This is a genomic window from Dendrosporobacter quercicolus (assembly GCF_900104455.1).
GTDB lineage: Bacteria > Bacillota > Negativicutes > DSM-1736 > Dendrosporobacteraceae > Dendrosporobacter > Dendrosporobacter quercicolus.
In genome coordinates this window covers 1-57,671 of sequence record NZ_FNHB01000014.1, presented here as the reverse complement: position 1 = coordinate 57,671, position 57,671 = coordinate 1, and the positions used below count along the sequence as shown (strand labels likewise).

General features: G+C 47.1%; 51 protein-coding genes, 7 tRNA genes and 1 rRNA gene (1 of these 59 running past the window's edge). 47 read left to right on the top strand and 12 right to left on the bottom strand.

The window, feature by feature from the left end; all coding sequences use genetic code 11:
- The 8 genes from BLR06_RS17670 to BLR06_RS17635 form a co-directional block, all read left to right on the top strand.
- Positions 1-48, top strand: the 3' end of a protein-coding gene (locus BLR06_RS17670) for a L,D-transpeptidase (RefSeq protein WP_245698223.1). 1,167 nt of this gene lie to the left of the window's left edge; the window shows 48 of its 1,215 coding nt (coding positions 1,168-1,215); its start codon lies beyond the left edge, outside the window; its stop codon occupies positions 46-48.
- A gap of 160 nt (positions 49-208) precedes the next feature.
- Positions 209-2,833 (top strand): DNA polymerase I, encoded by a 2,625-nt coding sequence (polA, locus tag BLR06_RS17665; RefSeq protein WP_092074912.1) that lies wholly within the window; start codon positions 209-211, stop codon positions 2,831-2,833.
- A 13-nt stretch (positions 2,834-2,846) separates the two neighbouring features.
- Positions 2,847-3,671: a DNA-formamidopyrimidine glycosylase gene (mutM, locus tag BLR06_RS17660; protein ID WP_092074911.1), complete on the top strand. Its 825-nt coding sequence runs from the start codon at positions 2,847-2,849 to the stop codon at positions 3,669-3,671.
- Between the two features lie 13 nt (positions 3,672-3,684).
- On the top strand, positions 3,685-4,293 hold the full coding sequence (gene coaE, locus BLR06_RS17655) for a dephospho-CoA kinase (protein ID WP_092074910.1): 609 nt from the start codon (positions 3,685-3,687) through the stop codon (positions 4,291-4,293).
- Positions 4,294-4,365: 72 nt separating this feature from the next.
- Positions 4,366-4,935 (top strand): lytic transglycosylase domain-containing protein, encoded by a 570-nt coding sequence (locus BLR06_RS17650; RefSeq protein ID WP_092074909.1) that lies wholly within the window; start codon positions 4,366-4,368, stop codon positions 4,933-4,935.
- Between the two features lie 11 nt (positions 4,936-4,946).
- The gene (locus tag BLR06_RS17645) at positions 4,947-6,578 is read left to right on the top strand and encodes a peptide ABC transporter substrate-binding protein (protein ID WP_245698222.1); all 1,632 of its coding nucleotides are present in this window, start codon (positions 4,947-4,949) and stop codon (positions 6,576-6,578) included.
- A 67-nt stretch (positions 6,579-6,645) separates the two neighbouring features.
- Positions 6,646-6,731: transfer RNA gene (locus tag BLR06_RS17640), tRNA-Leu, on the top strand.
- Between the two features lie 31 nt (positions 6,732-6,762).
- Positions 6,763-6,846, top strand: a tRNA-Leu gene (locus tag BLR06_RS17635).
- A 115-nt stretch (positions 6,847-6,961) separates the two neighbouring features.
- Here the strand turns inward: BLR06_RS17635 and BLR06_RS17630 are convergent.
- Positions 6,962-7,879: a LysR family transcriptional regulator gene (locus tag BLR06_RS17630; RefSeq protein WP_092074908.1), complete on the bottom strand. Its 918-nt coding sequence runs from the start codon at positions 7,877-7,879 to the stop codon at positions 6,962-6,964.
- 141 nt (positions 7,880-8,020) lie between these two features.
- On the opposite strand from BLR06_RS17630, the gene BLR06_RS17625 reads away from it, so the two are divergent.
- The 8 genes from BLR06_RS17625 (at position 8,021) to BLR06_RS20130 (ending at position 14,903) form a co-directional block, all read left to right on the top strand.
- Positions 8,021-9,136 carry a mandelate racemase/muconate lactonizing enzyme family protein gene (locus tag BLR06_RS17625; RefSeq protein ID WP_092074907.1) on the top strand — a complete coding sequence of 372 codons (1,116 nt, stop codon included), beginning with the start codon at positions 8,021-8,023 and terminating at the stop codon, positions 9,134-9,136.
- A 270-nt stretch (positions 9,137-9,406) separates the two neighbouring features.
- Positions 9,407-10,660 carry a C4-dicarboxylate transporter DcuC gene (gene dcuC / locus BLR06_RS17620; protein WP_092074906.1) on the top strand — a complete coding sequence of 418 codons (1,254 nt, stop codon included), beginning with the start codon at positions 9,407-9,409 and terminating at the stop codon, positions 10,658-10,660.
- 536 nt (positions 10,661-11,196) lie between these two features.
- Positions 11,197-11,703, top strand: a complete 507-nt coding sequence (locus BLR06_RS17615) for a nitroreductase family protein (protein WP_092074905.1) — start codon at positions 11,197-11,199, stop codon at positions 11,701-11,703.
- Between the two features lie 323 nt (positions 11,704-12,026).
- Entirely contained in the window at positions 12,027-12,371 is a 345-nt protein-coding gene (locus BLR06_RS17610; protein ID WP_092074904.1) for a DUF4870 domain-containing protein, read from the top strand.
- Positions 12,372-12,492: 121 nt separating this feature from the next.
- A complete protein-coding gene (locus BLR06_RS17605) occupies positions 12,493-13,152 on the top strand; it encodes an alpha/beta fold hydrolase (protein WP_217636935.1) in 660 nt (219 codons plus the stop codon).
- 314 nt (positions 13,153-13,466) lie between these two features.
- Positions 13,467-13,865: a hypothetical protein gene (locus BLR06_RS20140; protein ID WP_245698221.1), complete on the top strand. Its 399-nt coding sequence runs from the start codon at positions 13,467-13,469 to the stop codon at positions 13,863-13,865.
- A 45-nt stretch (positions 13,866-13,910) separates the two neighbouring features.
- Positions 13,911-14,504: a (Fe-S)-binding protein gene (locus BLR06_RS20135; RefSeq protein ID WP_245698220.1), complete on the top strand. Its 594-nt coding sequence runs from the start codon at positions 13,911-13,913 to the stop codon at positions 14,502-14,504.
- Positions 14,505-14,588: 84 nt separating this feature from the next.
- Positions 14,589-14,903: a hypothetical protein gene (locus tag BLR06_RS20130; protein WP_245698219.1), complete on the top strand. Its 315-nt coding sequence runs from the start codon at positions 14,589-14,591 to the stop codon at positions 14,901-14,903.
- A gap of 260 nt (positions 14,904-15,163) precedes the next feature.
- Here BLR06_RS20130 and BLR06_RS17595 read toward each other — a convergent pair whose 3' ends face one another.
- Entirely contained in the window at positions 15,164-16,099 is a 936-nt protein-coding gene (locus tag BLR06_RS17595) for a LysR family transcriptional regulator (RefSeq protein ID WP_092074902.1), read from the bottom strand.
- A 658-nt stretch (positions 16,100-16,757) separates the two neighbouring features.
- Here BLR06_RS17595 and BLR06_RS17590 point away from each other — a divergent pair.
- The 12 genes from BLR06_RS17590 to BLR06_RS17535 all read left to right on the top strand — a co-directional run bounded on the left by BLR06_RS17590 (position 16,758) and on the right by BLR06_RS17535 (position 30,142).
- Entirely contained in the window at positions 16,758-17,270 is a 513-nt protein-coding gene (locus BLR06_RS17590) for a helix-turn-helix domain-containing protein (protein WP_217636934.1), read from the top strand.
- A 593-nt stretch (positions 17,271-17,863) separates the two neighbouring features.
- Positions 17,864-18,664, top strand: coding sequence for an electron transfer flavoprotein subunit beta/FixA family protein (locus BLR06_RS17585; protein WP_092074901.1), 801 nt, complete (start codon positions 17,864-17,866; stop codon positions 18,662-18,664).
- 2 nt (positions 18,665-18,666) lie between these two features.
- The gene (locus tag BLR06_RS17580; RefSeq protein WP_092074900.1) at positions 18,667-19,677 is read left to right on the top strand and encodes an electron transfer flavoprotein subunit alpha/FixB family protein; all 1,011 of its coding nucleotides are present in this window, start codon (positions 18,667-18,669) and stop codon (positions 19,675-19,677) included.
- Positions 19,678-20,259: 582 nt separating this feature from the next.
- The gene (locus tag BLR06_RS17575) at positions 20,260-21,216 is read left to right on the top strand and encodes an aspartate carbamoyltransferase catalytic subunit (protein ID WP_092074919.1); all 957 of its coding nucleotides are present in this window, start codon (positions 20,260-20,262) and stop codon (positions 21,214-21,216) included.
- A complete protein-coding gene (locus tag BLR06_RS17570; protein ID WP_092074899.1) occupies positions 21,200-22,489 on the top strand; it encodes a dihydroorotase in 1,290 nt (429 codons plus the stop codon). Before BLR06_RS17575 ends, BLR06_RS17570 begins: the two co-directional genes overlap by 17 nt.
- Positions 22,486-23,550, top strand: coding sequence for a glutamine-hydrolyzing carbamoyl-phosphate synthase small subunit (gene carA / locus BLR06_RS17565; protein WP_092074898.1), 1,065 nt, complete (start codon positions 22,486-22,488; stop codon positions 23,548-23,550). Before BLR06_RS17570 ends, carA begins: the two co-directional genes overlap by 4 nt.
- A gap of 3 nt (positions 23,551-23,553) precedes the next feature.
- Complete coding sequence (carB, locus tag BLR06_RS17560) at positions 23,554-26,775, top strand: carbamoyl-phosphate synthase large subunit (RefSeq protein WP_092074897.1); 3,222 nt, start codon at positions 23,554-23,556, stop codon at positions 26,773-26,775.
- The gene (locus tag BLR06_RS17555) at positions 26,768-27,532 is read left to right on the top strand and encodes a dihydroorotate dehydrogenase electron transfer subunit (protein WP_092074896.1); all 765 of its coding nucleotides are present in this window, start codon (positions 26,768-26,770) and stop codon (positions 27,530-27,532) included. The genes carB and BLR06_RS17555 overlap by 8 nt, the downstream gene beginning before the upstream one ends.
- The gene (locus BLR06_RS17550) at positions 27,532-28,473 is read left to right on the top strand and encodes a dihydroorotate dehydrogenase (RefSeq protein WP_092074895.1); all 942 of its coding nucleotides are present in this window, start codon (positions 27,532-27,534) and stop codon (positions 28,471-28,473) included. Before BLR06_RS17555 ends, BLR06_RS17550 begins: the two co-directional genes overlap by 1 nt.
- Before the next feature lie 16 nt (positions 28,474-28,489).
- Positions 28,490-29,206, top strand: a complete 717-nt coding sequence (gene pyrF / locus BLR06_RS17545) for an orotidine-5'-phosphate decarboxylase (protein WP_092074894.1) — start codon at positions 28,490-28,492, stop codon at positions 29,204-29,206.
- On the top strand, positions 29,207-29,779 hold the full coding sequence (gene pyrE / locus BLR06_RS17540) for an orotate phosphoribosyltransferase (RefSeq protein ID WP_092074893.1): 573 nt from the start codon (positions 29,207-29,209) through the stop codon (positions 29,777-29,779).
- Between the two features lie 207 nt (positions 29,780-29,986).
- Positions 29,987-30,142, top strand: coding sequence for a DUF1540 domain-containing protein (locus tag BLR06_RS17535; RefSeq protein WP_092074892.1), 156 nt, complete (start codon positions 29,987-29,989; stop codon positions 30,140-30,142).
- 13 nt (positions 30,143-30,155) lie between these two features.
- On the opposite strand, the gene BLR06_RS17530 is transcribed toward BLR06_RS17535, so the two are convergent.
- From BLR06_RS17530 to BLR06_RS17520, 3 genes are read right to left on the bottom strand one after another with little or no spacing between them, the layout of a single operon-like run.
- On the bottom strand, positions 30,156-30,983 hold the full coding sequence (locus tag BLR06_RS17530) for an ABC transporter ATP-binding protein (protein ID WP_092074891.1): 828 nt from the start codon (positions 30,981-30,983) through the stop codon (positions 30,156-30,158).
- A 13-nt stretch (positions 30,984-30,996) separates the two neighbouring features.
- Positions 30,997-31,773 (bottom strand): ABC transporter permease, encoded by a 777-nt coding sequence (locus BLR06_RS17525; RefSeq protein WP_092074890.1) that lies wholly within the window; start codon positions 31,771-31,773, stop codon positions 30,997-30,999.
- Positions 31,774-31,796: 23 nt separating this feature from the next.
- Complete coding sequence (locus BLR06_RS17520) at positions 31,797-32,885, bottom strand: ABC transporter substrate-binding protein (RefSeq protein ID WP_245698218.1); 1,089 nt, start codon at positions 32,883-32,885, stop codon at positions 31,797-31,799.
- 198 nt (positions 32,886-33,083) lie between these two features.
- On the opposite strand from BLR06_RS17520, the gene BLR06_RS17515 reads away from it, so the two are divergent.
- From BLR06_RS17515 to BLR06_RS17480, 8 genes are all read left to right on the top strand, one after another.
- A complete protein-coding gene (locus BLR06_RS17515; protein WP_092074888.1) occupies positions 33,084-33,752 on the top strand; it encodes a hypothetical protein in 669 nt (222 codons plus the stop codon).
- A 41-nt stretch (positions 33,753-33,793) separates the two neighbouring features.
- A complete protein-coding gene (gene thiD / locus BLR06_RS17510) occupies positions 33,794-34,597 on the top strand; it encodes a bifunctional hydroxymethylpyrimidine kinase/phosphomethylpyrimidine kinase (RefSeq protein ID WP_092074887.1) in 804 nt (267 codons plus the stop codon).
- 17 nt (positions 34,598-34,614) lie between these two features.
- The gene (locus tag BLR06_RS17505) at positions 34,615-34,977 is read left to right on the top strand and encodes a response regulator (protein WP_092074886.1); all 363 of its coding nucleotides are present in this window, start codon (positions 34,615-34,617) and stop codon (positions 34,975-34,977) included.
- A gap of 134 nt (positions 34,978-35,111) precedes the next feature.
- Positions 35,112-35,188: transfer RNA gene (locus BLR06_RS17500), tRNA-Asp, on the top strand.
- A gap of 120 nt (positions 35,189-35,308) precedes the next feature.
- Positions 35,309-35,384 (top strand) — tRNA-Phe (locus BLR06_RS17495).
- Positions 35,385-35,390: 6 nt separating this feature from the next.
- Positions 35,391-35,465 (top strand) — tRNA-Gly (locus tag BLR06_RS17490).
- 6 nt (positions 35,466-35,471) lie between these two features.
- Positions 35,472-35,546: transfer RNA gene (locus BLR06_RS17485), tRNA-Cys, on the top strand.
- 14 nt (positions 35,547-35,560) lie between these two features.
- Positions 35,561-35,649: transfer RNA gene (locus tag BLR06_RS17480), tRNA-Leu, on the top strand.
- Positions 35,650-36,184: 535 nt separating this feature from the next.
- Here BLR06_RS17480 and BLR06_RS17475 read toward each other — a convergent pair.
- Entirely contained in the window at positions 36,185-36,742 is a 558-nt protein-coding gene (locus tag BLR06_RS17475) for a hypothetical protein (protein ID WP_092074885.1), read from the bottom strand.
- Between the two features lie 317 nt (positions 36,743-37,059).
- Here BLR06_RS17475 and BLR06_RS17470 point away from each other — a divergent pair, with 317 nt between their 5' ends.
- The 4 genes from BLR06_RS17470 to BLR06_RS17455 all read left to right on the top strand — a co-directional run bounded on the left by BLR06_RS17470 (position 37,060) and on the right by BLR06_RS17455 (position 41,575).
- Positions 37,060-37,971, top strand: coding sequence for a hypothetical protein (locus BLR06_RS17470; protein WP_092074884.1), 912 nt, complete (start codon positions 37,060-37,062; stop codon positions 37,969-37,971).
- Positions 37,972-38,179: 208 nt separating this feature from the next.
- Positions 38,180-39,514 (top strand): DNA recombination protein RmuC, encoded by a 1,335-nt coding sequence (locus tag BLR06_RS17465; protein WP_092074883.1) that lies wholly within the window; start codon positions 38,180-38,182, stop codon positions 39,512-39,514.
- A 165-nt stretch (positions 39,515-39,679) separates the two neighbouring features.
- Positions 39,680-41,203, top strand: coding sequence for a hypothetical protein (locus BLR06_RS17460; RefSeq protein WP_092074882.1), 1,524 nt, complete (start codon positions 39,680-39,682; stop codon positions 41,201-41,203).
- A gap of 15 nt (positions 41,204-41,218) precedes the next feature.
- The gene (locus tag BLR06_RS17455; protein ID WP_092074881.1) at positions 41,219-41,575 is read left to right on the top strand and encodes a hypothetical protein; all 357 of its coding nucleotides are present in this window, start codon (positions 41,219-41,221) and stop codon (positions 41,573-41,575) included.
- A 149-nt stretch (positions 41,576-41,724) separates the two neighbouring features.
- Here BLR06_RS17455 and nadE read toward each other — a convergent pair whose 3' ends face one another.
- A complete protein-coding gene (gene nadE, locus BLR06_RS17450) occupies positions 41,725-43,638 on the bottom strand; it encodes an NAD(+) synthase (protein ID WP_092074918.1) in 1,914 nt (637 codons plus the stop codon).
- A gap of 385 nt (positions 43,639-44,023) precedes the next feature.
- Here nadE and ybaK point away from each other — a divergent pair, with 385 nt between their 5' ends.
- The 4 genes from ybaK to pckA all read left to right on the top strand — a co-directional run bounded on the left by ybaK (position 44,024) and on the right by pckA (position 48,505).
- Positions 44,024-44,494 carry a Cys-tRNA(Pro) deacylase gene (gene ybaK, locus BLR06_RS17445; RefSeq protein ID WP_092074880.1) on the top strand — a complete coding sequence of 157 codons (471 nt, stop codon included), beginning with the start codon at positions 44,024-44,026 and terminating at the stop codon, positions 44,492-44,494.
- A 41-nt stretch (positions 44,495-44,535) separates the two neighbouring features.
- Positions 44,536-45,231, top strand: coding sequence for a B3/B4 domain-containing protein (locus BLR06_RS17440; protein WP_092074879.1), 696 nt, complete (start codon positions 44,536-44,538; stop codon positions 45,229-45,231).
- Positions 45,231-46,727 (top strand): threonine synthase, encoded by a 1,497-nt coding sequence (thrC, locus tag BLR06_RS17435; RefSeq protein WP_092074878.1) that lies wholly within the window; start codon positions 45,231-45,233, stop codon positions 46,725-46,727. The genes BLR06_RS17440 and thrC overlap by 1 nt, the downstream gene beginning before the upstream one ends.
- A gap of 206 nt (positions 46,728-46,933) precedes the next feature.
- Complete coding sequence (gene pckA / locus BLR06_RS17430) at positions 46,934-48,505, top strand: phosphoenolpyruvate carboxykinase (ATP) (protein WP_092074877.1); 1,572 nt, start codon at positions 46,934-46,936, stop codon at positions 48,503-48,505.
- Positions 48,506-48,665: 160 nt separating this feature from the next.
- On the opposite strand, the gene ligD (BLR06_RS17425) is transcribed toward pckA, so the two are convergent.
- The 5 genes from ligD (BLR06_RS17425) to BLR06_RS17405 all read right to left on the bottom strand — a co-directional run bounded on the left by ligD (BLR06_RS17425) (position 48,666) and on the right by BLR06_RS17405 (position 54,339).
- Positions 48,666-49,607: a non-homologous end-joining DNA ligase gene (gene ligD, locus BLR06_RS17425; RefSeq protein WP_092074876.1), complete on the bottom strand. Its 942-nt coding sequence runs from the start codon at positions 49,605-49,607 to the stop codon at positions 48,666-48,668.
- On the bottom strand, positions 49,597-50,424 hold the full coding sequence (gene ku, locus BLR06_RS17420) for a non-homologous end joining protein Ku (protein ID WP_092074875.1): 828 nt from the start codon (positions 50,422-50,424) through the stop codon (positions 49,597-49,599). Before ku ends, ligD (BLR06_RS17425) begins: the two co-directional genes overlap by 11 nt.
- Before the next feature lie 21 nt (positions 50,425-50,445).
- Positions 50,446-51,417 carry a non-homologous end-joining DNA ligase gene (gene ligD, locus BLR06_RS17415; protein ID WP_245698217.1) on the bottom strand — a complete coding sequence of 324 codons (972 nt, stop codon included), beginning with the start codon at positions 51,415-51,417 and terminating at the stop codon, positions 50,446-50,448.
- A gap of 166 nt (positions 51,418-51,583) precedes the next feature.
- Entirely contained in the window at positions 51,584-53,467 is a 1,884-nt protein-coding gene (gene pepF, locus BLR06_RS17410; RefSeq protein ID WP_092074874.1) for an oligoendopeptidase F, read from the bottom strand.
- 92 nt (positions 53,468-53,559) lie between these two features.
- A complete protein-coding gene (locus BLR06_RS17405) occupies positions 53,560-54,339 on the bottom strand; it encodes an N-acetylmuramoyl-L-alanine amidase family protein (RefSeq protein ID WP_092074873.1) in 780 nt (259 codons plus the stop codon).
- Positions 54,340-54,540: 201 nt separating this feature from the next.
- Here BLR06_RS17405 and BLR06_RS17400 point away from each other — a divergent pair, with 201 nt between their 5' ends.
- The 3 genes from BLR06_RS17400 to BLR06_RS19840 form a co-directional block, all read left to right on the top strand.
- Positions 54,541-56,295 carry a B12-binding domain-containing radical SAM protein gene (locus BLR06_RS17400; protein ID WP_092074872.1) on the top strand — a complete coding sequence of 585 codons (1,755 nt, stop codon included), beginning with the start codon at positions 54,541-54,543 and terminating at the stop codon, positions 56,293-56,295.
- 1 nt (position 56,296) lies between these two features.
- Positions 56,297-57,241: a tRNA modification radical SAM protein MnmL/YtqA gene (mnmL, locus tag BLR06_RS17395; protein WP_092074871.1), complete on the top strand. Its 945-nt coding sequence runs from the start codon at positions 56,297-56,299 to the stop codon at positions 57,239-57,241.
- Between the two features lie 331 nt (positions 57,242-57,572).
- Positions 57,573-57,671: ribosomal RNA gene (locus BLR06_RS19840) — 16S ribosomal RNA — on the top strand; the annotation flags it as partial.

Genomic DNA, 57,671 nt, shown 5'->3' with positions numbered 1-57,671 from the left:
GACGAAAGCCGCCAAACACTGGAATTAACGTATCCGTTCCCCGGTTGAAAGAAGCCCCTGTCAGCGAAAATGGCAGGGGTTTCTACGCAGGTGCTTTTTATGATTAGCGTATTTATTTGGAAAAAGTCAAAAATAGAGAGGTTTTTTATCATCATTAGCTAATAATATAAAGGTTATGGATTAATTAAATTAGAGGTGAAGGCCCCTCATGAAGCAGAAAATGATGATTATTGATGGAAGCAGTCTTATTCATAGAGCGTTTTATGCCTTGCCGTTGTTAACTACCGCCAGTGGCCAGCACACAAATGCAGTGTATGGTTTTGCAACGATGCTGGTAAAGCTTTTGGCTGACTATAAACCGGATGCAATTGCAGTGGCTTTTGATAAAGGCCGGGTTACCTTTCGCAATGAGGTTTACGGACAATATAAGGCTCACCGGAAAGCTACGCCGGCCGAGTTATCCGAACAGTTTCCGCTGGTGCAGCAATTGCTGGCGGCTTTTGGGATAACGGTAATGGAGGAAGCTGGTTATGAAGGCGATGATATCATCGGTACACTAACCGCCAAGGCTGTTGCGGCTGGTTTTGCGGTAATCATTGTGACCGGGGACCGGGATGCTTTGCAATTGCTGCAACCTGCGGTACAGGTGATGTTAACCCGTAAGGGCATTTCTGATATGGAGATGTTTGACACCGGGATTTTCAAAGCCAAATATGGTGTGGAAGCGGCGCAGCTTATTGATTTAAAAGGGCTGATGGGCGATACATCGGATAATATTCCGGGAGTGCCGGGAATTGGCGAGAAAACTGCGCTTAAACTGATTAGCGAATTTGGCACTGTAGAAAATTTATTAAGGAATATTGATCAGGTGCCTGGCAAGAAACTCCAGGAGAATCTACGCAACAATGTGGAATTGGCTGTTGTTTCCAAGCAATTGGCCACCATTATCACTGATATGCCAATGGACTTCAACCCGGATAGTTATAAAATGGAGCCTGATTGTGAAAATATCAGGGCTTTGTTTACCCGGTTTGAATTTAAAAGTTTGCTGGCCCGGATGGACGTTTTATTTCCTGGGAATAGCAGCAGCAGTCCGGAGGTCGAAGACGTCAGCCGTGAGGCGCCGACTGTCTGTGATCGCAGTGCGGCGTTGGCTGTCGCCGCAGCAATTCGTCAGCAGAAAGCCATGTTTTTTTTCCCGGTCATTACCGGGCGCATTCCCAGTCTGGTATTTGCGGGCCTAGCGGTGATGGCGGCGGAAGATCAGCCGGTATATATACCGGCCGGGACTGAGGCCTGGGATGAAATGCTGGCGTTACTCGCGGATGACCGTATTGGCAAAGTAACCCACGAAGTAAAGAGCGTTTATGCCGCCTGCCGGCAGGAAAAAGTGAGTTTTGCCGGTCCGGCCTTTGATACGGCTTTGGCTGCATATTTGATTGACCCTACGGCAAGTGAATATCCTCTTGCCGGGCTTAGAGAAAAGTATTTGGGTTTGTCTAGCGGACAAGCCGGCAAACCTACGATTGACCAGGGTTACGCCGCCTGGGCGGTGCAGGTGATTCAGCCGCTGTATCCGGTGCTTGAGCGTAAGCTGAAGGAGCTGGAGCTGGTTAAGTTATACTATGAAATTGAATTGCCGCTGGTTAGTGTGCTGACCGCCATGGAGACGGACGGTATTGCGATTGACAGCGGGCATTTGGCGGTGATGTCAGCAGAGATTGCCGGTAAAGTTGACGGACTTCTCAGCGAAATTTATCAATTGGCCGGCGAGGAGTTCAATGTCAATTCGACCAAGCAGCTTGGGCAAATCTTGTTTGACAAACTGAAACTGCCTGTCATCAAAAAGACGAAAACCGGCTATTCCACAGATGCCGAAGTTCTGGAAAAATTGGCCGGCCAGCATCCGCTGATTGATCAATTGCTTGAGTACAGGCTGCTGACCAAACTGAAGTCAACCTATCTGGATGGAATGCAAGGGCTGGTCAATGCAACAACCAAGCGCATTTACACTTCTTTCAACCAACTGGTGACCGCTACCGGCCGACTGAGCAGTTCCGATCCTAACCTGCAAAATATTCCTATCCGTTCGGAGGCCGGCAAACGCATCCGGGAACTCTTTATTCCGGGCGACGGTTATCATTATCTGATGTCGGCCGACTATTCACAGATTGAGCTTAGAGTATTGGCTCATATGTCAGGTGACGCCAACCTGATGGATGCTTTTCGCGCCAATCAGGATGTTCACACCAGAACCGCAGCCGAAGTATTTGGCGTACATATGAATGAAGTGACGGCTGAAATGCGCCGGCGTGCCAAGGCTGTAAACTTTGGCATTGTATATGGCATCAGCGACTATGGCCTGTCCCGGGATTTGGGCGTTACCCGCAAGGAAGCGGCGCAATATATTGAAAGTTATTTCGATAAATGCCGCGGTGTAAAGGCTTTTATTGACCAGGTAGTCAAGGAGGCCCATGAAAATGGGTATGTAACGACACTGTTTGGCCGGCGGCGCTATTTGCCGGAAATCAACAGCAGCAATTACAATCAGCGCTCTTTTGCCGAACGTACCGCAATGAATACGCCAATTCAGGGAACGGCGGCTGATGTTATCAAGAAAGCGATGATTGATGTTTATCGCGAGCTGACGCAAAGGCAGCTAAAGAGCCGTCTTTTACTGCAAGTTCATGATGAATTGGTATTGGAAGTTAGTAACGAAGAAACTGCAGAAGTTTCTCAAATAGTGCAGCAGGCAATGGAAAATGCCGTTAAGCTGGATGTGCCGCTGGTTGCTGATGTGAAATTGGGAGAAAACTGGGCTAGAGCCAAATAATGGAGGAAGAATTATGCCGGAATTACCGGAAGTTGAAACCGTCCGCCGGACGCTTGTCGATAAAATAACCGGCTGTCAGATAAAAAATGTCGATATTAAGCTGCCGCGTTTAATCAAGTGGCCGTCGGCCCATGAGTTTAAGGCCTTGATTACTGGTAGAACAATTATCACGCTGGCCAGGCACGGCAAATATCTTTTGCTGTATTTGGATAATGAAATGATTGTGGTAATTCACTTAAGAATGACCGGGCGTCTATATTATGTGAGCACCGCTGATTTAACCGATCAATTTTCCCGGATTGTATTTGAACTTTCCAACGGCGATCATTTATTGTATGCCGATACACGCACGTTAGGAACGCTGTACGCCATGCGCCCGGATGAATTGTGGCGTATTTCGGGGCTGGCTTCATTAGGGCCTGAGCCGCTTTCGCCGGAGTTTACCAAAGAATATCTTGCCGGTATTTTGCACAAAAGTAAAGGAAAGATCAAAGCGCTGCTGCTCAATCAAAAGGTTGTGGCCGGGTTAGGCAATATCTATGTTGACGAAGCCCTGGCCATTGCCGGCCTTCATCCTGAGCGTACGGCCAACAGTCTGAACAGGGCTGAGGCTGAAAGGCTTTATTCCGCCATCAACCAGGTGATTGCTGACGGAATTGCGCATGGGGGCACGACCTTTCGCGATTATCGCGATGGAGCCGGAAAAAGCGGCAGCCACCAGAATCATTTGCGGGTCTATGGCCGGAAGGATTTGCATTGTTACCAATGCGGGGCGCAAATTGTCAAAAAAGAAGTTGCCGGCAGGGGCACGCACTTTTGTCCCCATTGCCAGCGCTAAGGAGCGGGCTGCGATGTATGTTATCGGTCTCACTGGCGGTATAGCCAGCGGTAAGAGTACGGTGAGCAAAATACTGTTTGAAGCGGGCGCCTTTATCCTGGATGCCGATCAGATTGCTCATGACGTCGTCAAGCCGCACAGCCCGGCCTGGGCGGATATTGTCAATACGTTCGGTAAAGCTGTTTTATGTACCGACAGAACGGTTGACCGTCGGAAGCTGGGCAATATTATTTTTCAGGACGAGCCTGCCCGCAAACGTCTGGAGGCGATTATGCATCCCCATGTCAGACAGTGCATTGATGAGAATTTAACCGAATATGCACGGCAAGACGGCAAAATTGCGGTAGTGGATGTACCTCTGCTGTATGAGGTTGGCTGGCAGCAGCTCGCGAATGAAGTCTGGGTTGTTTATGTTGAACGCGATACGCAGCTGCAGCGCCTGTTGAACAGGAACGGATTGTCGCCAGCCCAGGCCAGGGCCAGAATCGCGGCGCAGATGGATCTGGCCGCAAAGGCCGGGCTTGCCGATGTGGTCATTGACAATAGCCGTGAGCTTCAATATACACGAAGTCAGGTGCTTGCCGCCTGGAAACAAGCGGTGAAGCGGGCGGCTCTGCAATAGAGTCTAATTTCGCATTTTTTTGCCTGCCGGTACATAGCTTTTGTTAGAGTAAAAAAAGCGGAGTGATTTATTTTGCGTATTTTAGCCTGGATGAGAATCCTGGTCCTTGGTGCTTTGCTGATCGTTTTTGCTGCTTATGCCGGCTTCAACAGTGACTGGTTTCAAAAAAGGTATGTCTATCCGTACCCCTATCAGGATTTGGTGTATCAGTATGCTCTGGAAAATGAGCTTGATCCGCTGCTGGTGGCCGGCGTCATCCGGGTTGAGAGCAAATTTGTTCCGCAGGCCCGTTCGCCCAAAGGCGCCATTGGCTTAATGCAATTGATGCCGGAAACGGCGGAATGGATTGCAGAGCAGATGAATTTTCCCGGGTTTGAACTGGAGGATTTGCAAAATCCCGAAGTCAATATTCAATTTGGCACCTGGTATCTGGCTTCACTACATAAGGAATTTCAAGGCAACGAAGTTTTGATGCTGGCCGCTTATAATGGCGGCCGGGGTAATGTAAAACAGTGGATGCAGCGTTATGGCTGGTCCATGGATTTTCAGGCGTTTCATCAAATACCGTTCAAGGAGACCAGAGAATATGTGGGGCGGGTTTTGCATGACAAGCAACGCTATCAGGATTTATACGGCAGGTGAGGTATAGATTTGTGAAATATAAACATTATTTATGGATCATTGTGGGCATTATGCTGCTGATTGCCGGCTGCGGCCGTGAACAGCAAAATGAAGTCAAAAAAAATGAGCAAGTGCGGATTCAGCCAGGCGGGCAGTTGAATTACGGCAGTTTGCAGGAGCCGGATACCTTAAACCCGTTGTTGTCGGAAATGCTGGCCTCCGCCGAGGTGGGCCGGCTGGTTTTTAGCGGCCTGGTCATCACCGATAATAAAGGTGAATGGATCGCTGATTTGGCCAAGGAAGTGCCGACGGCCGGGAATGGCGGGATCAGTGCAGACGGTCTTACCGTTACTTATCAGCTTCGTTCAGGTATTACCTGGCATGACGGCGCTCCGTTTACCGCCGAGGATGTTCAGTTTACCTGGCAGGCGATCATGAATCCCAGAAACAATATCGTGTTGCGGGACGGTTATGATAAGATCAGTTCAATTGAACTACCTGACCAATATACGGTAAGAGTAAAATTCAAGGAGTACTATGCCCCTTTCTTAACGTTATTTTCGACTATTCTGCCTAAGCATTTGCTCCAGGGAGCGGATATTAACAAGAGTCCGTTCAATCGCTCGCCGGTTGGTACCGGGCCGTTCAAATTTGCGGATTGGCGGATCGCTGACGCCATAGAGCTTACCGCCAATCCGGATTATTATAAGGGAAAGCCGAAGTTAGACACCGTTGTCTACAAATTTCTGCCGGATGCCAACATCATGCTGACGCAAGTAAAAAACGGCGCGCTTGATCTGGCTGGTAATATAAGTTGGAATCAGGTGGATCAGGTAAAGGCAATCGCCGGCTATCATACGGTGATTTCACCCAATATGATTTGGGAACATCTTGATTTTAATCTGGATAACAGTTTGTTTCAGGATGTGCGGATCCGCCAGGCGATTGCTCTCGGTATTGACCGTCAGGCTTTGGTTGCCAATGTGTTGAATCATGTGGCCAGCCCGGCTGTTGGTGATCAATCGCCGCTGTCCTGGGCGTACAACCCGGCGCTTACCGCCGCCGGGCGGAATGTGGACGAAGCCCGGTCTTTACTGGTGCAAGCCGGCTGGCGGCAGGGGGCTGACGGTGTTTTTATTAAAGAAGGCCGCAGGCTGACCTTCTCTTTGGCTACCACTGGCGGCAACAAGATCCGGGAAGGGGTTGCCCAAGCCATTGCCGGCCAGCTCAGAGAGGTTGGTATTGAGGTAGCGGTACAGCTGGTTGATCCTGCTCTGTTTTTTAGTGAAACCTTGCCGCGCCGGCGCTTTGAAACAGCTCTTTATGCCTGGGTGGCGGGCGTGGATCCTGACAATAAAAGCTTGTGGAATTCACAACAAATTCCTTCCCAGTACAATGGTTATAAAGGCAAGAATTATCCCGGCTGGCGCAATGCCGAAGTCGATCAGCTAACTGAGCAGGGATTGCGTACTGTGGATTTGCGCACTCGTAAAATGGTTTATTTTCGGCTGCAGGAAATATTGCTGCAGGAGTATCCGGTAGTGCCGTTGTATTTCCGGGCGAACATTGATGTGGTAAAAAATAAAGTGGTCAACTACAAGCCTAATCCTACACCGGCCGGTAATTTCTGGAATGCCTGGGAAATTGGATTTTCGGCAAATTAGTTATTTAGGGCTTGACACCTTTTCGGTAATATGTTAATCTAATTAAGTCATTAAAAGTGTTAAACATGCGGTCGTGGCGGAACGGCAGACGCGCTAGCCTCAGGAGCTAGTGGGGGCAACCTCGTGGTGGTTCAAATCCACTCGACCGCACCATAAAACACAGTAACTGCGTATAATGTATTATGCGGTTGTGGTGGAACGGCAGACACACCATCTTGAGGGGGTGGCGGGGAGACCCGTGTGGGTTCAAATCCCACCAACCGCACCAAAACATACGGTATTTTGAACGCCTTAAGGGAAACCTGAAGGCGTTTTTTTGTTGTGTAAGCAAAAGCACACGCTAGGCGTGTGCTTAAATGAGAAAACGACTGGCTAAAGTCGAGTTACCCAAAGATATCCTTTACTACCGCAAAAAAGGCCAGTACAGCCTTTGAAAGATAAGCATTCTTTCTATAAACAAGCCCAAAATTTAATTGGTTTGGTACACAGTCCTTTAATATATAGTACTTTCCACGAAACTCAGGATTGCAATAAGGAATGATAACTTCCGATACAAAAGCAACGCCTATGCCGGATACTGCTAAGGCATGCGCAGTTTCCATGTTTTTGACCTCAAGGATCGTCTTTGGTGTAAAGTTTTCTTGTTTGAAGAAATTGGTAATTTGAATTCTGGATTGAGAATCCGGCAGGAGATAAATAAAAGTTTCATTTTGCAGCTCGCATAGATCGATTGGGGGATATGAGGCAGTGGAACTTTCAGCCCGTAGTTTATTGTTAAGCGGGTGGGCAGGGGACACTACGATTAAATGTTTTTCTTTATTAATAAAAGTATAGGATAACTCGTTGTTTTTTACCGGCAGAACTTCAACACTAAAATCGATATCTCCGGTAAGTATGGCATTTTCAAGTCCTGATGCATGGTCTTCATAAATGGATACTGTAATACCGGGATATTTCTCATAGAAAACCGGAAGTACCTTAGGGAAAAAATATTTACCCCGGAATTGCGAAACCCCAACAGTGATATGTTCATTTTTTAAATTCGCAATGTCTTTCATTTGTTTATGGAGCTGTTTTTCATAATTTAAAATTTGGTAAGCTGTTTTAACAAACTGCCTTCCGGCAAACGTAAGAAGTAAAGGTTTTTTGCTGCGGTCAAACAGGCGTACATCCAGGGATTCTTCAATGCGCGCGATGGACTGGCTTAAAGATGGCTGAGTGATAAAGAGTTTTTGCGCGGCATTGGAGATACTTCTTTCTTCGGCGACCTTTAACACATATTGAATATCGCGAAATTCCATAATAACTCTCCTCGTAACATAAAGTATAATGTTAAACCTATATTATCATATATAATATACTATTTGAATTATTATTTGAATAGTGCAATAATCGGAATAGATAGAAATACATTACAACAACATTACAAGGAGAGGGTAAAAATGAAAATCACAAAAGTGGAATCTATTTTGACAGGCTCACGTCGTTTATTTGTAAAAGTATACACTGACGAGGGGATTATTGGCGTAGGCGAAGGTGGAAACTGGGGTTTTCGTGAAGCTGTGGCTGGTGCTATTGCCCGCATGGAAAAACCATTAATCGGACAGGATCCGTTACGGATAGAATACATTGGGAGCGAGCTGTACAAGCGATTTAAATTTGGCGGTACAGTTGTTGGCAGCGCGATTTCCGCCATAGATATTGCTTTGTGGGATATTAAAGGGAAATATTATAATGCCCCTATTTATCAGCTGTTGGGCGGCGCTGTTCGCAAAAAAATTCGTTTATGGGGCGTTGTAGATGGTAAAACAATTCAGGAGAGTGTGGAATCTGCTAAAAAATTACAAGCAGAAGGATATACTTGCATTCGATTAAATCCAACCAATATTAAAGAGGCAACCGGCACTTATGCACGTCAGATGAAGGCGATGAGCGATATGATTCATGCAGTGCGTGAAGCGGTTGGACTGGATATGGATCTTGGCTGTGAAATCCATCGAGCATTACAGCCGCATGAAAGCGTTACTCTGTTAAAAATGGTAGAGGATTGCAACCTTCTTTTCTTTGAAGATCCTATTAATTATGAAAATTATTTGTCACTGAAAGAAGTAACTCGTAAAACCAAGACTCCAATCAGTGCTGGCGAGCGCAGTTTCTGCATTCAGGATGTAGATATGCTGCTGCGGGACGATAGCGTTAGCTTTATACGGCCGGATATTTGTGTTATGGGTGGAATTACCGGTTGTAAAAAAGCAGCGGCGATTGCGGAAAGTCACTATGTAAATGTTATTCCACACATTGCTACAGGCAGTATTAATCTTGCCGGCAGCTTACATCTGGCAGCAGCAATACCTAATTTTGAGGTAATGGAAATGTGCCCTATTACCAGCGAGTGGGCTAGAATTCAAAAAGAAATAACAACACCATTTAAAATTGAAAATGGCTATCTGTCTGTACCGGAAGGACCAGGGCTTGGCGTTGAACTGCGTGATGATATTGAAGAAACAGCCCCCTATTGTGATTGGCCCTGGGACTTCGAACAATGCGACATAAAATAATTCATCATTTGTATTTAAATGAACCAGGGGATCTACCGCCAGGTTGATTTATTGGTGTCAAAGCCACCTTACGACGACCTGTGTCTGACTTGGTGGCCCTTTTTTTGCACCGGCAGCATGCCGGTGGGTACGAAGGACCGATCTGAGTTTCGGCAAAACTAAATCTTTTAACGGCTATCGCTTAATTTGCCCGTATTGTCATAACCCTGTGGTAGTCATTCTCTCATCTACTATGCGTTTGTTGCATAACAACAGTCAGGAGGATTAATCATGGTATGGATTGGTATTGCCATTGTTTTTGCCACATTTTACTTTATTATTAAAAACTATGAAACAAGATTAGTATTAATTCTTTCCGGCGTAATTATGGCAGCGCTCGGCGGAAATATCGTCAGTTCTGTCAATGCCTTTGTCAAAGAGTTTACCAATTCCGGCTTGGTGCCCACAATTTGTATCGTTATGGGATTTAGCTATGTGATGGACTATACAGGTTGTAGCAAGCACTTGGTTGCTTTTTTGACGAACTTGTTAAAGAAAGTTCCTTTAATCATTATTCCCGGAAGCGTTTTGGTCACATTTTTCTTAAATATTGCGATACCAAGCGCGGCAGGCGTGGCAGCGGCTGTAGGTACACTTTTAATTCCTACGCTGCTGGCCGTCGGTGTTCGTCCGGCAATGGCGGCCAGCGCTGTTTTTTTGGGGACGTGGGGCAGTGTCATGAGCCCGGGATTGATGTTTAATCCCCAGGTGGCCGAAATGGCAGGAGTAGATGTAATGACCGTTATTGCCACCTTTTCCAAACAGGTATTATTAGCCGCTCTGGCTGCGGCATTGATTTTAATGGTGATTGCCCACATTAAGAAAGAAGGCGTGGGAAGCCAGCGTTTAGGCGATGAGATTGTGGAGTCTGCAAGCATTAAGATCAATTATTTATTCGCCCTCATCCCCGTCCTTCCTATTGTTCTTTTGGTTTTAGGCAGTAAGCAAGTGCAATTGATTCCGGAATTTACAGTGCCGCAGGCAATGCTTTTGGGAACCGCCTTGGGGTTTGTCGTTACCAGAAAGCATTTTGGCGACATGACAAAACAGTTTTTTCGCGGGGTAGGCGATGGATTTTGCGATGTCGTCGGCATTATCGCAGCAGCCGCAATGTTTATTCAGGGGATGCAGGTCATTGGCCTGACTGATGCGTTGCTGGATATGATGAAAGGCTCGCAGCAGATCGCAAAATTCACGGCGGCATTCGGTCCGTTTATTATTGCGGCAATATCAGGGACAGGAAATGCAGCGGCGCTTGCTTTTAACGGGGCGGTAACTCCGCACGCAGCTACTTTCGGATATGGTATTATTGAAATGGGTTCTATGGTTCAGATTGGAGGCGGCTTGGGGCGCACAATGTCGCCGGTAGCCCCATCGGCAATTATTCTAGCAAAAATAGCGGGAATTAATCCGATGGAAATTACCAAGCGCAATATGATTCCGACGATTGTAGCGACATTTATCGTCCTGTTTACATTGATGTAAATCAAACAGGCATGCTCGAAAATTTACGATATTACGAACGCCTTGAGGGAAACCCCTGAAGGCGTTTTGCTTTCAATACGTTAGGGCCGGTGGTCTACATTTTATTTCCATGCCGGGCAGAGCATGCGCCGTATAGCTAGTGTCTTGGCAAAATTGTGAATTAAGATTAGACAACGCATCTTTTTCCGCCCCTGTTTGTTGGCCGCAACGGCATAATTTTTATTTTTTGCATTGTTGAGTATCTTCATTCCCGTATATGCGCGGACACGATATTGACAATTGTTTTAAATTGAAATAAGCTGAAGTTACAGCGCGAATTGTAATATCCGGGGCATTTTGCTGCCGGCATCTTTGGGATTCGGTGGAATAGTTAACTACCATTCTAAAATTATAGGATCCATTGCGCGGGTTTTTGCTCAGATGGTCCCAAAGCTGTGCCTATCAGACATAGATAAGGCCACGACAAGGCGGCTGAGCGGAAAAGATCGCGCAGGAACCCGGAGTTTAGTATTGCAGAGAACAGGGGGCGCATTGTTATGAACATATATGAAGGAATCCAGAAAAGGCGGAGTATCCGGAATTTTGAAACTCGGCCGGTGGAAAAAGAAAAAATTGAAAAGCTGTTAAAAGCAGGGATGCAGGCTCCTTCGGCCGCCAATCAACAGCCGTGGGAGTTTATTGTGGTTGAGGACAAAGAAAGCCTGCAAAAGTTATCGAAGGCCCATAGTTACGCCGGTCCGATAAAAAATGCAACACTTGGCATTATTGTATTATCCAATGAAAAGTATTTAACATTCAAGCAGTATTGGCAGCAAGATTTGGCGGCGGCGACGGAAAATATTTTACTTGCGGCGGTGGAGCTTGGTTTGGGTGCGGTATGGTTAGGAATTGCGCCGGAAGAAGACCGAATGTCTTTCATGAAGGATTTTTTTAAGCTGCCCGAAAGCGTCGAGGCATTTGCCATGCTGGCCGTCGGTTATTCCTCTGCGAATAAGTTTGAAGATCGGTTTGATAAAGCCAGAATTCATTATGAGACATATTAGTTCTATGCAATTGCGCCTCAAGATACAAGGCGAACGCTGTTTCTGAAGTATTCGGCGCTAACAAGCAAGGGCGAGTCATCTTAATAAAGAAATTTTAATGACAACGGCTAATTTTTCCAAGCTTCCGGCCAGCGCTGGATAATAGCGACCGCGGATGACTGGACAACCTGGCTGATCTCAAATGTCCGAGGCCTATGATGCTGAACGTGATATCCATAAAAAAGTCATTGTGAAGGCCGGTAGAGGCGTTGCGAATCCGATTTGCTTGGCCGGTAAATATCCTGCAAAAATGTCCCCCAAAAGCTGTTTAAGGAGGTGCGGACATGATCACAGAGCAACAAAAGCTGTTGGCAATTGCAGCGCACTTGGCGTATCTTCTGGGAGGAGTTGGTTTTGTGGTTGCCCCGCTTGTCATTTTTTTTATTAAGAAGGATGATCCATTTATTGCCGACCACGCCAAACAGGCTCTTGTCGCTCAACTGTCCCTGCTGGTTGCCGGTGCAGTGGTTGGTTTTTTATCCTTACTGTTCATTGGATTGCTGTTAATCCCCGTGCTAGCTCTGCTCAGCACCGTTATTTTCTTCACTTCCATTTTAGCGGCGCTGAAAGCCTTAAACGGAGATTATTACCATTATCCTTTCATACAGGGACTGGTTGAAAAATTATGAAAAAAGTCCGCTGCATCGGTCTGTTGGGCTTCTTTCGAGGATGTTTTACGCCGATGCAAGTTAAGCTGGTTTGTGCGTGAACATGAAAAGAAAATAGCCTTCAGAAGTTGGAAAGGGGATCATGATGGAAATCAGAGTGAATGGCATTTCGTTATTTTACGAATGCTTTGGCGTCGGCGCTCCAATGATTCTGCTGCATGGAAATGGGGAAGATCACTATATTTTTGATAAGATAGCCGCCAAATTAAAAGACCATTTTACGGTTTATGCAATTGACAGCAGAAATCATGGTCAAAGCACAAAAACAGAGGACTATTCCTATCAGACGATGGCTGAGGACCTCTATGCTTTTATCCAGGCGCTGCATTTGCATAAAGTCAATATGATTGGGTTTAGCGACGGCGCTATCGTCAGCCTGATTGTCGCAATCAATTACCCGGCCGTACTCGAAAAAATGGCTTTGCTGGGTGTTAATTTGAAACCCGGAGACTTTACTGAAGAAAGCTACCAGTATGTCAAGCAAACCTATGAGGAAACGAAGAACCCCTTATTTAAGCTGATGCTTGAGCAGCCCAATATAGAACTGGACAGCCTCCGGAACGTTTTGGTTCCTTCCCTGGTCATTGCTGCGGAAAATGATATTTTTAAGCCTGCGATGTTTGAAGAAGTTGCAAAGGCGCTTCCCCATGCAGAACTGAAAATAATGGCAGGCCATGAACATGACAGCTATATTGTAAATCAGGATATCCTGTACCCGGATTTCATTCGTTTTTTCAAATAGCCGGTTTTCGGTAGAACCGAACGAAACACATAAAAAGCCAGGCGCTTAAGCGCCCGGCTTTTTTGCATTTTAATCGCAGCGTCCTGCGAAACTGGCCCAAAAGATGATCTTCGCATAAAGCAATTCATTAGTAATGCTAAAGAAAAAATCTATTGTTTAATCATTGTTTACAATAGCAATATCTTTCATAAACACTAAATTGTTATAAGTTAGAAAGTATAGTAAATTTGAGTAAGGGAAGTTAACAACAGACGTATAGAAGGCAGTTGTACAGTCTGTACTTTGTAAAGCATTGAAAGTGGGAGTGGTCGATTGTGGTAAAGATCTTGGTCTATTTAGCCTGGATGGGGATTACCTTTGGTTTGATGGCGTACATGATCTTTCGCAGATTTAAAAATACTCTGCATGGAAGACCGGAGAGCAGATATGACCGGCTGAAGTATTTTCTGACAAATGTCGTGGCTCAGGACAAGGTAATACAGGATCACCGGCTTTGCCCATGTGTTGATCATGTGGGGTTTATCGTACTCGGTTTTGGGGCATTGAACCTGGCGGTGGAGGGACTGTTCGGCGTACCGGTGCCGTTTATCGGGCTGAAGGAACTATTTTTGCTGCTGGTGTACACTGGTGTTATCGTAGCGGTACTCCGCCGTACGGTGCTGAAACCGGACCGAATCAATAATACTGTTGAAGCTTTTGTTATTGTGTTTTAATTAGTCTTATCGTTACCGGTGATCTTTTGTATAACGGCGCCAGTTTTGCGCTGGGCGAAAACGCCGGCATTCGAAGCGCTGCGTTTTTCTAATTTTGTGTCAGGACTGCTGGCCGGAAATACGCCGGAAACCCTTGAACGGATTGCAACAGGAGCTTGGTGGCTGCATTTTCTGCCAATGGGCACGATGAGCGTGCTTATTCCGAGTTCCAAACATCTGCATCTGGCGTTTGCGCCGGCCAATGCCATTTGGCATACGTTACGGCCTAAAGGCTCCCTGACGAAGGTAGACTTCGAATTCGAAGATGAGACGATCAAAATCATTGGCGCGAACAAAATAGAGGAATTCACCTGGAAACAGTTGTTCGATACCTATACCTGCGTGCAATGCGGCCGTTGCTCGGAACGATGTCCGGCTCTCCAGACAGGTAAGCCGCTGGATCCCCGGGCATTGCATGTTGAACTCAGAGCCCATATCGAAGAGAAAGCGCCGCTGCTGGACAAAATCAAAGCTGCGGGCGACAAAAAGCCTGAATTTACGGAAGCTGAGCAGGCGATTCTTGACGATGTGTTTTCCGAGCAGTTTATCTGGTCCTGTACGCCTGTCGCGCCTGTGAGAGGCCTGCCCTGTATCCAATGAGCATGTGCAGAAGCTCATCGACTTACGACGCTACATGGCCATGGCCGAAGCCCGGATGCCGGAAGATGTGCAGCGTACCTTCAATTGCTACCAAAGCGGAAATCCCTGGAAGCTTCCCACAGCCGCGGTGACTGGATGAATGAACTGACGGTTCCCGCCTGGGCGGACAAGGCTGAGTATCTGCTGTACGTGGGCTGCGCCGGAGCGTATGACAACCGGGCTATCGCGGTCAGCAGGGCCCTGGTGAAGGTGCTGAATGCGGCAGGCGTAAATTATGGCGTTCTCGGCAATATCCCGATTTTGGCGGTCAGTTTGAAGTCATCCATCACTCGGAATTTCTTGCCGGTCTTCTCAGTTCCGGAAAAATCAAGGTGGACGGTTCCTTTGCCGCCAAGGTGACCTATCATGACGGCTGCTATCCGGACGTCACAACGATGTGTTTCAGGCGCCTCGCGCTGTCCTCGAGGCAGTGCCGGGAATCAGCGTGATTGAGATGGGCCAGAACAGGAAGGATGCGTCGTTGTGATTACAGTCATCGTTTAAAAGCGCAGGGCTTTGCAATTCCTACGCTTTTTCCCTGTGTGGGGCAGGTCAATACTGTGGATCCTGCGTCAGGCAGGCTGAATACCGGCCGCAGTGCAGGTGCGGATTTCGCAGGGCTATGCGTTACCGCTGGCGTCAAACGGAGCGTGACGCAGTTCATTTGCTTTTGACCAGTTAATAAAAAAATTTTTAAAATTTAATACAATTGGCAGTGGTTTGGGTTTTTTGAGAAAAACGATGGAAAGAGTTCTGATTCTGGTTGGTTTAAAACGAATCAGTGCAACATTTTTGGGCAATTTTTTCATCACCAGGCGTAAGGAAAGCATGGCGATGCCCATCCCTTCAGCCACGAGTCCGACAATGGTATCAGTGTACTGGGTCTCGTAGGAGAATTGCGGTATAAATCCGGACTGGCGGCAGGCGTCCATGGTATCCTGGTAAAAATCAGAAGATTTGGAGAAGGAAATAAACCTCTCTTGTGAGACCTCACCTAAATCTATAATCTGTCTGGAAGCCAGAGGATGAGATTTGTTGACGATGATCACTAATTCATCATCAACCAGAGGATAGGATTCTAAGGAGAATTGTTCCGGCTTGAATTTATCAAAAGTGGTTAGAAATGCCACATCAATTTTGCCGTTACATAATAATGTATATAAGTCAAGGCATCCGGCTTCGCAAAAATGCAATGAGATTTTCGGGTAATTTTTTTGGAATAAAGCAATGAGAGCAGTCATACCATACGCTTCGAAGGCCGGACAGTTTCCAATAAATATATTTCCGCTTTCACCAACAATGTATTTTTGCATTATCGTATTAATTTCAGTAATTTCCGATACTATTTTCTTGGCGCTTTCAATAAATTCAGCGCCGGCTAAAGTTAGGTGAACTGAGCGAGTAGTCCTTTCGAACAAGGCGACTCCCAATTCATCTTCAAGTTTCTTAATTTGCTGCGACAAAGAGGAGGGGGTTACGCAGGCTTCATCTGCGGCGCGGGAGAAATTTAAATGTTTCGCCAGCGTCAGCATGTATTTCAATTGAGCTATCTCCATGTCCGATTCTCCTTTCTAAGCATAAAATCCGGTTCAAACAACATTTGTTAAAATATTCACAAAAGTTGTTGCGCTAGGGCCCAGGCAATAAAAAGAACTCCTCTTGTAGAATATGGCGATCAGCGAGCAAGTTAAAAAGCACGGCCCGCCAGTACCCATTTGCATTAAAAACCCTGCTGCTTTAGCGTAAGCACATCTTTTATTTTAAAACAAAAGAATTTGCGAATATGTTAAAATATTCACAAATATATGAGCAATAAACTTAGGCAGTAAGTAGTTCTAATGCTCAGACATAAGCGTTTTGCACCTGTGGCGCCGGCAAGCAAAATGATGATCGGCGCGACTTAACGGCGCTGGTTTTCAAAAGAGTTTACTTGATTGTATGAAGATACCCGTCAAATATGTTAGAATATTCATATTTATGTTTGCAATTTGATTCAACAAAGCTATCCGAATTTCCTGCTAAGAATTTTATAATAACAAAATAATGATCAAAAGTGATGCAACCAGCAGCCGGGATATGCATAGCGGCGCTTCCGGTCCTTTTATAAGGATAGCTCTTCTTTCAATGAATCTGTGTTTTACATGAGGATTGAATGCAGGGGGCTAGGGCCTTGAAAATTATCCCCTGTTTTAAATGACACAAGGTACTGGTACCTTGGCAAAGTTAAAAATAAATAGGAAGTATATTCAAAAAGAGGATGCGGATATAGAAATGACACAGAAATACTTCGTAAAGCTGACAGAGTCTGAACAAAACCGGCTTCAAGAGCTAATAAATAGTCGTAATGCAAGCAAAAGTATAAAGAAACGCGCCAATATACTCTTAATGTCAGATATGAGTGCAGGCAACCCCGCAAAGCAAGCAGAAATAGCCAAACGTTGTGGAGTATCCGTAGTTACCGTATATCATACATTAAGAGATTTCGCCTGTAACGGCCTAACCTACACTCTTACATACAAACGTAAAAAGACAACCAATCCCCCCATTGTAACAAGTGAAATGCAAGCCCGTATCATAGCTCTTGCCTGTAGCGAACCGCCAAAAGGATTCGCTAGATGGACAGTGCGGATGTTGACAGAGAAAATCATTGAGTTAGGAATATTGGAAAAAGTATCGCGTGAGACCGTCCGACAAACTTTAAAAAAACAGAACTTAAGCCTCATCTAAAGAAACGTGGTGCATACCAGCAAATAGAAGCATGGAAGTTGGCTTAATATAGCAGAAATTAAGTTGAGTGCTATAACCTTTCAAATGCTTGAACAGGCAAATTTTTTCTATTGAGGATTTACAAAAGAAAATCTCTGCTTGGGAACTCGACGCAATGCTTCGAGTAAATCTGTCGATTGGCATTTTACTACATCCGACGCCCGGTCGAGGCTTAAAAGTCTTTATCAAAATATAACTTTGTCAAGACACTAGTAGAGTATAAGAGAAAAATAGGTTTACAGATGCCTGTTTTTGGGTTAATTAATCATTTTTTCCAAAAAGTGAGGGGATAATTAACTATTTCTTCATAGTCATTTTATATTTTAAAAATGTTAAATTGTTGTAATTGCTGAAGTGTAGTACGCTATGAGATATAAATTAACAGCAGTATTTTAGCCGGATTGTCGGAAGAGGAATTGGCGTAAGGGGGTATGGGCAATGGCCAGTTTTTGAACACTGCGGAAAGGAAGAAGCAATTTCAAACCTGTTGCGGTAATCCGGTTGAAATGCTCGATGATCTTATTCAATACTGACAAAAAGGGAGGACGTCATTCATGAATATTCTGGTTTGCGCTAAACAAGTGCCAGATACTGCGGAAATAAAAATAGACCCGGTTACCAATACCTTGATTAGAGCTGGTGTGCCAAGCATTGTCAATCCATTTGATACAAATGCTCTGGAAGCGGCAGTGCAGCTTAAGGAAGCGCATGGCGGCAGTGTAACTGTAATCAGCATGGGACCTGATCAAGCTAAAGTTGCTTTAAAGGAATGCTTATCTGTTGGCGCCGACAAAGCAGTGTTAATCAGCGACCGGTTATTCGGAGGATCAGATACTCTGGCAACAAGTTACATATTAGCCACAGCAATTAAGAAGCTGGGGACTTTTGATTTGATTTTATGCGGCAAGCAGGCGATTGACGGCGATACGGGGCAGGTAGGGCCTGAGATCGCTGAACATCTTGGCATAGCGCAGTTAACCTTTGTCGCCAAGATAGAAATGAAGGGTGATACGATTTCTGTTCACAGAGAGCATGAGCAAGGTTACGAAATCATTGAAGCTAAGATTCCGGTGGTATGTACAGTACTTAAATCAATTAATGAACCGAGATATGCAAGTGTTAAAAGTAAAATGGCGGCCAATAAAGCAACCATTGAAGTATTAACGGCTGCCGATTTGCCGGAGCTTGATGTGACCAAAATAGGGCTCAAGGGCTCTCCCACCAGGGTGAGAAAAACATTTACACCGCCTAGGAAGGATTCAGGCATAAAAATTCAGGAAAGCACGGATAGGGAATCGGCGCTTAAGTTTATTGAAAAGCTAGTTGTAGCCAAGCTACTTAACCGGGGGTGCTAAGGATGAATATAAAAGATTATAAGAATGTATGGGTATTTATTGAAACTGCCCGCGATGAAGTTAAAAGGGTAGGACTGGAGCTTTTAAATCAAGGCAGAATCTTAGCGGATGCAAATGATGAAAAACTTATCGCAGTTGTTATTGGCCGCCATTTGGATGCGGCTGCCCAATCCGTTATTGCCCATGGCGCCGATGAGGTTATTGTCGTAGAGGGCGAAGAATATGCAGATTATAATACCGACGGCTACACCAACGTAATGGTTAAGCTGGTGGAAAAGTATAAACCGTCGGTAATCCTGATCGGAGCTACGAACAATGGAAGGGACCTGGGCCCTAGGGTATCCTGCAGATTGGCGACAGGTTTAACCGCGGATTGTACAGGTTTGGAAATTAATGAGGAAACCAGAGATGTCGCCTGGACGAGGCCTGCGTTTGGCGGAAATCTTATGGCCACTATCCTGTGTTCTGCTACCAGGCCCCAGATCGGGACGGTAAGGCCCGGCGTATTTAAAAAGGCCCAGCCGGACTTTGCGAGAACAGCAAATATCATACGTGAGGAAATTAAGACGCCGGCGGAGGAGATTAGAACAAAGCTTGTAGGCTTTATCAAGGCGGAAGGCGATGTTGTGGTTAACCTTGAGGAAGCGGAAATCATTGTTTCCGGCGGCAGAGGCCTGGGTAAACCGGAGAATTTCGCCTGTATCAGAGAGCTTGCCGAGGTATTGGAAGCTACTGTGGGAGCATCCAGAGCGGCAGTAGACGCGGGCTGGATATCCCCGCTTCATCAAGTGGGCCAGACAGGAAAAACCGTTGGACCTAAGATATATATTGCCTGCGGTATCTCCGGAGCGATTCAGCATTTGGCCGGAATGTCGTCATCAGACATCATTGTGGCGATCAATAAAGACCCGGATGCGCCAATCCTTGGCGTCGCTGATTATGGAATTGTCGGGGACTTGTTTGAGGTAGTTCCTGTACTTATTGAAGAGATCAAGAAGATCAAGACAAAATAGAAAAATAAAAATAATCCCGTGATCATTGTCCGGGATTATTTATTTGTGTGACAGGGGACGGGGTTGTTGACACAACAATTTATTTCCAACTGTGTCAGTCAGCCGGAGCGGAAGACGGCAGGCAGACAAGCGAACGGCATGTAGGGAAGAAGGGAAATCTCATTGACATTAATCGCCGGATCTGATAAACTAATTCAGGAAATTGAATAAGCCTTTAAACTGGTCCTGTGAGGCTGGGAAGGAATACACTGCATAAATATAACTATGCCTTCTTGCGTCACATGCGCTAAGAAGGCTCTTTTAATAACAGTATATTATTGACTTTCTCCGGTAAGTTTGTTAGTATATATATAAATAAATATTGCATAATTATAAGTGCCTTTAAATTTGGTTCTGCGAAACCGGGAAGGTATACTGCGGAAAAGGTGTTATTGCATAGAAAAATACAAATACTATCCTTTAAGTTGATCCGGGAGGTCGGCAAGGATGTTAACGTGGTCCGGCATAGTACGCCGCAGCGGCCTCTGTATAACTCCTTGTCACCACGGCAGGGAGTTATTTCATTTAGGAGGAATGATTATGATAAAGAGTCGTCAGGTGTCGCTGCGCAACAAGGATATTCTCGGGCTGGAAAATATGACGGTGGCTGAAATGGAGCTGGTATTGGATACTGCCAAAGAAATGAAAAATATCGTTGGCCGGGATATCAAAAAGGTGCCGACTTTACGGGGCAAATCAATGATTAATTTGTTTTTTGAGCCAAGCACCAGGACCAGAACCTCCTTTGAACTGGCTGGTAAATATCTGGGCGCTGATGTAGTCAATATCACCGCCAGCGCCAGCAGTGTGGTCAAAGGGGAAAGTTTGCGGGATACGTTAATGACAGTGGAAGCTATGGGGGTTGATATCATTGTGATGCGGCATGCGGCCGAGGGGGCGGCTCAGTATGCGTCTAACGTCGTTAGTCCGATCATTATCAATGCCGGTGACGGCGCTCATGAACATCCAACCCAGGGCTTGCTGGATATGTTCACAATTAAACAGTATAAAGGACGCTTACATGGGCTCAAGGTTGCCATCTTGGGCGATATTTTACATAGCCGTGTTGCCAGGTCCAACATCTGGGGATTGCAAAAGATGGGGGCTGAGGTGCACATTGCCGGACCTCAAACGCTGCTGCCTAAGTTTATGGAACAGGCCGGCGTTAAGGTACATAACCGGATCGAGGATGCTTTGGCGGATGCTGATGTCGTCAATATACTGCGCATCCAGCTGGAACGCCAGAAAAAAGGGCTGTTTCCGTCAGCACGGGAGTACGCGCGCATCTTCGGCGTAAATCAGGCCCGGCTGGCGTTGGCCAAACCGGATGCGCTGGTCATGCATCCAGGCCCCATGAATCGTGGCCTGGAAATTGCGCCTGATGTGGCTTATAGTGACCAATCCGCCGTTCAGGAGCAGGTAAAAAATGGTTTGGCAATCAGAATGGCAATTCTGTTTTTGGTGTTGATGGGAGGTAAAAACATTGAAACTACTGCTTAAAGCCGGAAGAGTGATTAATCCACAGGAAGATTTTGACGGCATTGCCGATATTTTAATAGAGAATGGCCTTGTGACGGAATTTGGTAAAGATTTGCCGGCCGCGGGAGCGCAAATTTACGACGCTGACGGGTTAGTGGTTACCCCGGGTCTTATTGATATGCATGTTCATTTGCGGGAACCCGGACAGGAAGCAAAGGAGGATGTTGGTTCCGGAACCCGGGCGGCGGCAGCGGGCGGGTTTACGACGATTGCCTGTATGCCAAATACCAGGCCGGTGGTCGATAGTGCGATTATCGTTTCAGGCTTATTGCAGCGGGCGCAGGTTGAGGGACTGGTAAATGTTAAAGTGATCGGAGCGTTGAGTAAAGGGCAGGAGGGCCGGGAATTGGCTGAAATCGGTGATATGCTGCAGGCCGGCGCGGTGGCAATATCCGATGATGGTCATTATGTGGAGAACGCCAAGCTGCTGCTCAACGGACTGGAATATCTTACTTCGTTTGGCCGGCCAATCATCTCCCACGCGGAAGATGAGTCACTGGCCGGCGACGGCTCAATGCATGAGGGCGCTGTATCGGCGATGCTGGGAATAAACGGACGGCCGTCAGTGGCTGAGGACATTGCCGTAGCCCGGGACATTCTGCTGGCTGAATATGCCGGAGGAGCGGTTCATATTGCTCATGTCAGCAGTAAAGGGGCGGTGGAACTTATTCGTCAGGCGAAACAACGGGGGATCAAAGTGACCGCAGAAGTTACGCCGCATCATCTTACGTTAACCGATCAAGCGGTCAGCTCTTTTGACACGGCGACCAAAGTAAATCCGCCGCTGCGCTCAGCCGACCATGTCGAGGCTTTGCTGGCCGGCTTAAAGGATGGAACACTGGATGCGATTGCTTCCGACCACGCACCCCACGCGTTTGAGGAAAAAGACCGTGAGTATCGTTTTGCCCCCAGCGGCTTTGCCGGTTTGGAAACAGCGCTGGGTGTAGTGTTAACCAACCTTTATCATACCGGAAAATTCAGCCTGAATGAAATCGTTGAGAGAATGTCGTCCACCCCGGCCCGGATACTAAACCTAAACCGCGGCGTTATCCGGGCGGGGGAAGCAGCAGATATCACCATCATTGATCCGGATTTGGAATGGATTGTCGACAGTACCAGGTTTTATACCAGAGGCCGGCTGACCCCGTTTGACGGTATGCAGCTTAAGGGTAAAGCGATTGCCACAATTGTCGGTGGCAAAGTGATTATGCAAAATGGCGAGGTGCATAAATGAAAGGCAAATTGATACTAGAGGATGGCAGTGTTTTTTACGGTAATATGCTGCAGGAGGCCGGCGCAGTTGGTGAAGTTGTCTTTAATACAGGCATGACAGGCTATCAGGAAATACTGACCGATCCGTCCTATTGTGGACAGATTGTGACGCTAACCTATCCGCTGATTGGCAATTATGGCACTGCCGGTCTGTTTGAACAAGCCCGGCAATCTTACGTGCGCGGCTTTGTGATTAGTGAGCTGTGCACTGAACCAAGCAACTGGCAGGCCGAAAACAGTCTTGCCGACTATTTGAAGGCCCGGAATATACCCTGCATTTACGGTGTTGATACCAGGGCAATCACCAGGCGTATCCGGTCACACGGCACCATGAAGGGCATTATTGCTCCTGAAAGCGCCAGTAAAGCGCAGATTGCCGAGCTTATGGCCCGGCCGCCCAAGCTGGATGTAGTGCATGAGGTTACTACGAAAGAAATTTATCAAATGCCCAATGACGGTCCTCATGTTGTGGTGATGGACTTTGGCGTTAAACGCAACATTCTCCATTCCCTGCATAAAATAGGCTGCCGATTGACGGTTGTACCGGCCTACACTACGGCCAGGGAAATACTGGCCATGCAGCCTGACGGAATTTTTTTATCCAATGGCCCCGGGGATCCTAAGGATGTCCCGGAAGCCATTGCTGAAATACGAGAGCTTATCGGCCAAAAACCGATGTTTGGCATTTGCCTGGGGCATCAGTTGATTGCCCTGGCCTTAGGGGCCGATACGTACAAGCTGAAATTCGGTCATCGCGGTTCTAACCAGCCGGTGAAAAATTTAAGGACCGGCAGGGTGCATATTACCTCCCAAAATCATGGGTATTCGGTAGATGAAGCTTCACTGGCCGGCAAGAACTTAGTGATTACCCACCGGGCGGTGAATGACGGCACGGTGGAAGGGATGAGCCATAAGGATATACCGCTGTTTTGCATTCAATATCACCCGGAGGCAGCACCCGGACCTGATGATAATACTTATTTGTTTAACGAATTCTGGACGCTGCTGACACAGGGGGAATAACTTATGCCGAAGAAGGACTATCTGCGAAAAGTACTGGTTATAGGCTCAGGGCCGATTATTATTGGTCAGGCTGCTGAATTTGACTATGCAGGCACTCAGGCCTGCCGGGCATTAAAAGAAGAGGGGCTGGAGGTTGTTCTGGTCAACAGCAATCCGGCCACCATTATGACTGATGCGAATATTGCCGACCGGGTTTATATTGAACCGCTGACCCCCGAGTTTTTAGAAGAAATCATTGCCAAGGAACGGCCTGATGGCGTACTGGCGACTTTGGGCGGCCAGGCAGGTTTGAATCTGGCTTTTAAGCTGGCCGAACGGGGTGTACTGGAGAGATACGCCGTGGAATTGCTGGGAACTTCAATTGAAGCAATCAAAAAAGCCGAGGACCGGGAATTATTCAAAGAGACCATGCAGGCCATTGGCGAGCCAATACCGGAGAGCACCATTGTCGAGGACATCGAAAGCGCCCGGCAATTTGCCAGGGAAATCGGATTTCCGCTGATTGTGCGTCCCGCTTATACCATGGGGGGGACCGGCGGCGGAATCGCCGGCAGTGATGAAGAACTGATCGATATTGTTACCCGCGGCCTTAAATACAGTCTGATCGGCCAGGTGCTGATCGAACGGAGTGTGGCCGGCTGGAAAGAGATTGAATATGAGGTCATGCGTGATGCCAACGACAATTGCATCACTGTGTGCAATATGGAAAATTTTGATCCGGTGGGCATTCATACCGGCGACAGCATTGTTGTTGCGCCGTCTCAGACGCTGACCGATCATGAATATCAAATGCTGCGCAGCGCTTCTCTAAGAATTATCCGGGAGCTGGGCATTGAAGGCGGCTGCAATGCGCAGTATGCGCTGGATCCTCACAGCAACCAGTACTATGTGATTGAGGTCAATCCGCGGGTCAGCCGTTCCAGTGCGCTGGCTTCAAAGGCTACGGGTTATCCCATTGCCAAGGTTGCAACCAAAATTGCCATCGGCTATCATCTTGATGAGATTGTGAATGCAGTTACTCAGAAAACAATGGCCTGCTTTGAACCAACCCTGGATTATGTTGTGGTTAAATTCCCACGGTGGCCGTTTGACAAGTTTGTGCTTGCCGACCGAATACTGGGAACGCAAATGAAGGCCACCGGCGAGGTAATGTCCATTGACCGTACCTTTGAGGGCGCGCTGTTAAAAGCAGTCCGTTCTTTGGAAATCGGTCTGCACCGGCTCCATATACCCGAAATTGCCGGTCTTTCGACCGAAGATGTCGAGCTTAATTTAAAGCTGGCGAATGATGAGCGGCTGTTTGTTGTTGCTGAAGCTTTACGACGAAATATTGATATGGAGGAAATACATCAGATTACAGGAATTGACCGGTGGTTTTTACATAAAATCCTCAATATTGTTACCATGGAAAACCGGCTGCGCACGGATGAATTGTCGGCAGGGCTGATGGCTCAGGCGAAGAAAATCGGCTTTGCCGATAAAACCATTGCCGAACTTACCGGCAATGGCATTGATGAAATAAGAGCACTGCGTAAACAGCAGAATATTATCCCCAGCTATAAAATCGTCGATACCTGCGCGGCGGAATTTGAAGCGGCCACGCCTTATTATTACTCAACTTATGCTCAGGAGGATGAAGGCGTCGGTTCCAATAACCGCAAGGTGATGGTATTGGGCTCCGGCCCGATCAGAATCGGGCAGGGCGTGGAATTTGATTATTGTTCGGTTCACTCCGTATGGGCTCTGCGGGAAATCGGCGTGGAGTCGATCATTGTGAATAATAATCCGGAAACAGTGAGTACCGACTTCGATACGGCCGACCGTTTGTATTTCGAACCGCTGACGCCGGAAGATGTACTGAATATCATTGATAAGGAACAGCCGGAAGGCGTTATTGTCCAGTTTGGCGGACAGACAGCCATTAATCTGGCCGGGCCGCTGACCCAAGCCGGTGTAAAAGTATTCGGCACGGCAGTGGAAAATATCGATAAAGCCGAGGATCGCGAGAAGTTTGATGCGCTGCTGGAGGAGCTTGGCATTCCCCGGCCTCAGGGCGCAAGCGTCACCAATGTCCGGGATGCCGTGACCGCCGCCGACGGCATTGGTTATCCGGTAGTTGTTCGCCCCTCCTATGTTTTAGGAGGCCGGGCAATGGAAATTGTTTATAGTGAAGCCGAACTGAATGATTATATGACCAGAGCGGTTAAAGCCTCTCCTGAGCACCCCGTTCTGGTGGATCGTTACATGCAGGGAACCGAGGTTGAAGTTGATGCGATTGCCGACGGGCGCGAAGTGCTCATTCCCGGCATTATGGAACACGTGGAAAGAGCCGGCGTTCATTCCGGCGACAGTATTGCGGTATATCCTGCGCAAAACCTGACGCAGGCGGTCATTGACACCATTGTGGATTACACCAGGCGGCTGGCGGTAGGGCTGAATGTTCGAGGCCTGATTAATATTCAATATGTAGTGGTGGATGAAGTTGTTTATGTAATTGAAGTAAATCCACGCTCCAGCCGTACCATTCCGTTTCTCAGCAAGGTGACCAATATTCCGATGGTTAATGTAGCCACCAGGATCGCGCTGGGTGCAACTTTGCATTCACTGGGCTATACGCCGGGCTTGATGCCGCCCAAGCCGTATATTGCGGTTAAAGCGCCAGTCTTTTCGTTTGCCAAAATGCAGCAGGTCGATATCTCCCTGGGACCGGAAATGAAATCGACCGGTGAAGTAATGGGGACTGACTATCATTATGCCAGAGCATTGTATAAAGCGCTGACTGCCGCCGGCATGAATGTGCCGTCTCAGGGGACGGTGCTGTTTACGGTAGCCGACAAGGACAAAACGGAAGCCGGCGGGCTGGCGCAGGGCTTTGCCGAACTGGGCTATAGCCTGGTTGCGACGGCCGGTACCGCGCAATATCTGCAATCACTTGGCCTGGATGTGGAAATCGTTCAAAAGGTTCATGAACATAAAGCCGATATTATCCAAATGATCAAAACCGGCAAGATCAATATGGTGATTAATACACTTACCCACGGCAAGGAGCCTGAACGGGACGGCTTTAAAATCCGGCGGGCTACCGTCGAGCATGCCATTCCCTGCCTGACCTCCATGGATACCGCCAAGGAAGTGCTGCATGTGCTTGGTTTTATGCGGGAGCGCCGGCTGGTTTATGCGCTGGCTTTGCAGGACTATGTCGGCGGAGGGGATGGGCTTGCCTAAAATATTGGTTCAGGCGCCGGTTGTGCAGCACATCACCATTGCCAATTTAATCAATAAGCTTACAATGTATATGCCGGGAGTTGCCGTTCAGGCAGTTCCCGGGCAGTTTATCCACCTCCGGGTCAGCGATAGTTGTCAGCCGCTGTTAAGGCGTCCGCTGAGCATCGCGGCGGCGGATGCAGCTAAAGGAACAGTCAGCGTTATCTACCGTATTGTCGGCACGGGAACAGCCCGGCTGGCTGAATTGAAAACCAATGATGTTGTTGATGTCATGGGACCACTGGGCACAGGGTTTGATCCGGAATGCAGCCGGCCGCTGTTGATCGGCGGTGGCATGGGTCTGGCGCCGCTGGTCTTTCTGGCCCGGTGGCTATGCCCGCGCCCGCTGGAAGTTTTGATGGGCGGCCGTACTGAGCAGGAGCTGTTCTGGCTGGAGTTATATAAAAAAACCTGTGATAAAATCCATGTCACTACCGATGATGGCTCAGTCGGCCAGCGCGGTTTTACTGTGGATGCCCTGCCGGGCTTATTGGCTGCCGGCGGTTATGACCGGATTTACGGCTGCGGCCCGCGTCCGATGCTGGAAAAAATAGCCGTGCTTGCCTGCAGGTTTGGCATTCCCTGTCAGGTGTCGCTGGAAGAACATATGGCTTGCGGCGTGGGCGCTTGTTTATCCTGCACCTGCGCCGGCAAAGCCGGAAAACGGAAAAAAGTCTGCACTGACGGTCCGGTTTTTTGGGCCGAGGAGGTATTCTGATGCCGGTTAATAACGAATTGATTTCTTCGGACATGATGGCGGTGGAAATTGCCGGCATTAAAATGAAAACGCCGGTGATGACTGCCTCGGGTACTTTTGGCTTTGGCCTGGAGTATGAAGAATTTGTCGACATTAATCAAATTGGGGCAATCGTAGTAAAAGGGACGACACTGCTGCCCCGCAGCGGCAATGCCGGCGTCAGGATTGCTGAAACGCCCGCGGGAATGCTCAATTCCATCGGCCTGGAGAACCCGGGGGTGGAAGCGTTTCTCGCCGCCGCTCTGCCAAAGCTGGCCCAATATGATGTCCCGGTTATTGTCAATATTGCCGGCAATACTGTGCAAGAATATGGGGAGCTGGCTAAACGTCTGGAGACTTCCGGTGTTGCCGCAGTGGAACTGAATATTTCCTGTCCCAATGTAAAACAGGGCGGAATTGCGTTTGGCACCGACTGCGACAGTGCGGCGGCGGTTGTCAGCACGGTTAAGGCCAGCACCAGCCTGCCGGTAATTGTAAAATTATCGCCCAATGTGACCGATATTGCCGCAATGGCCCAAACCGTGGAAGCGGCGGGTGCTGATGCGATATCTTTAATTAACACTTTACTTGGCATGGCCATCAATATCCACACCCGTGCACCGGTTTTAGGCAATGTTGTGGGCGGCTTGTCCGGGCCGGCGGTAAAGCCGGTGGCTGTGCGGATGGTCTGGCAGGCAGCCAACGCCGTGAAAATTCCGGTAATCGGCATGGGCGGAATCATGACGGCGGAGGATGCGGTTGAGTTTATGCTGGCCGGCGCCAGCGCTGTTGCCGTCGGTACCGCCAATTTTGTAAACCCCTGCGCTATTGTAGAAATAACGGCAGGAATCAAAGCATATCTTGTTGCCAAGGGGCTGGCCAACGTCGGCCAGCTCGTCGGCGGAGTGAACCTTAACGGATAACGTCAGGAGTGGGTATATGAAACCTAATCAGCGGTTAATTGTGGCGCTGGACTTTTCCAGTATGGGTGAAGTGGAACAACTGGTTGAGCATTTAGGCGGCAGTGTAAACTACTATAAAGTCGGCATGGAGTTATATTTCAGCGTTGGCAATCGAGTACTGCATTATTTACAGCAGCAGAATAAGCAGGTTTTTTTAGATTTAAAGCTTCATGATATTCCCAATACGGTGGCCCGGAGCCTGAAGTCGCTCACCGGACTGGGCGCAGCAATGCTGAACGTGCATGCTTTCGGAGGGCCGGCTATGCTTAAAGCCGCGGCTGAAGCGGTCGCCGGCGAGGCTGAGCGGCTGAGAATGGAAAAACCAAAGCTGATTGCCGTTACTGTGCTTACCAGTATGGACCAAACGGAGTGGTCGAGCATTGGCCAGACGGCTGAGCTTTCCGGTCAGGTTGTTAACTTTGCGCGGCTGGCTCAGGCTGCCGGCATTGATGGCGTAGTAGCTTCACCGCAGGAGGCTGCCCTGATCAGAGAAGCCTGCGGCAATGACTTTTTGATTGTTACACCGGGAATCAGGCCGCAGGGCAGCGAGCGAAATGATCAAAGCCGGGTGGCGACGCCTCATGGCGCGTTAGCGGCCGGAGCCAGTCATCTGGTGATCGGGCGTCCGGTTACTGCAGCAGCCGATCCCCGGCAGGCGGCTGAGCGGATTTTAGCGGAAATGGAGGGCGAATAAATGAATGAAGCTGAAGTAAAACAGCTGTTTATCGATACCGGTGCGATTATGGAGGGACATTTTTTACTGACGTCAGGTTTACATAGTCCATTATATGTGGAAAAATTTCAAGTCCTCCAGCATCCTGCGTTTACTGCCCGCCTGTGCACGGCCTTAGCCGGCAAATTTGCAGCCGAACAGGTGGAGGTGGTCGTCGGGCCGGTTACCGGCGGCATCCTATTGGCTCACGAAGTTGGCAAAAATCTTGGTACCAGAGCGATTTTTACCGAGCGCGAGAATGGGAAAATGACCCTGAGGCGCGGGTTTGTCATTAAGCCGGGGGAAAGAGTGCTGATTGTGGAGGATATTGTAACCACCGGCGGATCTGTTCAGGAAGTGCTGGAGGTAGTCCGCGAACACGGCGGTATTCCGGTGGGAATCGGGCTGCTGGTTGACCGGAGCGGCGGCAAGGTCAATTTTGACGTTCCCTGCAAGGCCTTGTTAAAGCTGTCTGTTACCACTTATCAACCGGAAGGCTGTCCGCTGTGCAAAGCCGGCGTACCAATGACGAAACGGGGCAGCCGGAAGCTGTAATGATAACGGTTTAACTGCAAGTACCCGAAATACGCAAAGGGACAGCAAATAAACCAATGCAAAAAAATGGCATAAAAATTCCTAAATGTAGTTTGCGAGCTCAGTTTTTTATTGAAGGCAACGGCATTAATTACAATATCTTAACGCAGTTTTTCGAACATAATCACCTCTGTTTTTGCCGATAATAATTGTGCAGGAGGTGATAAAATGGCAAAAGATGTTAAGTGCCGGGTTGAAAACTGTAAGTTTTGGAGTCAGGGTCAGCGCTGTACTGCGAACGCCATTGAAGTAAGTGTAGACAGTGGCGGAAAACAGGCCGGCGATGTTCAGGAGACCAACTGCCATACCTTTAAACTGCAATAACCAATGAAAACAGTCAGCCGGAAGCTTCCGGCTGACTGTTTTCATTGGCGTTGAATTCCTGCTGCTTGCTTTTTAGTACTTCTTCCCGTAAGCTCAGCCAGATTTGCTGGAACAGTTCGTTGTAATGCACGGTTGTGCGAATTGCTGCAATATCGCGGGGCCGGGGGAGATCAACTTCGACCACTGATTTTATTGTACCGGGATGGGCGGTCATGATCATTACTTTATCACCCACACAAAGAGCTTCATCAATGCTATGAGTAATAAAAACAGTAGTTTTTTTACTGGTATCCCAAATATGCAGCAACTCCTGCTGCAGGAGGATACGGTTTTGTTCATCCAAGGCGCCGAACGGTTCATCCATCAGCAGTATTTCAGGATCAGTGGCAAAGGCTCTGGCAACGCTTACCCGCTGTTTCATGCCGCCTGAAAGCTGACAGGGATACGCGCGGGCAAATTTGTTAAGTCCAATCATCTTAATATAATGGCTGGCAATATCTGCGCGCAGTTTTTTGGCAATGCCTCGCATTCGCAGTCCGTAAGCTACATTTTCGGCAACTGTCATCCAGGGAAAAATGGACTGCTCCTGGAAGACCATCGAATTGACCGGACGATTGCCGCCGTCGCTGTTGATTCTGATCATACCGCCGGACACCTCTTCCAAATCCGCCAATATTCTGAGCAAGGTAGTTTTGCCGCAGCCGCTGGGGCCGACAATGCAGAAAAATTCACCGTTTTTAATGGTTAAATTGATGTTTTGCAATGCCGTTACCTGACCGTGGCTTGTGGTAAATGTTTTGCTGACATTTTTCATTACGATCCGGTTCGTTGTATTGCACATGGCGACCTCCTCCTTAACGGCATTGCTGCTTCCACGGTAATACCAGCCGTTCTAACAGATCGAGAATGAGTGAAAAAATATAGCCAAGCACAGACAGCATAATCAGGGCGACGAACATTTGCTCAATATCAAACATGTCATAAGCCCGCCAAATCATCCAGCCGATACCAGCTTTGGCTGCGGATAGTTCAGCCGCCACAATTAAAATTAAAGCCATGCCCATGCCAAGCTTCAAGCCGGCAAAAATCATCGGCAGAGCGCCTGGCAGAGCGACGGTTAAGTAAAAATTTTTTCGGCTGGCGCCAAAGTTCTTGGCTACATCAAGATAAATCCGATCAATGCTGAGAACCCCGGCCATTGTATTAATTACCACCAGATAGAAAACGCCAATGGCAATGGTAAATATTTTTGAGGTTTCGCCCAGCCCAAAGATTAACAGGATCAGTGGCATTAAGGCCAGCTTGGGGATGGGGTAGGTCGCCGCAATCATTGGCTCAATGGCTGATCGTACGAGGGGCGACAATCCCATGCTGATACCAACCATAATGCCTGGTATCGAACCGGCGGCAAAACCAAAAATCACTCGCTGAACACTTACCGCAGTATGGTGAAAAAGATCGCCCGACAACAGCAGGGGAATAAATGCTTTAAATATTAAGGTTGGACTGGAAAACAACCGGATATCGATAGCGCCGACCTGGGCCAGCACTTCCCATAAGAGCAGAAGTGTCAGCGGCGACAAAACAGATAACATACGAATTGCTGTGGAATCACTTGACAGTTTAGCCATACACTCACCTCATACCAGATCACTTATTGTTGATACGGTCCCAGCTTTTTTAAGGCAAAATCTACAAAGCTATGATCAACGGCATCTTGCAGGCTAATATCTGATTTTAACAGATGATTTTCTTTATACCAGGCCAGGTCGAGTTCCACCCCTTTTAGTTTGACGTAGCCATCCGGGTTGAGGCCGGTGGGATACATTGTTTCGTAAAGGACCGGGTCTTTGACAACGGAGTATTTGCAGAGAATATCAATGATCTCGGCTTTATTCTGATTTTTGAAAAAAGCATTGTTGTAATCACGCAGTGATTGTAGATAGGCGGTCATAAACCGGTTGGCAAGTTCAGGATTTTTGGTCATACTGGTACCGTAAACCAATAGTGCGGTTTGCGCATCCGGGTCATAGTCCACAGGGTCTTTCCAGGGATCAATAATATCTTTGCTCATGCCTAAAGTGACAAAGGGTTCAATGAGCATTGCGGCGTCAATACTTTTATTGCTTAAGGAAACCAGCATATCGGGAAAAGAGCGGATGACCTGAACATCCACGTCGGCAGTGGTTAAACCGCCTTTTTGCAGTATGCGGGCTAAAGCAATTTCATCCAGCGAAGCGGTCGCGACAATCGCTATTTTTTTCCGGTGCAGCTGACTGTAGTCCGTCAAAGCGCCGGCCAGGTCTTTACGAACGACCAGACGGTAATATCCTTTACCTGGTACGTTAATGCCTTTATCGGCGACAATTTTTACCGGTATATCCCGGGACATGGCGTTCAACAGTCCGGAGGAGGTAACTGTTGCGCCAACATCAAGCTGACCTGCCGCCAGTTGATTAATCATTTCCTGACCGGAATTGAATTGCACAGGATCAATGGTAATACCCAAATCAGTATAGTAGCCTTTGGCCATGCCAATCAAAATACCGGCGTCAGAGGCTACCTGCTTCATGCCGACCTTTACCGTGGTTTGCTGCGACAGCGGCGCCAAATCAGGAACCCAATGGGGTGCTTTACCGGTAACAGGCGCAGACGGGGCCTGTGAGCAGGCAGTATGTAATAGAGCGATCAAGACAAACAGCAGAACTATGGTGTATTTCGCAAAAAAATGTCTTCTCATCATTTTCCCTCCCACTTGTCAAATAAGATTACTGCATGTTATTCAAATACCATTATTTTGGTGACAATAGCAGCAGGTTTTTTGCCGATCAGCCAGAATATATAAATATTTAGCAACCCCAGCAAACCCGGCGAATAGACAGAGGCTGAGCTTCCGGCAAAGTTACAGCCGTTCGGACTTCTATCAGACAAGGGAGTTATTATGGAAGAAATCATTAAACAAATTTGCGATTCGGAGCATTTACAAAAGCTTCCCGAAGCTTTACACGGGTTCAAACTTATCCCTGAGTTTATCAAGGAGGACACAGTTTACAGGATATTTCGTTATTGCAATCAAGACCAAAGGCGGAGCTTTTCGGTAATTTATGACAATGCAACCAAAGAATTTATTGCGAAAATTACTGTCGGGTTAGTGGTGTTTTGTGATATTTCCTATATTGTCGCTGATTTAGCGGCATTAGAGAAGGTTTTAGCAGAACATCTGGATCAAACACTCGCCAAACTGGGCTGCTTTAATGTTCAGGATTTAGATCTGATTTTCCGGGAAAAGAAAATCGTCGAATGGTCATATGCAGCTCAATTACCGGAACAAATTGCCGGGTTTGAACTCTTTATCAGGCCGGAGCAGCCGCTGAAAATAATCAACGGGTCTTACATCATTTTAGATTATAGTGATTTTTCCTCTGACAGTAATTTGATTATATATTATAATATTTACCGGGATGAATTTTTTGGCGAAATGCGCATTAAGCGGACACTGCAAATGGCAGCAAATTTTGAAACCAAATTACTGTCAGAACTGGCGGATAAGCTGTCACTTTATCTTGTGCCCGCCCTGGAGGATATGCGTAAGCAAATTCAGGCGGTTTAAGTGATTATGTGCTATTATATAGGTTAAGAAAGGATTTTTAGATGTGGAATACAGCTTTAACGATAGCCGGCTCTGATTCCAGCGGCGGCGCCGGAATTCAGGCGGATTTAAAAAGCTTTGCAGCCTTGGGCGTTTTCGGCATGAGCGCCATCACGGCCATCACTGCTCAAAATACTTGCGGAGTTACCGGCATCCGGGAGCTAGATACAGAAATTATTAATGACCAGATTGATGCCGTGTTCAGCGATATTAGGGTTGATGCCGTCAAAATCGGCATGCTGTCGAATTCGGAAATTATCAAAACAGTAACTGCGGCATTGGTTCGTCATAAGGCGCGCAATATTGTTCTTGATACGGTTATGGTAGCAAAGAGCGGCAGCCAATTATTGAAAAAGGATGCGATTGCAGCTTTGAAGAAGCATCTCATTCCCCAGGCCCTGGTAGTGACGCCAAATTTGTATGAGGCATCGGAATTGGTGGGATTTGAAGTCAACAATCAGGCGGACATGAAAAAAGCAGCTGCAGTGATCAAAGAAATGGGTGCACAATATATTGTGGTTAAGGGCGGCCACTTACCGGGCAGCGCCTGCGATTTGCTGTATGACGGCAATAAGTTCAGCAGCTTTGCCAATGAGCGGATTGACAGTGTGCATACCCATGGTACGGGCTGTACATTTTCTTCGGCTATTGCCGCCGGCCTGGCTAAAGGCTTGAGCGTCGAAGCCGCCGTTGCTGAGGCCAAGCGCTATATTACCATGGCTATTACACACGGTTTTGCTCTCGGCAAGGGGATTGGTCCTACGCATCATTTCTATGAACTATATCATCGAGCTGGTTTGTACTAGTATATGGAGGGTGAAAAATGGCTAGGATCCTAATTTGCGACGATTCCGCTTTTATGAGAATGATGCTAAAAAAGGTACTGGTTGAAAACGGTCATGAGGTGGTTGCTGAAGCCGGTGACGGAAAACAGGCTGTACAAATGTATCGCCTGCACAAACCGGAGGTGACGACCATGGATATAACGATGCCTAATTTAAATGGCATAGAAGCAGTGAAGATCATTCATAATGAGAACCCTTTGGCGCGGGTGATTATGGTTACCGCATTAGGTCAAAAGGCGATCATTAGTGATGCACTGACTGTTGGGGCTTCTGCTTTTATTGTTAAACCTTTTGATCCGGAGCAGGTGGTGGCCGCCATTAATAAAGTGTTAGCCACATAATCAAAAAAACTTGACAAAAAGCTGGATTTTATGTATAATAACTTTTGTTGTCGCAGATGTTGGGGTTAGAGGTTTTAAAAATTGGTTGACATGCAAAAGGCTCTGATATACAATAGATTATGCGTTTAATATGTGGCCCGGTAGTTTAGTCGGTTAGAATGCCGCCCTGTCACGGCGGAGGTCGTGGGTTCGAGTCCCATCCGGGTCGCCATTTTAGATGTTGGCTGTTGGACATTGGCTATTGAATTAAAGCAATAGCAGTCTGACTATAATATAGCAGGTTATTAGTGCGGCTTCCAAAGTCCAAAATCTAATATCCAAAATCCAAATTGCCTCGGTAGCTCAGTCGGTAGAGCAGAGGACTGAAAATCCTCGTGTCGACAGTTCGATTCTGTCCTGAGGCACCATTTATTGCGGAAATAGCTCAGTGGTAGAGCATCGCCTTGCCAAGGCGAGGGTCGCGAGTTCGAATCTCGTTTTCCGCTCCATAAAACGGCGGCATAGCCAAGTGGTAAGGCAGAGGTCTGCAAAACCTCTACTCCCCAGTTCAAATCTGGGTGCCGCCTCCAACAAAATTTATCATGCCGGGGTGGCGGAACTGGCAGACGCAACGGACTTAAAATCCGTCGGATGGTAACATCCGTACCGGTTCGATTCCGGTCCTCGGCACCAAATCTAAGCAAACTAACTTGAGTGTGATTACTACATGCCTTGGACTCTGTCCGGGTCTTTTTGTTTTATAGCGAGCGAATATAGTCAAGCGAATTGAGACTGCAACCGGATGGCAGCGCCGGGATTCAAACTGGGCCAGGATCATACGTCTACGTCCTGCCCGAATGGAGAAAGAGGTAATCACAATAACGGAGAAATTAGTAAAGGCTCCCGCGAAAAACAGGAGCCTTTATATTATAGCCCAAAACGTCCTTTCATAGGGCGGTTTTTTCATGTCTAAAATGAGAGAGGAAAGCCTAAGGCTTACGATGGAACGGTTTACCCGGGCTGAGGAAAGCGCTGGCCGCCAGGGAGCGGCGGATTGAGGCGCTGGAAAAAGAAAACGCCGACCACAGAAGCAACTTGCGGAACGGCCAAAGGAGTTAGAGATTCGTTAGCGATATTGAAATTTGAATTGCTGTCGAACATTTTTCTCAAAAACAAATTGAGCAAATTACGAATGATTTAGTACAACAAATTGAATACCATGGATTGACTATTCATGTTCCTTGGTAAGCGTAGTAGTCAGTAATTCGTATACAGAATCATAGATGTTACGATTCGCTTTTTTCTTCTGTTTTTTCGAGCGCAACTCGAATGACCAGATTTCTTTAGAGAAATTTTTAATACTTTCTTCAGTTTTTTCGATACTGGCCGTAACTTCCTGAATGCTTTGTCTTATCTGTTGAGCTGGGCCTTCCGTTGCATCGTAAGATTCAGTGGTGCGGTTTTGGTGCTTTGAAATAAGAAGTAGTTGATATTCAGTATTTTCCTGAAATTGTAAAATCAGATCGAACGCAAAGTAACAATTTAGATAAGGAGCCTCCGGAATATCATATTTAAGTGTGGCTTTCAAATTTCCGTAAGACGCCGATACAATACGTTCACCCGATTGAACTTCAAAGCCGTTCTCTTTGAAAAACCGGTCAAAGTCATGAAAAGCTTCGGTAATGGAATGTTCAATCTTTGTCTCGATTTTTTTGGCAAGACGTGCAGACAAAGTTCCCTGCTTTTTCTTTAAGTCCTCCAATTCTTTTAACAATGCAAGATTCATTGCAATCACCTCCTTTGGGGTGACATTTCGACAAAGACCAATAATTTCCTGTCTAAACATACAACCGGGTTTTTCTTTTCCGATGAGCGGGAACGCTCCTGCGAGATCGGAAGGTTTAGCGGTGGCGCCTTGGGACAGGTTAAAGGAAAAAGTTCAGACAAAGCGGCCCGTAAGCCTGTGCTTTTAATTCATGTTTGCCAAAACAGGCGGATGAGCCAGGACTGTTGGATGACCCGGCTGACGATTGGATTAAAGGATTTTTACAGGTAAGGCCGAATGTATAAGCGATAAACCATATTATTACCGGGGAGTATTCTATGACAATTCAAAACCAACCCACGATACCGATGCTCAATCAGTTGGAGCAGGTATTTACTTTTGCTTTTATCGAAACAGCAGTATATCATTTTGTTTTTCCCAAACAAGCTCAATATATTGCGGCGCGTATCAGCAAAAAAATATGCCGCTGTTTGTGCTGTAACGAGATTATCGAAGTTGCTTTTAGAAATGAAAGCGTTGTTCATATTGAAAAAAGCCGTTTGGCAGAGCAAAAAAAGCGATATGCCGCTCTTGGACTTCCTTTTCCTGCTGTAGCACAGGGCGAACCGCTTGTTTATCAGCAAACCGGTTACTGTGAAAAATGTTTTGCCGTCAATTTACAGCAACCGGAGCAGCCGGCGCAGCTGGTCTATCACTTATGCCGGCAAATTTATGAACTTGACCGGCAGTTTGCCGCAGCCGCCGGCCGGTTAATGGATTCCGCTGTAAGCAGGTGGCTGGAAAAGACGCCGGATCAACAGTTGTTCAGCTATGATCTGAGCGGCTATATCGCAGTGCGGGAGCTGCTTAGCGGCGTGGTTGCCAATGATGAAGCCGTTAACCGCCATATTAGGGAGTATCAGCGCCGGTATACCGAATTGGCCGGACAGGTCAAGGCTCATTTGACCTGTATTGCCGCAAACAAGTTTACAGCCATTGTTGGCAAACCGCTGGATATCTACGAGACGATGGCAGTGGACATTTATAATGAATATACCGTTGCGTTTCCTGAACCGGACATGCCGGCCGGGGAATTTTTCACTGAAGCGTCGCTGGTCAAGGACCGGATCATGATGTTTTTGGAACAGGGGCGCATCAAGGCCCCGGATGACTTATTGCGGGAACTTGGTTTTGTCGATCAATGGATTGAGTGGCTGGCCCGGCGCATGGCAACAATAGAACAAGATTAGAGAACCCGCCTTCGCCGGGATTTGAGAGCAGCAAAGCCACAGCCTGATGTTCGAAGCCATAACTTACAGGAGGAATGCGCAGGAACCGGGAGGTTACGGGTTATAACATACTAAGGAAATTAACTTTTCTGATTGCAAAGCATGAAACTGCTCTTTGATGTGAGCGGTTTTTTCATTAGCTGTATTCAGCGGCAACTGGGGGTATAACATGGATATATTTATTGTCATGATGACCGGGCTGAATTTGGTTTCAGTCATCGGCTTGTCTATATTGGTCATGCGGGTGTTAAAGCGGCGCAAGGACCTGTCGGTTACGCTTTATGGCATTGAGCGCAGCCTGGAGCGAATGGAGAAATCGCTTCAGGAGGAACTGGCCAAGAGCAGGGCCGAAAACGGCGTTAACGCGAGGGGACTGCGGGATGAACTGGCGAATGCGCTGAATCGTTTTAATGAATCGGTGCTGAGCCGGCTAAATGAAAATGCAGCTCTACAGTTATCGCAATTGGAGAGTTTCGCTAAACAACTTGGTCAGCTTACTCAACGCAATGAGCAGCGGATGGACAAGCTGCGTGATGCGGTGGAAGGCCAATTGAAGGCAATACAGCAGGATAATACCAGGAAGCTGGATGAAATGCGCAAGACGGTGGATGAAAAACTCAACGATACACTGGAGAAAAGACTTGGCGAGAGCTTTCGCCTGGTCAGTGAACGTCTGGAACTGGTTCACAAAGGCCTGGGTGAAATGCAGAGCCTGGCGCTGGGGGTTGGCGACTTAAAACGAGTTCTTACCAATGTCAAAACCCGGGGCATTTGGGGGGAAATGCAGCTAGGCAATATTCTGGAGCAGGTTTTAACTGTTGAACAATATGCGCAAAATGTTGTTACCAGGCCAGGCGGCAATGAACGGGTTGAGTATGCAATCAAGCTGCCGGGCCGGGATAAGGAGGGCAGTATTGTATGGCTGCCCATTGATGCTAAATTTCCGCAGGAGGATTATCAGCGCTTGCAGGATGCCCAGGAGCAGGGGGATTTTGCCGCTGCCGAAGAGACTGCCAAAGCCCTCGAAAACCGCATTAAGGCAGAAGCGAAAGATATTGCCGCCAAATATATTTGTGTACCTGATACTACCGATTTTGCCATTTTGTTTTTGCCGATCGAAGGGCTATATGCAGAAGTGCTGAGACGTCCGGGGCTGTGTGATATACTGATGAGAGAGTATAAAGTGATTGTTACCGGTCCGACAACACTGGCGGCTTTATTAAACAGTTTGCAGATGGGCTTTAGAACGCTGGCGATTGAGAAGCGCAGCTCCGAAGTATGGGGTATCCTGGGGGCGGTGAAAAGTGAATTTGGCAAGTTTGGTATTTTACTGGATAAAACGCATAAAAAATTGCAGGAAGCCAGTAATTCTATTGATAACGCGGCCCGAAAGTCGCGGACTATTCAGCGTAAATTAAAAGATGTGCAGGAATTGCCGCAGGAGCAGGCGGTCAATATTTTAGGTGCGTCAGGTATTGGTGAAACCTTTGCAGATGAAGAATAATACATCACCTTGCCTGTGTCCGGCAGGTGCGCTCCTGGGCCTTGGAGAGCGAAAACCCGGTGCAAATCCAGCCTGGAATTTTAAGAGTTACAGAACTAGCCCCTGAAAAATATAGATGCTATAATATGACGGTGGGCTAATTTTAAAAGGGAGAAAATATACTTAATGAAAAATGTGTATGATGAAATACGTCTTTTTTATGAAGAAGATATAGAGTGGCAACCAATCGTCAGACGGGAATGGGTTGAGGGTTTTTTGCGCCAGAAAGCCTGGCAGGGGGTGGCTGATGCTGAACTCAGAGCGATGTGGCGTAATATTGAAATGTTTATACTTTATCTGATTCATGCTGAGAACGATAGTTTAGACGAGCTTACCGCCCGGGAATACAGTATCGCAGTTGAATGGTTAGCCAGTCATATTCCGGACTACAGTATCAGCATTGAATCGGTACGGCGGTTTTTTGACGTGTTAAAGGATTTTTTTCAGTATCTGTATAGTAAAAAGGCCATTGCCGGAACTGAGGAAATCAACCGGGCGGCACATGAAATCGCCGGCGGCGATACATTAAGGTTGATGAATATTGATGACTCTGAGCTGGGGATATTCAGTGAAGATTTTGACGCTCCGGCGCTTCTGTCTGATGAGTTTGGCAAGCGGGTTGGCGATACGGTGGAACGGTTGATGGTGAAAATTGGTTCTTATTTTCAGCAGGAGCAGTTTAGTAATGATTTTGACCGCGCTTTGTACTTGTACACCGGCCCGTTCGATCATGTGCCTGAAAATGAGCAGGATGAATTCTGGCTGGGGTTCTGGGATTATTTTCTCTTTGATTATCATTTGCTTGAAAGTGATGAAAAACCATTACAGCATTTCTTTGATTTGCAATACAAAACACTGAATGCTGATGAACGGCAAATTTTACAGGATCTTTTAAACGCGCAATTTACCGTGTTTTACATCAGCAGGATTCTGGGACCGGATTGGGTGGAATGCATTGATTTATTTACCGGCGCCGTGATGAAGCTGCCCTATCCGGATTTTGAATTCAACAGCCTCAAGAAAATCTTGTTTTATGGTCATCTGTATTCGGGCGGAGTTGTTATGTTGAATTATGTAACTAGTGTTGAGGTCAGCCCCAATCTGCGCCAACGGATCAAAGATGAAGTTCTCCGTCAGAAGGCTATTTATGAAATTCAGTGTCCTGAAGCAACGCTAACCGGTTTTTTTGACAGACATGCTTTGGTTGTTCGCCATACCATTGACGTACTGGTAACTTTGGCTAAGGTGAATGTAACGTCTGCATTTCAGCTTGAGAAAGAATTTCCTGTAGTACGCGACATCCGTACTCCTAATGAGCAGGTAGCTTTATTGCTGGACAAGCTGGCCAGGGAATATGGATTATCCTGCCATGATCTAATGCTGGTTAAGAGAATCTGGCATGATTTTTCTCAGCTGACGGTGGTTACTATTAGAAAGCCTGGCGTATGGGCGGCAGCTGTATTATTTTCATTTGCGCAAATGAATGGAACAGATGATATCTCTCCGGAGGAGTTGGCGGAGAATGTGGGAATATCTGTAACCAGCCTGAAAAATAGCCGTAATAAATTATTTGATGTATTGCAGTTGCAGAAATTTGATCCGCGTTATTTAAGTGAAGAAGGCTTTGTGCTTTCTTTGTTCGTACTTTAGATAGGGGTGATCATTGTGGTTTGTGAAAACTGCGGCAATGAATTTAAGCCGGGCGAAACAGAATGCAGCGTGTGTCATTCCGGTAAGGGCGAAGTTAAAATATTAACGACAGAGGAAAAACGGAATTTTCAGGGCGTGACAATTGAAACAACTGGTGAGGATCAGCATGACCAGAATCAGCGCCGGCGACATGAGCGGGAAACTGGCTATGTTAAGTACCGGGTGATCAGTTTTGGCAATTCCGGTTTTTTGACAAAACTCTTATTTGCCGGGATATTGCTGTTTGTCATTTTTGTTGCCTTGCCGGTAGTTGTTTTCGGAGCAGGCTTAGTTTTGATCATATGGTTTATCTTGCGGAGCATTAACCGCTAACAAAAAACTCCCGGAAATCCGGGAGTTTTTTGTTAAAGTGCGTGATATTTGAACCGCAGCGTACACGGAGGTCACAGAGGAAATCCGGCGCATCGCGCCGGAGGATCAACATAGTAATTATATTTTTACGTCCCTCTGTGGTTAGCCGCTTACTCCCGTTTATTCCCTAATAACTCGTCTTTTAATTTTAAATAATTAGCGGTAAAGTATACGCTATTCTGGGACTCACGGTGGTCAAAGCCATAAGCACGGCGGCTGACGGCCAGCACAGGAGGCGCCTGAATCCGTTTGGCGACGGCCATACCGGTATAGAGTTTCCACCATTTTTCGAGGTCGGCAATGAACTCGGCCGGGGTTGTAAACAGCTGCCTTACAATACCGGGCCGGCAGCCCAGTTTTTGTTCAAGGACGTCCTGCTTGTACCAGATCAGTATGTCTTCCGGGGTGGCTTTGCGCCAATATTCAACAAATGCCCGGAACAGATAATCATGATAAGGGTAGTGTAACGGATCGCCTTTGCCCTCGTCAACCGCCTGGTCAAAGGAAAGTTCAGCGCTGGGAACAATATCGATGGTGGCCTGGGGAATGACTTCTCGCCCATAAATCTGCTCATTGACATAACGGGAAAGGTCATATACCTGGTGTTTCCATAAATCAGCTAAAGCCGCCAGAAAACCGGCCTGGTCGCCATAGAGGGTGGAGTAGCCGACGGAAAGCTCACTTTTATTGGCATTGCAGGTGAAGACTCCGCCAAAAGCGGCGGCTACTCCGGCCAAGATACGGGACGAACGGTCGCGAGCCTGAATGTTTTCAGCCGTAAAGGGCGATACCGACAACTGGAAGACTTCGTTTGTCGCCAGATCCTTAATCTGGCTGGTGTTAATTTGCTGAATCGTACAATCCACTATTTCCTGAATAGGGATGACAGTATAAAGGCACTTAAGGTTTTCGGCAAGTTGATAAGCCAGATCTTTGGTGGTTTGCGAATTATAAGTGCTGGGCATATTGACCAGCAGGACGTTTTCCGGTCCAAGGACTTTGGCGTAAATAGCTGCAGCTAAAGCTGAGTCGATGCCGCCGGATATTCCGACAACAACCTTTTTAATTCCCAGGGAATGCGTAAAGCGCGCAATTCCGTAATGAATGGCCTGATAAATGCTGCCAATATCCTGGTCATTTGGCGGGATGACCGGTGCGGTTAGTGCAGCTTGGCGGCTTAGGTCCAAATCAATGATTTTCAGTTCGTCTGAAAATGGTTCACAATAGTGAGTAATGTCTCCATTGCCGTTGTAAACTGTGCTTACACCATCAAAAGTATAGACCGTTTTGCCATTGTTTTGCAAGCCGGTTGTATTTACATAAATCAGCGGCACTTGTGTTTCACGGGCCTGCTTGGAAAAAATCCGGTTGCGTTTGTTGTTTTTGCCCAAGGTATACGGGGAGCTGGAAATATTAATAAATAGATCGACAGGGCTGTTTTTGCGGATGGCGGCAATTGGCTTAACCGGATAATCATCAGTCCAGCCATCTTCACATAAAATACAGCCAATATTCAAGGAACCTGTCGGCAGGTTCAGCTGCACCGGCTGCAGCAGAGTTTCAACATTGACGTTTAATTCAGCCGCCAGCTGCCTCAGACTGTAAAAGTGTCTGGTATCGTCAAATTCACGATAGTTTGGCTGGAGCGTCTTGATGCGATAGGGATAAGGAAAGTTATCACCGCCCAGCAACTGGCCGTTATAGGCCGCAAAAAACGCGTTATATTTGCGCACCCGGCCATCATTGTTATGCTTTTCCCAGTCAACGGCAATGTTGCCGAACATAATGCAGATATCGGTCGAACTTTCGATGATCAGCCGGCCGAATTCCTCGCAATCCCGCAAAAAAGCTTCCTGTTCCCACAGATCGCCCAGTAAGTAGCCTGGGACAGCCATTTCAGGAAAAATGATTATACTGGTTTTGTCGCTTAGCGCCTGATCAATCATTTTGTGCATGGTTTGCGTATTCAGATCCGGTCTTCCAGGAGTAATTTCCATTTGTCCTAATGCAATTTTCACAAGTATGGGCACCTCTTTATGATTATTCCTTACTATTGTACACTCATATCACACGCTCTTAAGACCTTTAAATATTTTAATACTTCAACAATAAGCGCTGAAATCCTTTCCTGACTGCTGGAATAAAGCAGGAGATTTAGGTAAATATTTATAAATATAATGATATGGGGTGAGCATGATGGAGCATTGTTCCGTTATCAGGCTGTTTTGCAGGAAAACAGGGTGGAAACCGCAGCCAGAGTGCAGGAGGTACTAACCAAGTAGGCCGGAACTATCTTTTGCTGGTACACAGTTGTGCTCCGTTGACAAATTGCCTGAACAATTATATACTGTAAAAATACTCATCTGCTTTATTGTACATAGAATACTTGATTCGAGGGGTAGAGAGGCTTTGAAGAAAACAAATGCGGCCCGTATTTTGGATGGGCTGGGAATTGAATATCGGCTTCAGGAATATCAGGTGAATTTAGATGATCTCAGTGCTGAGGCGGTTGCCCTGAAGGTCGGTTTGCCTGCTCAACAGGTTTTTAAGACGCTGGTCGTCCGCGGTGATAAAAGCGGGGTAATAATGGCCTGTATTCCAGGGGCGTCTGAATTAGACCTAAAAGCGCTGGCGGCCGCCAGCGGCAATAAAAAAGCTGAAATGGTTCCACTGAAAGAAGTATTGGGTATTACCGGCTACATCAGGGGCGGCGTTTCTCCTTTGGGAGCGAAAAAGGCTTTTCCTGTTTATGTTGATGATACCATTGAAAATTGGCCGGTTGTTGCGATCAGCGCCGGCATTCGCGGCTGTCAGATAATCCTTGCGCCGGATGCATTGCTGCGCGCAATTGGCGGTATCGTCTGTGCGATTGCCCGTTGATGCAAGCTTTCCGACCGACTGCCCAGAGAGGAGAAACGCTGATGAAAGTAACCATTGATCATCAGATTGGACAGCTTGTTCCCAAATGCCGTTTGGGGATTAGCGTAATTAGGGATGTTCATATTCAGAAAGCCGGTCCGGAGTTCATTCAGGAATTTCAGCGTCTTCAGCAGGAGATTGCCGGACATTACCGTTTGGATAAATTAGCTGGGGATTTGCGGATTGCCGCTGTTCGTAATATGTACAAAAAACTGGCTTTTGATCCGGGCCGTTACCGGCCGGCTGCTGAAGCCCTTGTTCGCAGAGTGCTGCAAAACAAAGGTGTATATGAAATCAATAGCGCGGTTGACGTGAATAACTACTGTTCAATGAAGTATTTGCTGCCTTTTGGTTTATATGATCTGGATCAGGTCAAGGGCGACGTGCTGTATGGTGTCGCCGGTCCAGGCCAGTATGTAAATATCGCCGGTAAATCAGTTTCCACCGCAGGAAAGCCCTGTTTAAGCGACGCTGACGGTGTATTTGGCAATCCGACGGCTGATTCACTGCGGACTGCCGTTACGCATCATTCACGTAATCTTTTGTCTGTGATCTATGCTGATGAGGAAATTGGCGATGACGAACTTAATCAAATGATTAAACATACCGGCGACATGTTAGCTCGTTACAATGCGGGAACAGTGGGCGAAGATCGAATTGTTTATGGTAACAGCGTTTTGTTTAAGGGGGAGATTTAATGAAATATTCAAGTACACGCGGCCGGGAGCAGCTATTGGTATCTGCCGAAGCCATAATTTCGGGAATTGCCGACAATGGCGGACTGTTTGTGCCGCTACGGATACCGGTGCTGGATAGAGCGGTTATCGCCAGTCTTGCCGGCTTAAGCTATCAGCAGCGGGCTGTCAAAATTCTTAACGAATTTTTAACCGATTATTGTATCGATGATTTAAATCGTTGCATTGCAGAGGCTTACCACGCTGATAAGTTTGATGACAAAGCAATTGCGCCGCTAAAAACGTTACCGGACGGCAATTATGTACTGGAGCTTTGGCATGGGCCGACCAGCGCCTTTAAGGATATGGCATTGCAGTTATTGCCGCAATTAATGTCCCGGGCTTTGCAAATGACTGGTGAGAGCGATGAGATTGTCATACTGGTGGCCACGTCGGGTGATACCGGCAAGGCCGCTTTGGAAGGATTTAGAGATATTGAACAAATTAAAATTATTGTTTTTTATCCCTATCAGGGTGTAAGTGAGATTCAGCGCAGGCAAATGGTCAGCCAGGCTGGCGACAATGTTGCGGTAATTGCGGTTAAAGGTAATTTTGACGATGCCCAAACCGGCGTGAAGAATGTCTTTAATCATGAACAGTATAAGGAGGAACTGGCTAAAGCCGGCTTTCAATTGTCTTCAGCCAACTCCATTAACTGGGGCCGGCTTGTTCCGCAAATTGTTTACTATTTTAGCGCTTATGCCGATTTGGTGCGTGAGGGTCAGATTGCTCTGGGCCATGAGGTAAACTTTGTTGTTCCTACCGGCAATTTCGGCAATATCCTGGCCGGATATTACGCTAAACAAATGGGGCTGCCGGTAAAACGGCTGATTTGCGCGTCAAACGCCAACAATGTACTTACCGATTTCCTCCAAACCGGCGTTTATGACCGGAAGCGCGGTTTTCACAAAACGATTTCGCCTTCGATGGATATTCTGATATCAAGCAATCTGGAACGTTTGTTATATCATATTACCGGAGGCAACACTGAACAAATCAAGGCCTGGATGACTGCGCTTAATACTGAGGGCAGATATGACATTGGTGCGGAAAATCTGACCGTTGTTCAGGAGCTGTTTTGGGCCGGCTGGGCGGATGATGCTGGTACTATGCGCACGATTAAAGATATTTATGAACGTTACGGGTATACTGCGGACCCGCATACTGCAGTAGCGTGGCAGGTTGGCAATACTTACCGCCGGGAAACAGGCGATGCTACGCCCAGTATAATTTTATCCACCGCAAGTCCATACAAATTCAATGAGAGCGTGCTGCAGGCAATAACCGGGAAAGACTTAGCAGGCAAAGACGAGTTTGACATGCTGGAAGAACTTGCAGGGCTTAGCGGCCTTGAAGTCCCGCCATCCTTAGCCGGTTTAAAGGATGCACCCGCCCGTTTTGGTCAGACTTGCGAGAAAACAGAATTGGAGCAAGTAATCAAATGCCTGCTGGTAAAGTGAAATAGCCTGCGGGCTATTTTTTTACGTTCGGAACGATAATTCCGCCAAGCGGAGAAAGCGGACTTTGTCCGTTTACACCAAGGCGTGAAGCGGTTCATGTATTCAATTGATGAAATTATTAGAATAGTTTTATAGATTAGGCAATCGGCGGAAAAAGTGTGTTATAATATTAACAAATACAATTATCTATATCTGGAGGGATCGCAATGAAAGAGTTAGTAAAAACGTCTGAATTAATCCACGGGGCGAAAACAGTTTATCGTAATCTTACTCCAGCTCAGCTAGTCGAAATGGCAGTGGCCAGAAAAGAAGGTATTTTGACTTCAAATGGCGCATTATGCGTTACTACCGGCAAATATACCGGACGTTCACCTAATGACAAATTCATTGTCGATGCACCTTCAGCGCATAGCGATATTGCCTGGGGCAGTAATAAAGCGTTTTCGGTCGATCGTTTCGACCAGCTATATAACCGGATGATTGCCTATGCCCAGAACCGTGAGTTGTTTATTTTTGACGGTTTTGCCGGAGCTGACCCGGGCAGCCGGATTGGCGTGCGGTTCATCAATGAGTTTGCCTGGCAGAATTTGTTTGTTCATCAGTTGTTTGTCCGTCCGCAGACCGGCCAAACCACCGATGCCGATTGCACTGTCGTTTGCCTGCCCGGCTTCAAAGCCAATCCGGACATTGACGGTACCCACTCAGAAGGCTTCATTGTGCTTAATCTGGAACAAAATATTGTCTTGATTGGCGGCACCCATTATGCGGGTGAAATGAAAAAATCAATCTTTACCGTCATGAATTACAAGTTACCGAAAAAAGGCATTCTGTCGATGCACTGCGCGGCCAATACCAATGCTAACGGTGATTCCGTGCTGTTTTTCGGCTTAAGCGGCACCGGCAAGACTACGTTGTCCGCCGACCCGACCAGAAAGCTGATTGGCGATGATGAGCACGGGTGGAGCGATAATGGTATTTTTAATATTGAAGGCGGTTGTTATGCCAAATGCATTCATCTGTCTAAGGAAACTGAACCGCAAATATGGGACGCAATTAAATTCGGTACAGTATTGGAAAATGTATCTGTTCATCCTGAGAGCAGAATACCGGATTATGATAATTCCGGTATAACGGAAAATACCAGGGCGGCTTATCCCATCCATCATATTCCTGATGCCGTAATACCCAGTGTCGCCGGCCATCCGAAAACAATTATCTTTTTAACTGCAGATGCTTTTGGTGTATTGCCGCCGATTGCCAAACTAACGACAGTGCAGGCAATGTACCAGTTTCTGTCAGGCTATACCAGTAAGCTGGCCGGTACTGAACGTGGCGTAACCAAGCCTGAAGCCACATTTTCAGCTTGCTTTGGCGCACCATTTTTACCGCTTTCGCCTTTGGCCTATGCCAACCTGTTGGGCGAGAAACTGGCAAAGTACAAGACAAATGTGTTTCTTGTAAATACCGGTTGGTCCGGTGGTCCATATGGGGTGGGCCAACGAATAAAACTGGCTTATACCAGAGCGATGGTTTCAGCGGCAATTGAAGGCCAGCTGGACAGTGCTGACTGGGCGCTTGACCCTGTATTTAATATTTATATACCAACCGCATGCCCCGGCGTTCCGTCCGATGTACTCAACCCCCGCAATACCTGGGCTGATAAAGCTGCTTATGATACCCAGGCCAGGCAGCTGGTGCAGCTGTTCATTAAGAACTTCGCTAAATTTGAGGGAGGAATTTCGGCGGAGGTTAAAGCTGCCGGCCCGAAAATTCAATAAACCTGCAACAATTAACCAGAGCCGGCTTTTCGCCGGCTCTGGTTTTGAAATCCAGCCTAAAGATAATGTCATCACAGCCCTCCGTAACCCCCCCGTGTCCTCCGTGGTTAATGCCGTTCTTTTGCCCGCTTATGCCGGGGTCGGATAACCCACGTCCTTTTTAATGTACATTCTTCGCAATTGCCGCCAGCGTCTCAGGCTTAGGCAGCTTTTGCCGCACAGTGAGCACCGGGGCAAATAAATCACCGTCGGCGGCAACCCGTTCCAACACTTGCTGGGCGTTAAAAACCAGCAAGTCAGGGTCGCGCTTAGCCAGGGCGGCTTCAACCTCCTGCCAGGATACCGGCGTTGAAACGGTAGGCAGCTCACGGGCGCGCAGGGAGTAGACGCAAACCGTGGTCTTGTGGTCGTCATTCTGGCTCCAGTCGACGAAAACCTTGCCTGTCCGCAGTGATTTCCTCATATTGGACACAACATATTCCGGATAGCTTTGTTCGAGCAGCAGAGCGATTTTGCGGGCGAATGTTTTGGTTTGATCATAGTCGGCCGGAGTATTCAGCGGCAGGTATACCTGGAGACCTTTTGAGCCGGAGGTTTTGGGAAATGCCTGGAGGGAATGGGCGGACAATAGTTGCCGCAGCCATAAACTTACTCTGGCGCACTGTAGGATGGCGGCCGGCGGGCCGGGATCAAGATCAAAGACGACCATGGTGGGCTGTAATATAGTTTGCGCCAGCGATAAGGAGGTGTGCAATTCGAGTGCCGCCAAATTAGCCGACCAGATGAGTGAAGGGAGATCTTCAACCAGGCAGAAATTGGTGTTTTTTTGATTGCTCTCACTCCAAATGGGGGCGGTTTGCAACCAGTCCGGTTTTGATGACGGGCATTCCTTTTGGTAAAAGAATTTTTGCAGCGCTCCATTCGGATAGCGCTTCAGCGTCAGCGGGCGCCCTTTCAGGTGCGGCAGCAGGACTGGCGCAATACGAATATAATAATCAATTACCTGTCCTTTGGTGAACGCTGTGGAAGGGTAAAAAATTTTATCCAGATTGGATAGCTTTAATTGTTTGCCGCCTACTTCAATTATACTTTTATTGGGCACGGGATTTTTTCCTCCTGGTTTTGGCCGGCTCGGGCTGATCCTTCTTAATGGCGGCAAGACTGGCCTCAAGCGCAGCCATAAGATCGACGACTTTGGTATTTTGCGTTGCGGCCGGCTGATTAACGATCTGCTGCCCTTCAGCTTTTTGCTCAATCATTTCCATTACTTTTTCCCGGTAGTCATCATGATATTTTTGATGATCAAAGTCTGTGGAGAGTGATTCTATCAATTGCATTGCGATTGCCAGCTCCCGTTTATCGGGCGGCGATTGATCGGCCGGCAGGTCATCCAGGGCGGTATGCGGTATCATTTCATCGGCAAAATGCATGGTCGACAGGGTTAAAAGATTGTCGGCCGGGCGAATGGCGGTAAGCTGTTCCTTATTACGTATGACCAGCCTGGCAATTGCTACCCGGTTGGCTGACTGCATTGCCGAGAGTAAGAGCATGTAGGCTTTGACTGAGCTTTTATCCGGTACAAGATAATAGGCCTGCTCATAATAAATGGGGTTTATTTGCTCCGACAATACAAAATCTTCAATGGCAATGGTTTTAGACGCCTTGGGGTTTAAGGCATCCAGATCATCCTGTGTTACGATGACGTACTGATCGGGCGATATTTCGTAACCTTTGACGATTTGCTCATTTGTTACCTCGGCGCCGTCAGCCGCGCATGTCTTTTTTAAACGGATACGGCAGCCGTCTGATTTTCGCAGCTGATTAAAACGGATTGTTTTACGTCTGACCGTATTGTACATCTTTACCGGGACATTGACTAATCCGAAGCTGATTGATCCGCTCCATACTGGCCTTGGCAATGTAACCACCTCCATGCAGATTTAAGTTGGCGCCGGTTCACGAACAACGGTACGGGGGTCTTTATCGGGGCGAAGTCCTTTAAATACCGGGTGACGCAGCGTATTGTTGCCGGTCCATTCGGTAAATTCAAATTGGCCAACCAGGTTTGGTTCGATAAATATGGCTCCGGCCGGCGTTGGTCCGGCGAACGGCGAGGTTGAGCGCTGCAGGGAACGAAAAGTTTGTTTTAGCATTGCCAAAGTATCTTCGCTAAAGCCGGAGCCGACTTTTCCGGCATAGTTGAGCTGCCTGTTTCTCGCCGGGGCGGGGTCATAATAGCCAACCAAAAGCGCGCCGATTGTTCCGGTACGTTTTCCCTGTCCCTCAACCCAGCCGCCAATGACCAGTTCTTGTTGGGCGATATGCTTGATTTTGAGCCAGTCGCCTGAGCGTTTGCCAGGCAGATAGGGGCTGTTCAGGCGTTTGGCGATGATTCCTTCCAGTCCCAGGGACTTGGTGGCCTTCAACATTGTTATACCGGTTCCGGCCTGGTAAGCCGGCGTCTGCCAATGAAGGCCGGACAAGCGCAGTTTTTCCAGCTTTGCCCGCCGCTCCGTATAACGCTCTTCTAACAGCAGGCGGCCGTCATTGGCCAGCAGATCAAAAATAATATAAGTAACCGGTACGGTTTGACAGATTTGCTGAATTGATTTGGCTGAAGATAAATTCATTCGTTTCTGCAATAATTCAAAAGAAGGCTGCCCCTGGGCATTAAAAGTAATGATTTCACCGTCTAAGATCAAACTGTTTTGCTGATGCTTTAACGCTAATTGCTGCAGTTCGGGATATTGGGCCGTGATGTCAAGCTGGTTGCGGCTAAAAAGTTTTAACTGTTTTTTTTCCAGATAGGCAATCGCGCGAATGCCGTCCCATTTGATTTCATAACTGTAGTTTTCCTGGTCTGCAGGTAATCTTGCCGCTTTTGCCAGCATGGGTTTGAACAGTTGCATCATAAAATTCCTCCCCTGGTTAGTATCTTAGTAAAACTTTGCATTTATAACCTTAGCGTTCTTGTAAAAAATGGGATTGTTCGCGCTGTAGTAAAGATAAGGGGCGCCTCATCTGAATGAGGCGCCCCTTATCTTTACGCAGTACTAGCAGGCCTGATGTCCGCAGATATCAGGAGCCGTTTAGCAGTTTCTCAAGCTCCGCCAGTCTGGCGGAGAACTTGGCTAAGGTTATTTCAATTGGCTTAGGCGACGACATATCCACTCCGGCCGCTTTTAGTAAATTGAGCGAGTAATCTGAGCCGCCGCTCTTTAAGAAGGTTAGGTAGCGTTCGCGGTCATCCGGCCCGCCGTGTTGGATTTTATCAGCCAGAGCGGTAGCGGCGGAATAGCCGGTAACGTACTGATAGACGTAAAAATGGGAGTAAAAATGAGGAATTCTGGCCCACTCTGCGTTTAGCTCAGTGTCATAAACGATATCACTGCCATAATATTTTACGTTTAATTCCCGCCACAGCGCATCAAGCATATCGGCAGTGATGGTTTCTCCCTGCTCGGCTGCTTCGTACAAGCGCAGTTCAAATTCAGCGAACATGGTTTGGCGGTAAACGGTGGTGCGAATTTGTTCCAAATATTGATTCAGCAGATACAGCCGCTGTTGTTTATCGGTAATTTTATTCAGCATATAATCAAGCAGGAGTATTTCGTTCGTTGTTGAGGCCACTTCGGCGCTGAATATTGTATAGGAAGCGGTTACATAAGGCTGACTGGTGTGGCTATAATAACTATGTAAAGCATGGCCCATTTCATGCGTCAGGGTTGATGCCGCGTCATAGCGGTCATTATAATTCAGCAGCACAAAGGGGTGAACGGTATGGGTACCCCAGCAGTAAGCCCCGGTTCGTTTACCGCGATTTTCATAGACATCAACCCAGCCTGAGGATAGTCCTTTAGCTAAAATTTCGCCATATTCAGGGCCTAAGGGCTTTAAACTGTCCTTGACTAAGATGAGGGCTTCTTCATAAGGGATATTCATGCTGACGTCTTGAACCAGAGGCGTATATAAATCATACATATGTATTTCCGGAAGATTTAGGGCTTTTTTCTTTAAGGCTACATAACGTTGGAGCGGTTTCAGATTATTGTGGACAGTTGAAATTAAATTAGTGTAAACTTCTATAGGAACGTTGTCGGACTTTAGCGCTGATTCCAGGGTGGATTGGTACTTGCGGGTTTTGGCATAGAACAGGTTTTTCTTTACGCTGGCATTGAGCGTAGCGGCATAGGTATTGCGGTAGCTGCGATAGGTGTTGAACAGGTTGGTGAAAGCCTGGCGGCGCACGTTCCGGTCAGCCGAGCGAATAAGGGCATTGTAGCGTCCTTCGCTTAACTGTATTTGGCCGCCGTCCTCGGCGATTGTTTGCGGAAACTTCATATCGGCATAGGCCAGCATTTGGAATATGTTTTCAGGCGCCTGTGTAACCTCGCTGATTCTGGATAAAATCTCTTCTTCGGCCGGTGTGAGGACATGCTGCTTTTGTCTAAGCAGGTTGGCAAAATAAAACTGGTAATCGTTGAGCCCGGCGTTCTGCGCACTGAAGGTTTTTAACTGCTGTTCAGGCAGAGCCAGTATTTCCGGCTCAATATAAGCGGTTGCCGTGCCGGTCTCGGCCAATAAAGCTTCTGTTTTGCCGGTGAGGGCCTGATATTTGGCATTGCCGGAATCTTCGTCGCGATGCATGCGGGCGTAAGCATAGAGTTTGCCGCTGATGATGCCGATTTCATCCCGGAGTTTCAGGCAGGCCAGTAAGTTTTCAGAGCTTTGATTTAATGTGTTTTTAAATTTACCGATAGCGGCAAGTGCTGTCTTTAACTTGTTAAAATCATTCTGCCACAGGGTTTCATCAGCATAAATATCGCTGAGCTGCCATTTGTACTGAGCCGGTATTTCACTGCGTTCCGGCACCTGGGATTTGGCCGCCGGCGCTGCGTTGCCGGTACTGCCGAAGACCATAGCGCTTAGTACCAGCGGGAAAAGTTTTGGGAGTTTCAACATGAGTACGCTCCTTTTGGTTTAAGATACTTTATATACTATTGGAACAAGAGGACATCAATTCCTGTTTATATTATCCTGAAAAGTTAAATTTGTTATACTTTAAAGTATTTGACTATTCCGTTGAAAATGCTTTTTGCCGCTTTGGTTCGGCCATCGGTGCTGGCTAACAGCAGCTCTTCCTCCGGATTGGATATAAATGCGACTTCAACCAGTATGGCCGGCATTTTGGCATAGCGGATCACATAAAAGCTGGCGAACCGGCAGCCGCGGTCTTTGGTGCCAAGCTCTTCCACCAGGCATTTTTGGACATAACCGGCCAGGGCGGCGGATTCTTCATCACCGTAATGAAAAGTAGTTGTCCCAGCAGCGGTAATACCGGTAAAGGCGTCATTATGAATACTAATCAGGAGATCAGCGTCAGCCTCATTGGCAATATTCACTCTGGCAACAAGCTCATCGTCCGGAGTCGAATTGGGATAGGCCACATTTTGATCAGCGTCTCTGGCCATAACTACGGTAGCGCCGTTGATTTCAAGGAGTTCACTTAATAAAAGGGCAATGGTTAAAGTATTTTCTTTTTCCATTGTGCCATTCGGTCCGATTGCGCCGGGATCGCTGCCGCCATGGCCCGGATCCAAACAAATAATTTTGCCCTGCAGACGGTTGCTTTCCACTTCTGTAATGATTTGCAGTGATAAATCATCTGGTGTCGATTGAGCATTGGATGAAGAAGATATATAAACGACTTCATTGCCAGGATCATACCAAAGCTTCCAGTCCAGGGTTTTGGCAATCGTTTTTAGCGTAAGCAGCAAATCTTTGGTGGCGCGTACATTTGCCGGTATTTTTTGGCCGTCAATAACAATACGCATTGTTTAACACCTTCTTTCAAAGTTGACCTTGGTGTATTGTATGCACTGCTTTATGCTGTGGTGCGTGGTACCGGCGCATCAACCGCCTGACAAACCCTGCTGCTTAAGCCGGCTTTCTCCGCACTGCCTGGTTGTATGATAGTCAATGTTTAGGTGACGCACGGTACTAGATTTAACCGTAAGGTGATAGGTGGTAATCTGATGAAAATAGTTTTAGCTACACTCAATGCCAAGTACATTCATTCCTCATTGGCACTAAGATACTTGCGTAATTTCTGCCGCTCAGTCGGTGACATTACGATCCGGGAGTTTAGTATTAATAACGGGCTGTTGGAAATTCTCAGCCAGCTATACGCCGAGCAGCCAAAGGTTGTCGGCCTGGCCTGTTATATCTGGAATATCGGCATGACTCTGGAGTTGGCCGGTTTGCTGAAAAAAGTACTTCCCGATACGGTGATTATTTTAGGCGGCCCTGAAGTATCGTATGATCCGGCTGAAATTATGACTGACTACAGTGCTGTTGACTATATTATCCAGGGGGAAGGCGAGGAAACCTTGCACCGGCTGCTGAGCAGTTTAAAAGCAAATTCCGGCATTGCCGGAATTGCCAATTTAACAGGGCGTGTTAATGGAAGGATTGCCAGTACAGGCGGGCCGGGAATCGTAGCGGAGCTTGACCGAATACCTTTTCCTTATCAGGATGATGATATGACGGTCTTAAAGGATAAGATCATTTATTATGAAAGCTCGCGCGGCTGCCCGTTTTCCTGCCAGTATTGCCTGTCAAGCACGACTAGCGGAGTGCGCTTCTTGTCATTAGAACGGGTAATGCAGGATTTGCGTTTTTTTATCAAACACGAGGTCAGGCAAGTAAAGTTTGTTGACCGGACCTTCAATGCCAGGAAAGACCACTATCTGCCGCTGCTAAAGTTTATTGCGTCCCAGGATTGCCGGACCAATTTCCACTTTGAGATAGCCGCGGATCTATTAGATGATGAAGCTTTAACGGTGCTAAAGGCCATGCCCAAGGGCAGGGTGCAGCTGGAAATCGGCGTGCAATCAACTCATAAGCCGACCTTAATCAAAATTAAACGAAGCAATAACTGGCCTAAAATTGTTGAGTATGTAACCAGAATTATTTCGTTCGGCAATATTCACGTTCATTTGGATTTAATTGTTGGTCTTCCCGAGGAGAACTATGAGCAGTTTGGCCGGTCGTTCAATGATGTGTACCGTCTAAAGCCGCAGATGCTGCAGCTTGGTTTTTTAAAAATGTTGAAAGGGTCGGGAATAAGATGCAGCGCCGGGGAACACCGTTATATTTTTATGGAATCAGCGCCATATCAGGTGTTGGGGAACAAGTATTTAGCCTACCATGAAATCCGCAAATTGCAGTTGCTGGAAAGCGTTTTCGAACAAATATATAATACCAACCGATTTTCAAATTCATTAGACTGTTTTATCGAATTTCATGGCGGTAATGCCTTTGCGTTTTATACTGCATTGACAGAGTTTTGGGAAGAGAATCAGCTCCATCTTGTGGCGCACAGCGCCAAAGCGCTTTACCTGCACCTGTTTGAATTTTGCCAAAAGCACTATCAGGCAGCTGTTTTACTGTGTGCTGAATTATTGAAATTCGATGCTTTAGTGAATGATCGCGGTTCGATCAGGCCGGAAGTGCTAAACTGGAATGAAAATAGGTGGAATGAAGAAACCACTAGATTCTGGCGCAATACGGAGCTTGTTCGCAAATACATTCCGGATTATCAATTCGGCACTTGGCGGGAGCTTAAGAAAAAATATCATATTGAAGTATTTTCAATTGATATTCCCGCTTATTTGGCGGGAGACAAAAGTTTGGCCATTGCCAACCAACCGGTACTATTCTTGCTGGCCGGAGACAGTGTTGGCTGTAAAACGATTGACCGGCATGATTTTTGGCAGGGAGGGCAATAAAATGCAACGATACAACACATATTCCGAATATCTAAAACGGCGGTATGGCGAAAAAGTGTATAAACTGCCGGTAGGGTTACCGGTTACCTGCCCTAATCGCGACGGCGCCTGCGGGACGCAGGGGTGCACTTTTTGCGGCGAAATAGGCGCAGGCTATGAAAATCTTCCGGCCTCAATGACGGTTACAGACCAGATCAATGCTAACCGGGCGCACATTTCCCCTAAGTATAAAGCTGAGAAGTTCATTGCCTACTTCCAAAATTTCAGCAATACTTATTTGCCGCCTGACCAATTAAAACACTATGTGCAGCAAGCTTGCCAGCCTGATATTGTCAGTATTGCGCTGGCAACACGGCCGGACTGTGTCAATGACCAATATCTGGAGATGTTGTGCGGGATTGGGCGCGAGCAGGGGAAGGATATCAGCCTTGAGTTAGGCTTGCAAACTGTCAATTATCATTCTTTGGTCCAAGTGAACCGGGGTCATACTCTGGCTGAATTCATAGATGCGGTTTTGCGCATTAAAAAATATAAAATTGATGTTTGCGTCCATTTGATTTTGAACTTGCCGTGGGACAATAGGACTGACGTCATTGAAAACGCCAAGATTTTATCGGCGCTGGGCGTTGAGCAGGTAAAACTGCACGCGCTTTATATTGTTAAAGGAACAGTGATGGCCGAGATGTATCAGCGGGGCGAATTACAGTTGATCAGCAAAGAAGAATATGTTCAGAGGGTCGTAACCTTTTTGGAATATCTCCACCCGCAAATTGTTGTGCAAAGACTGCTTGGCCGCGCTCCGCAAAGCAATACTTTGTTTACCAACTGGCAAACCGGCTGGTGGAAAATCAGGGATGACATCGAAAAAATGCTTGAAGCCCAGGATAGCCGGCAAGGCAAGTTGTGCACCTATTTAAATGGCAGTGCAGTAAAAAAGTTCTTATAAATCTCATTGAAATTTTTTTCTTGACAATGATTTACTCAAAGTGCTATTATAAATAAGTCGCCGCTGAGCGGTGGCACAAACTGCCAAAAAAAATATATTGACATGATGAAAGCTGTTATGTTAATATATACAAGCTGCCTAACGGCGGCAAGCAGCAAGTGTTCCCTGAAAACTAAACAATGTAAGATAAAAATGCCAGATGTGCCCTGAACAGTTCTACAGGAACTGTCAGTACTAGCAGCATAAATGCTGCGTCGCGGTTGGAAAATCGCGAGTCAGTTTCTTAACTTTAAGAAATAAATAAAGAGCCATCAAGGTTCTTCATAATACTTTTATGGAGAGTTTGATCCTGGCTCAGGACGAACGCTGGCGGCGTGCCTAACACATGCAAGTCGAACGGTCTGGTGTTTAACACCAAGAGTTACGTGCA

Coding starts and splice junctions, on each gene's coding strand:
- polA (WP_092074912.1), top strand. CDS start 209: ATGAAGCAGAAAATGATGATTATTGATGGAAGCAGTCTTATTCATAGA.
- mutM (WP_092074911.1), top strand. CDS start 2,847: ATGCCGGAATTACCGGAAGTTGAAACCGTCCGCCGGACGCTTGTCGAT.
- coaE (WP_092074910.1), top strand. CDS start 3,685: ATGTATGTTATCGGTCTCACTGGCGGTATAGCCAGCGGTAAGAGTACG.
- BLR06_RS17630 (WP_092074908.1), bottom strand. CDS start 7,879: ATGGAATTTCGCGATATTCAATATGTGTTAAAGGTCGCCGAAGAAAGA.
- BLR06_RS17625 (WP_092074907.1), top strand. CDS start 8,021: ATGAAAATCACAAAAGTGGAATCTATTTTGACAGGCTCACGTCGTTTA.
- dcuC (WP_092074906.1), top strand. CDS start 9,407: ATGGTATGGATTGGTATTGCCATTGTTTTTGCCACATTTTACTTTATT.
- BLR06_RS17615 (WP_092074905.1), top strand. CDS start 11,197: ATGAACATATATGAAGGAATCCAGAAAAGGCGGAGTATCCGGAATTTT.
- BLR06_RS17610 (WP_092074904.1), top strand. CDS start 12,027: ATGATCACAGAGCAACAAAAGCTGTTGGCAATTGCAGCGCACTTGGCG.
- BLR06_RS17605 (WP_217636935.1), top strand. CDS start 12,493: ATGATGGAAATCAGAGTGAATGGCATTTCGTTATTTTACGAATGCTTT.
- BLR06_RS17595 (WP_092074902.1), bottom strand. CDS start 16,099: ATGGAGATAGCTCAATTGAAATACATGCTGACGCTGGCGAAACATTTA.
- BLR06_RS17585 (WP_092074901.1), top strand. CDS start 17,864: ATGAATATTCTGGTTTGCGCTAAACAAGTGCCAGATACTGCGGAAATA.
- BLR06_RS17580 (WP_092074900.1), top strand. CDS start 18,667: ATGAATATAAAAGATTATAAGAATGTATGGGTATTTATTGAAACTGCC.
- carA (WP_092074898.1), top strand. CDS start 22,486: ATGAAAGGCAAATTGATACTAGAGGATGGCAGTGTTTTTTACGGTAAT.
- carB (WP_092074897.1), top strand. CDS start 23,554: ATGCCGAAGAAGGACTATCTGCGAAAAGTACTGGTTATAGGCTCAGGG.
- BLR06_RS17550 (WP_092074895.1), top strand. CDS start 27,532: ATGCCGGTTAATAACGAATTGATTTCTTCGGACATGATGGCGGTGGAA.
- pyrF (WP_092074894.1), top strand. CDS start 28,490: ATGAAACCTAATCAGCGGTTAATTGTGGCGCTGGACTTTTCCAGTATG.
- pyrE (WP_092074893.1), top strand. CDS start 29,207: ATGAATGAAGCTGAAGTAAAACAGCTGTTTATCGATACCGGTGCGATT.
- BLR06_RS17535 (WP_092074892.1), top strand. CDS start 29,987: ATGGCAAAAGATGTTAAGTGCCGGGTTGAAAACTGTAAGTTTTGGAGT.
- BLR06_RS17530 (WP_092074891.1), bottom strand. CDS start 30,983: ATGTGCAATACAACGAACCGGATCGTAATGAAAAATGTCAGCAAAACA.
- BLR06_RS17525 (WP_092074890.1), bottom strand. CDS start 31,773: ATGGCTAAACTGTCAAGTGATTCCACAGCAATTCGTATGTTATCTGTT.
- BLR06_RS17520 (WP_245698218.1), bottom strand. CDS start 32,885: ATGATGAGAAGACATTTTTTTGCGAAATACACCATAGTTCTGCTGTTT.
- BLR06_RS17515 (WP_092074888.1), top strand. CDS start 33,084: ATGGAAGAAATCATTAAACAAATTTGCGATTCGGAGCATTTACAAAAG.
- thiD (WP_092074887.1), top strand. CDS start 33,794: ATGTGGAATACAGCTTTAACGATAGCCGGCTCTGATTCCAGCGGCGGC.
- BLR06_RS17505 (WP_092074886.1), top strand. CDS start 34,615: ATGGCTAGGATCCTAATTTGCGACGATTCCGCTTTTATGAGAATGATG.
- BLR06_RS17475 (WP_092074885.1), bottom strand. CDS start 36,742: ATGAATCTTGCATTGTTAAAAGAATTGGAGGACTTAAAGAAAAAGCAG.
- BLR06_RS17470 (WP_092074884.1), top strand. CDS start 37,060: ATGACAATTCAAAACCAACCCACGATACCGATGCTCAATCAGTTGGAG.
- BLR06_RS17465 (WP_092074883.1), top strand. CDS start 38,180: ATGGATATATTTATTGTCATGATGACCGGGCTGAATTTGGTTTCAGTC.
- BLR06_RS17460 (WP_092074882.1), top strand. CDS start 39,680: ATGAAAAATGTGTATGATGAAATACGTCTTTTTTATGAAGAAGATATA.
- BLR06_RS17440 (WP_092074879.1), top strand. CDS start 44,536: ATGAAAGTAACCATTGATCATCAGATTGGACAGCTTGTTCCCAAATGC.
- thrC (WP_092074878.1), top strand. CDS start 45,231: ATGAAATATTCAAGTACACGCGGCCGGGAGCAGCTATTGGTATCTGCC.
- pckA (WP_092074877.1), top strand. CDS start 46,934: ATGAAAGAGTTAGTAAAAACGTCTGAATTAATCCACGGGGCGAAAACA.
- ligD (WP_245698217.1), bottom strand. CDS start 51,417: ATGATGCAACTGTTCAAACCCATGCTGGCAAAAGCGGCAAGATTACCT.
- pepF (WP_092074874.1), bottom strand. CDS start 53,467: ATGTTGAAACTCCCAAAACTTTTCCCGCTGGTACTAAGCGCTATGGTC.
- BLR06_RS17405 (WP_092074873.1), bottom strand. CDS start 54,339: ATGCGTATTGTTATTGACGGCCAAAAAATACCGGCAAATGTACGCGCC.
- BLR06_RS17400 (WP_092074872.1), top strand. CDS start 54,541: ATGAAAATAGTTTTAGCTACACTCAATGCCAAGTACATTCATTCCTCA.
- mnmL (WP_092074871.1), top strand. CDS start 56,297: ATGCAACGATACAACACATATTCCGAATATCTAAAACGGCGGTATGGC.